This window comes from Microbacterium paludicola (assembly GCF_039529675.1).
Taxonomy (GTDB): domain Bacteria; phylum Actinomycetota; class Actinomycetes; order Actinomycetales; family Microbacteriaceae; genus Microbacterium; species Microbacterium paludicola.
In genome coordinates this window covers 55525-110196 of record NZ_BAAANG010000018.1, presented here as the reverse complement: position 1 = coordinate 110196, position 54672 = coordinate 55525, and the positions used below count along the sequence as shown (strand labels likewise).

The 54672-nt window shown below is 71.6% G+C and carries 61 protein-coding genes and 1 tRNA gene (2 of these 62 cut by a window edge); 24 read left to right on the top strand and 38 right to left on the bottom strand.

All coding sequences use genetic code 11. The annotated features are described in order from the left end of the window. The 5 genes from ABD161_RS08885 to ABD161_RS08865 all read right to left on the bottom strand — a co-directional run. Positions 1-785, bottom strand: the 5' portion of a protein-coding gene (locus ABD161_RS08885; protein ID WP_344001654.1) for an ABC transporter substrate-binding protein. 325 nt of this gene lie to the left of the window's left edge; only the first 785 of its 1110 coding nucleotides appear in the window; its start codon is at positions 783-785; its stop codon lies beyond the left edge, outside the window. 152 nt (positions 786-937) lie between these two features. Next, a complete protein-coding gene (locus tag ABD161_RS08880) occupies positions 938-1792 on the bottom strand; it encodes an ABC transporter permease (protein ID WP_344001652.1) in 855 nt (284 codons plus the stop codon). 11 nt (positions 1793-1803) lie between these two features. Further along, positions 1804-2637 (bottom strand): ABC transporter ATP-binding protein, encoded by an 834-nt coding sequence (locus tag ABD161_RS08875; protein ID WP_344001899.1) that lies wholly within the window; start codon positions 2635-2637, stop codon positions 1804-1806. Positions 2638-2642: 5 nt separating this feature from the next. After that, positions 2643-3068 carry a flavin reductase family protein gene (locus tag ABD161_RS08870; RefSeq protein WP_344001650.1) on the bottom strand — a complete coding sequence of 142 codons (426 nt, stop codon included), beginning with the start codon at positions 3066-3068 and terminating at the stop codon, positions 2643-2645. A gap of 265 nt (positions 3069-3333) precedes the next feature. Continuing rightward, on the bottom strand, positions 3334-3765 hold the full coding sequence (locus tag ABD161_RS08865; protein ID WP_344001648.1) for a hypothetical protein: 432 nt from the start codon (positions 3763-3765) through the stop codon (positions 3334-3336). Positions 3766-3874: 109 nt separating this feature from the next. Here ABD161_RS08865 and ABD161_RS08860 point away from each other — a divergent pair, with 109 nt between their 5' ends. Together ABD161_RS08860 and ABD161_RS08855 are read left to right on the top strand one after the other, a co-directional pair. Continuing rightward, positions 3875-4453 (top strand): ribonuclease H family protein, encoded by a 579-nt coding sequence (locus ABD161_RS08860; RefSeq protein WP_342335311.1) that lies wholly within the window; start codon positions 3875-3877, stop codon positions 4451-4453. Positions 4454-4512: 59 nt separating this feature from the next. After that, positions 4513-5631 carry a flavin-containing monooxygenase gene (locus tag ABD161_RS08855; protein ID WP_344001645.1) on the top strand — a complete coding sequence of 373 codons (1119 nt, stop codon included), beginning with the start codon at positions 4513-4515 and terminating at the stop codon, positions 5629-5631. A 14-nt stretch (positions 5632-5645) separates the two neighbouring features. On the opposite strand, the gene phnN is transcribed toward ABD161_RS08855, so the two are convergent. From phnN to phnG, 9 genes are read right to left on the bottom strand one after another with little or no spacing between them, the layout of a single operon-like run. Continuing rightward, positions 5646-6203 (bottom strand): phosphonate metabolism protein/1,5-bisphosphokinase (PRPP-forming) PhnN, encoded by a 558-nt coding sequence (phnN, locus tag ABD161_RS08850; RefSeq protein ID WP_344001643.1) that lies wholly within the window; start codon positions 6201-6203, stop codon positions 5646-5648. Next, complete coding sequence (locus ABD161_RS08845) at positions 6200-7372, bottom strand: alpha-D-ribose 1-methylphosphonate 5-triphosphate diphosphatase (protein WP_344001641.1); 1173 nt, start codon at positions 7370-7372, stop codon at positions 6200-6202. The genes phnN and ABD161_RS08845 overlap by 4 nt, the downstream gene beginning before the upstream one ends. Further along, on the bottom strand, positions 7369-8040 hold the full coding sequence (locus tag ABD161_RS08840; RefSeq protein WP_344001639.1) for a DUF1045 domain-containing protein: 672 nt from the start codon (positions 8038-8040) through the stop codon (positions 7369-7371). The genes ABD161_RS08845 and ABD161_RS08840 overlap by 4 nt, the downstream gene beginning before the upstream one ends. Then, entirely contained in the window at positions 8037-8807 is a 771-nt protein-coding gene (gene phnL, locus ABD161_RS08835; RefSeq protein WP_344001636.1) for a phosphonate C-P lyase system protein PhnL, read from the bottom strand. Before phnL ends, ABD161_RS08840 begins: the two co-directional genes overlap by 4 nt. 4 nt (positions 8808-8811) lie before the next feature. Then, on the bottom strand, positions 8812-9588 hold the full coding sequence (gene phnK / locus ABD161_RS08830; protein ID WP_344001633.1) for a phosphonate C-P lyase system protein PhnK: 777 nt from the start codon (positions 9586-9588) through the stop codon (positions 8812-8814). After that, positions 9585-10466 carry an alpha-D-ribose 1-methylphosphonate 5-phosphate C-P-lyase PhnJ gene (locus ABD161_RS08825; protein ID WP_344001631.1) on the bottom strand — a complete coding sequence of 294 codons (882 nt, stop codon included), beginning with the start codon at positions 10464-10466 and terminating at the stop codon, positions 9585-9587. Before ABD161_RS08825 ends, phnK begins: the two co-directional genes overlap by 4 nt. Next, complete coding sequence (locus tag ABD161_RS08820) at positions 10459-11595, bottom strand: carbon-phosphorus lyase complex subunit (protein WP_344001630.1); 1137 nt, start codon at positions 11593-11595, stop codon at positions 10459-10461. The genes ABD161_RS08825 and ABD161_RS08820 overlap by 8 nt, the downstream gene beginning before the upstream one ends. Next, a complete protein-coding gene (gene phnH, locus ABD161_RS08815) occupies positions 11595-12284 on the bottom strand; it encodes a phosphonate C-P lyase system protein PhnH (RefSeq protein WP_344001628.1) in 690 nt (229 codons plus the stop codon). The genes ABD161_RS08820 and phnH overlap by 1 nt, the downstream gene beginning before the upstream one ends. Further along, positions 12281-12766, bottom strand: a complete 486-nt coding sequence (phnG, locus tag ABD161_RS08810; protein ID WP_344001626.1) for a phosphonate C-P lyase system protein PhnG — start codon at positions 12764-12766, stop codon at positions 12281-12283. The genes phnH and phnG overlap by 4 nt, the downstream gene beginning before the upstream one ends. 144 nt (positions 12767-12910) lie before the next feature. Here phnG and phnF point away from each other — a divergent pair, with 144 nt between their 5' ends. Further along, entirely contained in the window at positions 12911-13660 is a 750-nt protein-coding gene (gene phnF, locus ABD161_RS08805) for a phosphonate metabolism transcriptional regulator PhnF (RefSeq protein ID WP_344001623.1), read from the top strand. A 22-nt stretch (positions 13661-13682) separates the two neighbouring features. On the opposite strand, the gene ABD161_RS08800 is transcribed toward phnF, so the two are convergent. Next, positions 13683-13755 (bottom strand) — tRNA-Met (locus ABD161_RS08800). A gap of 230 nt (positions 13756-13985) precedes the next feature. On the opposite strand from ABD161_RS08800, the gene ABD161_RS08795 reads away from it, so the two are divergent. Together ABD161_RS08795 and ABD161_RS08790 are read left to right on the top strand one after the other, a co-directional pair. Beyond that, positions 13986-15626 carry an ABC-F family ATP-binding cassette domain-containing protein gene (locus ABD161_RS08795; RefSeq protein ID WP_344001621.1) on the top strand — a complete coding sequence of 547 codons (1641 nt, stop codon included), beginning with the start codon at positions 13986-13988 and terminating at the stop codon, positions 15624-15626. Between the two features lie 137 nt (positions 15627-15763). Continuing rightward, positions 15764-16552, top strand: a complete 789-nt coding sequence (locus ABD161_RS08790) for an SDR family NAD(P)-dependent oxidoreductase (RefSeq protein WP_344001620.1) — start codon at positions 15764-15766, stop codon at positions 16550-16552. Positions 16553-16620: 68 nt separating this feature from the next. Here the strand turns inward: ABD161_RS08790 and mmsB are convergent, their stop codons facing one another. The 15 genes from mmsB to ABD161_RS08715 form a co-directional block, all read right to left on the bottom strand. After that, a complete protein-coding gene (gene mmsB / locus ABD161_RS08785) occupies positions 16621-17844 on the bottom strand; it encodes a multiple monosaccharide ABC transporter permease (RefSeq protein ID WP_344001619.1) in 1224 nt (407 codons plus the stop codon). Next, positions 17841-19391: a multiple monosaccharide ABC transporter ATP-binding protein gene (gene mmsA / locus ABD161_RS08780; protein ID WP_344001617.1), complete on the bottom strand. Its 1551-nt coding sequence runs from the start codon at positions 19389-19391 to the stop codon at positions 17841-17843. The genes mmsB and mmsA overlap by 4 nt, the downstream gene beginning before the upstream one ends. 91 nt (positions 19392-19482) lie before the next feature. Next, entirely contained in the window at positions 19483-20655 is a 1173-nt protein-coding gene (gene chvE / locus ABD161_RS08775; protein WP_344001615.1) for a multiple monosaccharide ABC transporter substrate-binding protein, read from the bottom strand. Positions 20656-20805: 150 nt separating this feature from the next. Continuing rightward, positions 20806-22335: an arabinosylfuranosidase ArfA gene (arfA, locus tag ABD161_RS08770; RefSeq protein WP_344001613.1), complete on the bottom strand. Its 1530-nt coding sequence runs from the start codon at positions 22333-22335 to the stop codon at positions 20806-20808. A 76-nt stretch (positions 22336-22411) separates the two neighbouring features. Beyond that, positions 22412-23734, bottom strand: coding sequence for an ABC transporter substrate-binding protein (locus tag ABD161_RS08765; protein ID WP_344001611.1), 1323 nt, complete (start codon positions 23732-23734; stop codon positions 22412-22414). Positions 23735-23779: 45 nt separating this feature from the next. Next, positions 23780-24664 carry a carbohydrate ABC transporter permease gene (locus tag ABD161_RS08760; RefSeq protein WP_344001609.1) on the bottom strand — a complete coding sequence of 295 codons (885 nt, stop codon included), beginning with the start codon at positions 24662-24664 and terminating at the stop codon, positions 23780-23782. After that, entirely contained in the window at positions 24661-25560 is a 900-nt protein-coding gene (locus ABD161_RS08755; protein ID WP_344001607.1) for a carbohydrate ABC transporter permease, read from the bottom strand. The genes ABD161_RS08760 and ABD161_RS08755 overlap by 4 nt, the downstream gene beginning before the upstream one ends. 142 nt (positions 25561-25702) lie before the next feature. After that, a complete protein-coding gene (locus ABD161_RS08750) occupies positions 25703-26710 on the bottom strand; it encodes a LacI family DNA-binding transcriptional regulator (protein WP_344001605.1) in 1008 nt (335 codons plus the stop codon). Between the two features lie 112 nt (positions 26711-26822). Continuing rightward, positions 26823-28334, bottom strand: a complete 1512-nt coding sequence (araA, locus tag ABD161_RS08745) for an L-arabinose isomerase (protein WP_135112741.1) — start codon at positions 28332-28334, stop codon at positions 26823-26825. Positions 28335-28357: 23 nt separating this feature from the next. Further along, positions 28358-29029, bottom strand: coding sequence for an L-ribulose-5-phosphate 4-epimerase (locus ABD161_RS08740; RefSeq protein WP_228066555.1), 672 nt, complete (start codon positions 29027-29029; stop codon positions 28358-28360). A 103-nt stretch (positions 29030-29132) separates the two neighbouring features. After that, complete coding sequence (locus ABD161_RS08735; protein WP_344001602.1) at positions 29133-30749, bottom strand: xylulokinase; 1617 nt, start codon at positions 30747-30749, stop codon at positions 29133-29135. Between the two features lie 127 nt (positions 30750-30876). Continuing rightward, positions 30877-31914: a LacI family DNA-binding transcriptional regulator gene (locus ABD161_RS08730; protein ID WP_344001600.1), complete on the bottom strand. Its 1038-nt coding sequence runs from the start codon at positions 31912-31914 to the stop codon at positions 30877-30879. A gap of 112 nt (positions 31915-32026) precedes the next feature. Further along, a complete protein-coding gene (locus ABD161_RS08725; protein WP_344001598.1) occupies positions 32027-32608 on the bottom strand; it encodes a YdeI/OmpD-associated family protein in 582 nt (193 codons plus the stop codon). Between the two features lie 89 nt (positions 32609-32697). Beyond that, positions 32698-32922, bottom strand: coding sequence for a hypothetical protein (locus ABD161_RS08720; RefSeq protein WP_135112732.1), 225 nt, complete (start codon positions 32920-32922; stop codon positions 32698-32700). Between the two features lie 34 nt (positions 32923-32956). Beyond that, positions 32957-33256: a nuclear transport factor 2 family protein gene (locus ABD161_RS08715; protein WP_344001595.1), complete on the bottom strand. Its 300-nt coding sequence runs from the start codon at positions 33254-33256 to the stop codon at positions 32957-32959. 203 nt (positions 33257-33459) lie between these two features. Between ABD161_RS08715 and ABD161_RS08710 the strand changes: the two genes are divergently transcribed. Further along, positions 33460-33678 (top strand): KTSC domain-containing protein, encoded by a 219-nt coding sequence (locus ABD161_RS08710; protein ID WP_344001593.1) that lies wholly within the window; start codon positions 33460-33462, stop codon positions 33676-33678. A gap of 61 nt (positions 33679-33739) precedes the next feature. Here ABD161_RS08710 and ABD161_RS08705 read toward each other — a convergent pair whose 3' ends face one another. The 7 genes from ABD161_RS08705 to flgN form a co-directional block, all read right to left on the bottom strand. Continuing rightward, positions 33740-34858 carry a fatty acid desaturase family protein gene (locus tag ABD161_RS08705; RefSeq protein ID WP_344001897.1) on the bottom strand — a complete coding sequence of 373 codons (1119 nt, stop codon included), beginning with the start codon at positions 34856-34858 and terminating at the stop codon, positions 33740-33742. A 161-nt stretch (positions 34859-35019) separates the two neighbouring features. After that, positions 35020-35328 (bottom strand): hypothetical protein, encoded by a 309-nt coding sequence (locus tag ABD161_RS08700; RefSeq protein ID WP_344001591.1) that lies wholly within the window; start codon positions 35326-35328, stop codon positions 35020-35022. A gap of 245 nt (positions 35329-35573) precedes the next feature. Beyond that, the gene (locus tag ABD161_RS08695) at positions 35574-35987 is read right to left on the bottom strand and encodes an ATP-binding protein (protein WP_344001589.1); all 414 of its coding nucleotides are present in this window, start codon (positions 35985-35987) and stop codon (positions 35574-35576) included. A 140-nt stretch (positions 35988-36127) separates the two neighbouring features. Further along, on the bottom strand, positions 36128-36499 hold the full coding sequence (locus ABD161_RS08690) for a flagellar assembly protein FliW (protein WP_344001588.1): 372 nt from the start codon (positions 36497-36499) through the stop codon (positions 36128-36130). Further along, positions 36496-37392: a flagellar hook-associated protein FlgL gene (flgL, locus tag ABD161_RS08685; RefSeq protein ID WP_344001586.1), complete on the bottom strand. Its 897-nt coding sequence runs from the start codon at positions 37390-37392 to the stop codon at positions 36496-36498. The genes ABD161_RS08690 and flgL overlap by 4 nt, the downstream gene beginning before the upstream one ends. A 28-nt stretch (positions 37393-37420) precedes the next feature. Further along, on the bottom strand, positions 37421-38830 hold the full coding sequence (gene flgK / locus ABD161_RS08680; RefSeq protein WP_344001584.1) for a flagellar hook-associated protein FlgK: 1410 nt from the start codon (positions 38828-38830) through the stop codon (positions 37421-37423). A gap of 23 nt (positions 38831-38853) precedes the next feature. Next, on the bottom strand, positions 38854-39339 hold the full coding sequence (gene flgN, locus ABD161_RS08675) for a flagellar export chaperone FlgN (RefSeq protein WP_344001582.1): 486 nt from the start codon (positions 39337-39339) through the stop codon (positions 38854-38856). A 296-nt stretch (positions 39340-39635) separates the two neighbouring features. Between flgN and ABD161_RS08670 the strand changes: the two genes are divergently transcribed. The 18 genes from ABD161_RS08670 (at position 39636) to ABD161_RS08585 (ending at position 54044) form a co-directional block, all read left to right on the top strand. Further along, positions 39636-40442, top strand: a complete 807-nt coding sequence (locus ABD161_RS08670) for a sigma-70 family RNA polymerase sigma factor (protein ID WP_344001580.1) — start codon at positions 39636-39638, stop codon at positions 40440-40442. Positions 40443-40586: 144 nt separating this feature from the next. Further along, positions 40587-41495, top strand: a complete 909-nt coding sequence (locus ABD161_RS08665; protein ID WP_344001578.1) for a flagellin N-terminal helical domain-containing protein — start codon at positions 40587-40589, stop codon at positions 41493-41495. A gap of 109 nt (positions 41496-41604) precedes the next feature. Continuing rightward, a complete protein-coding gene (fliD, locus tag ABD161_RS08660; protein ID WP_344001576.1) occupies positions 41605-42996 on the top strand; it encodes a flagellar filament capping protein FliD in 1392 nt (463 codons plus the stop codon). Further along, on the top strand, positions 42993-43448 hold the full coding sequence (fliS, locus tag ABD161_RS08655) for a flagellar export chaperone FliS (RefSeq protein WP_344001574.1): 456 nt from the start codon (positions 42993-42995) through the stop codon (positions 43446-43448). Before fliD ends, fliS begins: the two co-directional genes overlap by 4 nt. Then, positions 43441-43722, top strand: a complete 282-nt coding sequence (locus ABD161_RS08650) for a hypothetical protein (RefSeq protein ID WP_344001572.1) — start codon at positions 43441-43443, stop codon at positions 43720-43722. Before fliS ends, ABD161_RS08650 begins: the two co-directional genes overlap by 8 nt. Positions 43723-43840: 118 nt before the next feature. Next, a complete protein-coding gene (locus tag ABD161_RS08645; RefSeq protein ID WP_344001571.1) occupies positions 43841-44185 on the top strand; it encodes a flagellar basal body rod protein FlgB in 345 nt (114 codons plus the stop codon). Continuing rightward, the gene (locus ABD161_RS08640; protein WP_344001570.1) at positions 44182-44574 is read left to right on the top strand and encodes a flagellar basal body rod protein FlgC; all 393 of its coding nucleotides are present in this window, start codon (positions 44182-44184) and stop codon (positions 44572-44574) included. The genes ABD161_RS08645 and ABD161_RS08640 overlap by 4 nt, the downstream gene beginning before the upstream one ends. Then, on the top strand, positions 44574-44879 hold the full coding sequence (gene fliE / locus ABD161_RS08635; protein WP_344001568.1) for a flagellar hook-basal body complex protein FliE: 306 nt from the start codon (positions 44574-44576) through the stop codon (positions 44877-44879). The genes ABD161_RS08640 and fliE overlap by 1 nt, the downstream gene beginning before the upstream one ends. Then, positions 44879-46504 carry a flagellar basal-body MS-ring/collar protein FliF gene (gene fliF / locus ABD161_RS08630; RefSeq protein ID WP_344001566.1) on the top strand — a complete coding sequence of 542 codons (1626 nt, stop codon included), beginning with the start codon at positions 44879-44881 and terminating at the stop codon, positions 46502-46504. The genes fliE and fliF overlap by 1 nt, the downstream gene beginning before the upstream one ends. Then, positions 46501-47505: a flagellar motor switch protein FliG gene (gene fliG / locus ABD161_RS08625; protein ID WP_344001564.1), complete on the top strand. Its 1005-nt coding sequence runs from the start codon at positions 46501-46503 to the stop codon at positions 47503-47505. Before fliF ends, fliG begins: the two co-directional genes overlap by 4 nt. Then, positions 47495-48127, top strand: a complete 633-nt coding sequence (locus ABD161_RS08620) for a FliH/SctL family protein (protein ID WP_344001562.1) — start codon at positions 47495-47497, stop codon at positions 48125-48127. Before fliG ends, ABD161_RS08620 begins: the two co-directional genes overlap by 11 nt. Then, the gene (locus ABD161_RS08615) at positions 48124-49416 is read left to right on the top strand and encodes a FliI/YscN family ATPase (protein WP_344001560.1); all 1293 of its coding nucleotides are present in this window, start codon (positions 48124-48126) and stop codon (positions 49414-49416) included. The genes ABD161_RS08620 and ABD161_RS08615 overlap by 4 nt, the downstream gene beginning before the upstream one ends. After that, positions 49413-49832: a hypothetical protein gene (locus ABD161_RS08610; protein WP_344001558.1), complete on the top strand. Its 420-nt coding sequence runs from the start codon at positions 49413-49415 to the stop codon at positions 49830-49832. Before ABD161_RS08615 ends, ABD161_RS08610 begins: the two co-directional genes overlap by 4 nt. Continuing rightward, positions 49829-50542 (top strand): C40 family peptidase, encoded by a 714-nt coding sequence (locus ABD161_RS08605; protein ID WP_344001556.1) that lies wholly within the window; start codon positions 49829-49831, stop codon positions 50540-50542. The genes ABD161_RS08610 and ABD161_RS08605 overlap by 4 nt, the downstream gene beginning before the upstream one ends. Then, positions 50539-51957: a flagellar hook-length control protein FliK gene (locus tag ABD161_RS08600; protein WP_344001554.1), complete on the top strand. Its 1419-nt coding sequence runs from the start codon at positions 50539-50541 to the stop codon at positions 51955-51957. Before ABD161_RS08605 ends, ABD161_RS08600 begins: the two co-directional genes overlap by 4 nt. A gap of 12 nt (positions 51958-51969) precedes the next feature. Then, positions 51970-52395 (top strand): flagellar hook capping FlgD N-terminal domain-containing protein, encoded by a 426-nt coding sequence (locus ABD161_RS08595; RefSeq protein ID WP_344001552.1) that lies wholly within the window; start codon positions 51970-51972, stop codon positions 52393-52395. A gap of 42 nt (positions 52396-52437) precedes the next feature. Next, positions 52438-53598 (top strand): flagellar hook protein FlgE, encoded by a 1161-nt coding sequence (locus ABD161_RS08590; protein ID WP_344001550.1) that lies wholly within the window; start codon positions 52438-52440, stop codon positions 53596-53598. 26 nt (positions 53599-53624) lie between these two features. Beyond that, entirely contained in the window at positions 53625-54044 is a 420-nt protein-coding gene (locus ABD161_RS08585; protein ID WP_344001548.1) for a hypothetical protein, read from the top strand. Between the two features lie 21 nt (positions 54045-54065). On the opposite strand, the gene ABD161_RS08580 is transcribed toward ABD161_RS08585, so the two are convergent. Beyond that, positions 54066-54672: the 3' portion of a cation efflux transmembrane domain-containing protein gene (locus ABD161_RS08580; protein ID WP_344001546.1), read on the bottom strand. Its footprint extends 50 nt past the window's final position; the window shows 607 of its 657 coding nt (coding positions 51-657); its start codon lies beyond the right edge, outside the window — the gene reads right to left on this strand; it ends in the stop codon at positions 54066-54068.

Below are 54672 nucleotides of genomic sequence, written 5' to 3'. Positions count from 1 at the left end.
AAGTCCTCGACGACGGTCGGGTGGTCCTGCGCGAACGCCGGGTTGACCGTGAGCGCACCGAGCGACGACGGCACATCGAGGTCGTACGGCCGCCAGACCGTGACCTCCTCGCCCGCGGCCTCGAGCAGGTTGGGCTCGTTCGAGATGAAGCCGGTCAGCGACTGCACCTGGCCCCTCGGCAGAACGCTCGGGTCATATCCGACGACCACCTGCTGCAGGCTGCCGACGTCGACTCCGGCGTTGTCGAGCATGGCGTGCACGGCCGGCGGCAGGTCGCCCTTGTGACCGAGGATCGTGCCGTCGAGCTGCGTGAGGTCGGTGATGTCGGTTCCGGTCATCAGCACCTCCAGCCCCACGTTGGAGTACGACGAGATGCCGCGGATGTCGATCCCGGTGTCCTGGGCCTGCAGCAGGTTCTGCTGGCTCACCGACGTGAACTGCACCTGATCGCTCGCGACGAGCTGAGTGTTCTGTCCGGTGTCGCCGGTGCCGGGCTGGATCTCGAGGTCGATGCAGAGGGCGTCGAAGTAGCCGAGCTCCTCGGCCGCGAGGATCTCGAGGATCGAGGCGGATGCCTGGTACTGGTAGCCGGTCAGGTAGGTGACGGTGCCCGCGTCGCGGTTGAGGGCGCAGCGGTCGTCGGAGATCGCCGCCTCGCCTCCCGGTTCGGCGGCGGCGGGGGCATCCGCCGGGGCCTGGGCGGAGCAGGCGGAGAGTGCGGCGGCCGCGGCGATGGCGATGGCGATCGCGGCCGCGGGGGCGCGGAGGGCGGTGGGGAGGGCCATGGGACTCCTGTCTGGTGCATCGGGTGGGGGTGCTGTGCGGGGCCGGCGGGTGCCGGAGACAAGGGGGTGCCGACGCGACGCCCCGGGCGGGACGGGCGGGCGGATCGGGCGGGGTTTCGGGCGGACGGATCGGGCGCGGAACCGGCGTGGGGTCAGGCGCCGTCGGCGTGCGTCTCGTGCCAGCGCAGCGCCCGCCGCTCGACGGCGGTGATGAGTCCGAGCAGGGCGGCGCCCATCAGCGCGAGCATGAAGATCGACGCGTAGATGACGGGCAGCTTGTTGTTCGAGCTCGCCAGGCCGATCGCGGTGCCGAGCCCCTCGGAGGCGCCGGGGGCGAACATCTCGGCGACGACCGCGCCGACGATCGACAGCGGGAAGACGATCTTCAGCGCGGCGAACAGGTACGGCAGGGCGCTCGGAACGCGCACGTGCCAGAGCATCTCGGCGCGCGACGCGTGGATCGTCTTGTAGAACTGCAGCACCGCCGTGGGGACGGAGCGCAGGCCCACGGACACGTTGATCAGGATCGGGAAGAAGCAGATGATCGCGGTCACGATCAGCTTCGGCTCGGGGCCGAACCCGAACGCGACGACCAGCGCGGGGGCGATGGCGACCAGCGGCGTCACGTTCAGCACCACGGCGATCGGCATGATCGCGCGGCGCAGCACCGCGACCTCGCTGATCGCGACCGCGAGGATCGACGAGCCGACGAAGGCGATCGCCAGCCCGATCAGGGCCTCCTGCAGGGTGATCCACGCGTTCTCGAGGTAGTAGGCCGGGTTCCCGATGAGGGTCTCCGCGATCGCCTGCAGCGGCGGCAGAAGGTAGGGCATCCCCTGAGCGGTGATCTGCCACAGGGCGGCGAGCGTCAGGATCATCAGGACGATCGGCAGCCAGCGGCTCGGGCGCAGCGACGCCGGCAGGGTGCGCGCGGCCGGGGGCTCGGCGATGCGCGCGGATGGGGCGGGGGTCTCGGCGAGACCGGTGGGGGCATCGAGTGCGGTCATGACGGTGCTCCTCAGGCGGCGGTGGAGAGGTCGCGAGACTGCCACGCCGACTGCAGCCGGTCGCGGATGAGGTCCTCGTACGCGTGGAACTCGGGGGTCTTGATCTGGCGCGCGCTGCGCGGGCGGGGCAGGCCGATGTCGATCACGTCGACGATCCGGCCCGGCCGCGGTGCCATCACCACCACGGTGTCCGAGAGCCGCACGGCCTCGGTGACCGAGTGCGTCACGAACACGACGGTGGTCTTGATCTCGTCCCAGAGGTCGAGCAGCTGCTCCTGCAGCACCTCGCGGGTGAACTCGTCCAGCGCCGAGAACGGCTCGTCCATGAGCAGGACCTCGGGCCGCAGCCCCAGCGCCCGGACGATCGCGGTGCGCTGCTGCATCCCGCCCGACAGCTGGGCGGGCAGCTTGTGAAGGGCGCCGCCGAGACCGACGTCGCGCAGCAGCTGCTCGAGATCCGGCGCGGGGCCGGCGGAGGCTCCGGAGGCGACGGGTCGGCGGCGCTCGGCACCCCGGTTGATCCGGTGCGGCAGAGTTACGTTCTGCAGCACGTTCAGCCAGGGCAGCAGGGCGGGCGTCTGCGGCACGAAGCCGACGAGCTTCGCGGCGCACGCGGCCTCGGGCGAGACGCCGAACACCTCGACGTCGCCCCCGTCCGGCTGCTCCAGGCTGCCGATCAGGCGCAGGAGCGTCGACTTGCCGCATCCGGAGGGTCCGATCACGCTGACGAAGCGGCCCGCGGGGATCTCGAGGTCGACGCCGTCGAGCGCGACCAGCGCGTTCGGCGACGCGCCGTACACCTTGCGGGCACCGCGGACGGAGATGGCTGAGGTCGGGGTATCCATGCGGGTCACACCAGCTTTCTGAAGACGCGGTTGTGGTACACTAGGGGCTCGCGATCGCGGTAGTGCACGTCGTCGACGGCGATCAGCAGCATCAGGTGGTCGCCCACCACGTAGCGCTCCTGGATGGCCCCGAGGATGGTCGCCATCGCATCGCGGAGGATCGGCGCGTGGTGCGCCTCGTCGACGTCGGCGATGGCGAACTTGTCCGCGCCCCGAGTGGCGAAGGCCCGGGCGAGGTGGTCCTGGCCGTCGGCGAGCACGTTGATCGCGACGTGCTCCGCGACCTCGAACACCGGGTAGCACTCGGCCGACTCGTCGAGGAAGACCGTCACGAGGGGCGGGTTGCGCGACACGGCCGCGAAGCTGTTCGCGGTGAACCCGTGCGGGGTCCCGTCGTGCGTGGTGGTCACGATCGTCACCGACGTGGCCATGTGGCCGAGCGTCCGCCGCAGCGGGTCCGGCGACGTGGGGCGCTCGGCGGCGCTCACGGGTGGGGCGGGGATAAACGACACGGGTCCTCCACAGGCTCGATCCAGGGCTGCTGAGTGGAGAGCGTGCGGGGCGAATCACTTTCGTGCGCTTGCCCCGCGGAGGTCCATCTGCCGTCAGATTACGAGCGCCGTGTTTCCCGGGACGGGCCGCCGTGTTTCGCGCCCGTGAAATCCCTCGGTATCGGCGGCGGTGTCGGCGGCGGCGTCAGCGGACGGTGCCGGGGACCGGCGCGACGGCGAGGTCGTCCGCGACCGTGAAGACCTCGACACCCAGGTCGCGGGCGGCCAGCGTCGCCCATCCGGTCGGGGTGAACGCCTGCGCGGTCGTCGGGCTGACGGCCAGAACGGCTCGCGCATCCGGGAACACCGACGTGGCGAGCCAGGCGAGCTTGTAGAGGTTCGCGTGCACGCGGTTGCGGTGCTGAGAGGTGAACGTCCCCTGGTTGGCGACGATCTGGCACACCACGCTCGCGTCGGGCGCCGCGCCCTCGATCTCGAGGCGGGTCTCGCCGTCCAGGATCAGCATCGCCGGCTCGAGCGCGACGCCGAGAGTGGCCGACAGCGCGCCCAGCATGCGCTGCTCGGGGGTGCCCAGGGTGAATCGTCCGCCGCCCCGCTGCATCCGGATGTCGCGCATGCCGCCTCCTCGTCTGGCGCGAGACTACGCGAGCCGCTGTTTCCTGCTCGTTACGGAGTTGCGGGCCATCCGGCCCGGGCCGGGGGCGCGACGCGGTTACCGTTGACGGGTGCCTGAAACTCCCCGCGACGCCTCCGCCTCGGATTCCTATGTGATCGCCACCGACGGCGCCTGCCAGGGCAACCCCGGCCCCACCGGCTGGGCGTGGGTCGGCGAGGACGGGCAGTGGGCGGCGGGCGCGATCCCCGCCGGCACGAACAACATCGGCGAGCTCACGGCGCTGCTGCGCGGCATCCGCGACAACGCCCACGTGACGCACCTCACGATCCAGGCCGACTCGATGTACGCCATCAACACCTACGGGTCGTGGATGGACGGCCACAAGCGCCGCGGCTGGAAGACCTCGGCCAAGCAGCCGGTGAAGAACGTCGACATCCTCGAGGCCCTCATCGAGGCCCGCGACGCCCGCCGCGCGGCCGGCCTGCCGGATGTGGTGCTCGAGCACGTGCGCGGTCACGCCGGGCACCGCCTGAACAGCTGGGCCGACGAGCGCTGCGTGCGCGCGGCGACCCATGCGGCCAAGGGCGTCGAGGGCTTCTGGGAGTCGCGCGGGGGCGCCCACCCGCCGCTTGACGTCACGGTCGACCCGCCCAGGAGCGCCCAGGATCGGGTCCGCAAGAAGAAGTAGCCCGTGCGGACGCCCGCGCTCGCCGGAATGCCGCGCGGGCGCGGGCGGTTGATCTCAGCATGACCACACCCCGCACCGCCACCGTCGTGGTTGTCGGCGCCGGGCAGGCGGGCCTGTCGGCCGCGTTCCATCTGCAGCGCGCGGGCTTCACGAGTGCCCTCACCTCCCCCACTGCGGCGCGGTCGTATGTGGTGCTCGACGCGAATCCCGCCCCGGGCGGCGCCTGGCAGCACCGGTGGCCGTCGCTCACCGTCGGCAGCCTCAACCGGATCTTCGACCTCCCGGGCCTCGCGCAGCCCGAGATGGACGCGCACGAGGCGAGCAGCACGGCCGTCCCGCGCTACTTCGCGGACTTCGAGGATCGCTACGACCCCGCGATCCTGCGGCCGGTGCGGGTGCTGTCGGTCGACTACGCGGACGACGACGAGCAGGGCGAGCTGATCGTCGCGACGGATCGCGGGCCGTGGCGCGCCCGCGCGATCATCAACGCGACGGGCACCTGGGGGAACCCGGTCCGCCCGAGCTACCCCGGGGCGGAGACATTCCGGGGGCGGCGGCTGCACACCCGCGAGTACGGCCGGCTCGAGGACTTCGCCGGCCAACGCGTCGCCATCGTCGGCGGCGGGATCTCCGCCGTGCAGCAGCTCGAGGAGATCTCGCGCGTGGCCGAGACCCACTGGTACACCCGCCGGGAGCCCGTGTTCATCGAGGGCGAGTTCGACCCCGAGACGACCGGCCGCAGCACCATCGACAAGGTCACCGCCGATGTCGAGGCGGGCCGCCCGACCGGCAGCGTTGTGGGCTACACCGGGCTCGGCTGGAGCCCCGCCGCGCGTCGGGCGCGGGACCGCGGTGCGCTCGTGCGACGGCCCATGTTCACCCGCATCGAGCCGGACGGGGTGCGCGAGGCCGACGGATCCTTCACTCCGCTCGACGCGATCCTCTGGGCGACCGGCTTCCGCGCCGATCTGAGCCACCTCGATCCGCTGTACCTGCGCAACGAGCTCGGCGGCATCACGATGCGCGGCACGCAGGTCGCCGGCGAGCCGCGCGTGCACCTCATCGGCTTCGGGCCGTCGCAGTCGACCGTCGGCGCCAACCGCGCGGGGCGGGCCGCCGTGGCCTCGCTCGTGCGATACCTCGACGAGGGCGCCGTCGAGGACGACATCGCCGTCTGAGCGCGTGCGGCCGCTCAGCGCGCGAGGGTGCGCGCCTCCACGCCCCTCAGGAAGTCGACTAGCAGGGACCCGGCGTCCTCGAGCGTCCCGTCGTTGACGATCTCGAGGTCGACCGGGAACCCGGGCGCCGGGTCGGGGCGATCGAGCCGCGCCTGCGCGTCGGCGGAGTTCTCGCGGCCCCGCGCGGCGATGCGGGCGCGGCGCACCTCGTCGGACACCGTGATCCGCACCGTGTGCGCGCGGCCGAAGACGTCCTCGAGCGCCGGCAGCACCTCGCGCGACACGTTGGCGACCACCACCCACCCGTCGGCGATCGCCTCGGACACCGACGCCGGGACGCCGTACGCGAGGCCGTGCGCGCGCCAGGTCAGCGCGAACCGACCGGCCGCCTCGGCGGCGGCGAAGGCCTCCGGCGCCACCGGCACGTGCTCCTCCCCCGGCCCCGACGGGCGGGTGATCACGCGCCGCGGGAACAGGAACCGTGAGCCGGCGAGCCGCGTGCGCGCCCAGTCGAGCACCGCGTCCTTCCCGGACCCGGATGGCCCGACCACGGCGACGAACGCCCCGGTCATGCGACCCGCGCTCCCTCGCGCCAGACGGCACGGACGATCGGCACCGGCACGCCGAGCGGGTGCTGCTCGGACGGTGCCTCGTCGTAGGCGTGCACCCGGATGAGGTCGCCGCGGGTGCCGATCGTGATGGATCCCCGGTCGTCCAGGCCGACGGCCTTCGCGGGGTTCGCGCTGATCAGCCGCGAGGCGGCGGGCAGGGTGAGGTCTCCCCGCGCGAACAGCAGGAAGGCGGCCTGCAACGGGCTCGCCGGCACGTAGTCGCTGGAGAGGATGTCGAGCAGCCCCTCCGCCAGCAGCTCGGACGCCGCCACGTTGCCGGAGTGCGATCCGCCGCGCACGATGTTCGGCGCGCCCATCACCACGAGCTGCCCCGCCGCACGGGCGGCGCGGGCGGCGTCGACCGTGGTCGGGAACTCCGAGATGCCGACGCCCAGCGCCGTGCTCTCGTCGACGTGCGCCTGCGTGGCGTCGTCGTGCGCGGCCATGGTGATCCCGCGGGCGGTCGCACGCTCGGCCATCTGACGGCGGTGCGGGTCGGCGTACGCGGCCGACAGCCGGTGCAGCTCGACGACGTGGGCGTCGAACTCGTCGTTGGTCAGGCGCCCCTTGCCGACCATGTACGTGCGGAAGGCCTCGACGTCGGCGTACTGACGCTGGCCCGGGGTGTGGTCCATGAGCGACACCATGCGCACGCGCTCGTGGAGGCCCACCTGATCGAACACGTCCACGACATCCGGTGTGGACACCTCGCAGCGCAGGTGCACGAAGTGGTCGGCGCGCAGCAGGCCCGAGTCGGCGGCGTGCACCACGGCGTCGACCAGCGTGCGCGCGTTGCGCGCCATGTTGTTGCCGTCGGTCGGGCCCGTGCCGATGCGCAGCGCGTCGAGCACGGTCGTCATCCCGGACGCCGCCATCTGCGCGTCGTGGGCGATGACGGCCGGGATCGGGTCCCAGTAGCGCTTCGGTCGCGGCTGGAAGTGGGCCTCGACCTGGTCGGTGTGCACCTCGACGATTCCCGGCATCAGGAAGTCGCCGTGCAGGTCCTCGCCCGTCGTCGTCGGGGTCGACGAGATGTCGGCGATCATGCCGTCGGCGACGCGCACGGATCCATGGACCACCTCGTCGCGCAGCACGATCCGGGCGTTGGTGAAGACGGTCTCGTTGCTCATGCGGAGGTCTCCTCGGAGAAGGGATGGACGGAGAGGATCTCGAAGGGGGCACCCGGGGCCGCTTCGACGAACAGCGCGACGGCGCGCAGCGGGACGTCGACGCCGACGAGGTCGGCGAAGTGGGCGGACAGCGCCCGGTCGACCTCGCCGGCGCGGTCGTCCGGGACGGGATCGGTCAGGGTCAGGTGGAAGCGGAACTCGTCGAGCACGTACGGGTAGCCGTACTGCGCGAACAGCTCCCGCTGCCGCGACGTCAGGCGCGCGGGGTCGCGGCGCGCGATGTCCGCGTCGCTCAGCGGGGCCCGGAACGGCTCGAACCCCCGCACCGCGTCGGCGGCGAGCGCCGCGAGGTCGCCCTCGTCGCCGGTCGCGATGAGGGCGCGGAACCCGCCCAGCGCGGCCACCCGCGGGGCGCGGATCACGGCCTCGGAGCGACCGGCGGCGAAGGCGTCGGCCGCCGCCCGCAGCTCGTCCTCGGTGCGCCCGGGTGCCAGGCGGAAGGGCGCCTTGAGCGTGCCGTGGAACCCGTACCGGCGGGGGTCGGTGGTCAGGTCGGCGAACTCCGCGCGGGAGTACCAGCCCTCGCCCGCCGCCCGCAGCGCCGTGCCGGCCGGCGCGTCGGCCGCGCCGAGCGCCCCGGGCAGCGCGTAGACCGCGTAGCGGGTCATGCGGCGCCGCCGGGGGTGAAGGCGCGCACGTCGACGATCGCGTCGCTCACGGCGTCGCGCACGTCGTGGTCGTGGAAGATGGCGAGCATGCCCACGCCCCGATCGAGGCGCTCGCGGATCAGGTCGATGACGACCGCGCGGTTGCGAGCGTCGAGCGACGCGGTCGGCTCGTCGAGCAGCAGCAGCGGCCGCACGGCGAGGAAACCGCGGGCGATGTTCACCCGCTGCTGCTCGCCGCCCGAGAAGGTCGCGGGCGGCAGCGTCCACAGGCGCTCGGGGATCGAGAGGCGCTCGAGCATCTCCCCCGCCTTCTCGCGCGCGGTCTCGCGGGCGGTGCCCCGTTCGACGAGCGGCTCGGCCACGACATCCAGGGCGGGGACGCGGGGCACGGCCCGCAGGAACTGGCTCACGTAGCCCATCGTCTCGCGCCGGGCCGCCAGCACCTCGCGGGGCTGCGCGGTGGCCAGATCCAGCACCGCGCCCGGGCGCTCGGCGGTCCCGCGGTCGAGCAGGATCCGCCCGCGGCCCGCACCGTACGAGCCGTACACCATCTTCATCACGGTGCTCTTGCCGGCGCCGGACTCTCCTCCGAGCACCACGCAGGATCCGCGGGGCACGTCGAAGGTGAGTCCCGCCAGCACGGGGATGCGCTGGCGGCCCTGCAGGTGCAGCGTGAAGGTCTTGTCCACGTCCTGCACGCTGAGGATGGCCCCCTCGGGCAGGGTCGCCGCCGCCTCGGGGCGGAGGTCGGTCGAAGTCGCAGTCATGTGATCAGCCCTGGAGGATCGAGGAGACGAGCAGCTGGGTGTAGGCGGCCTGCGGATCGTCGAGCACCCGATCCGTCAGACCCGACTCGATCACGGCGCCGTCCTTCATCACCAGGGTGCGGTGCGAGATGAGACGCGCGACGGCGAGGTCGTGGGTGACGATGATGACCGAGAGCCCGAGGTCGGCGACCAGGGATCGGATCAGGTCGAGCAGGCGGGCCTGCACCGAGACGTCGAGGCCGGAGGTCGGCTCGTCCATGAAGACGAGGCGGGGCCCGAAGACGAGGTTGCGGGCGATCTGCAGGCGCTGACGCATGCCGCCGGAGAAGGTGGCGGGCGCGTCGTCGATGCGGTCGAGCGGGATCTCCACGCGGGCCAGCCATTCCTCGGCCTGTCGGCGGATGTCGCCGAAGTGGCGCGCGCCGTTGGCCATCAGCGGCTCGCCGATGTTGCCCCCGGCCGACACGTGCATCCGCAGCCCGTCGACCGCGTGCTGGTGCACGAAGCCCCACTCGGTGCGCCACAGGCGGCGCACGTCGCGCTCCGACAGCGCGGTCAGGTCGACGAGATCCTCCCCCTGGCGGTAGCGGATCTCGCCCTCGTCGACCGACAGCCGCTGCGAGAGCAGGCCCAGCAGCGTCGACTTGCCCGACCCCGATTCGCCGACGATGGCCAGCACCTCGCCGGGCCACAGGTCGAAGTCGACGCCGCGGCAGCCGAAGGTGGCCCCGTATGCGTGACCGGCGTTCGCGACGCTCAGCAGGGGAAGCGATCCGCTCATGCCCGGACCTCCTTGTTCTCGGCGGGCCGCACGGGGCCCCGTTCGGCCACCCGGCGCTCGCAGTGATCGGTGTCGGAGCACGCGTACATAACGGTTCCCCGGTCGTCCATCACGATCTCGTCGAGGTAGACGCCCTCGGCGCCGCAGACCTCGCACGGGGTCTCGAACCGCTGCGGCTCGAAGGGGAAGTCCTCGAACCCGAGGCTCTCGACGTCGGTGTAGGCCGGCACGGCGTAGATGCGCTTCTCCCGGCCAGCCCCGAAGAGGTGCATGGCGGGGCTCTGATGCAGCTTCGGGTTGTCGAAGCTCGGGATCGGAGAGGGCGCCATCACGTACCGGCCGCCGACGAGCACGGGATAGTCGTAGGTCTTGGCGATGTGGCCGTAGCGCGAGATGTCCTCGTAGAGCTTGACGTACATCAGGCCGTACTCCTCGAGGGCGTGCAGGCGACGCGTCTCGGTCTCGCGCGGCTCGAGGAACCTCAGCGGCTCGGGGATCGGCACCTGGTAGACCATGATCTGCCCCTCCACCAGCGGCGTCTCGGGGATGCGGTGGCGGGTCTGGATCACCGTGGCGAGATCCGTGCGGGTCGTCGGGCGGCTGCCCGCGACCTTCTCGAAGAACTGGCGGATCGACACCGCGTTGGTCGTGTCGTCCGCGCCTTGGTCGATGACCTTCAGCGTGTCGGACTGCCCGATGACCGCGGCCGTGACCTGCACGCCGCCGGTCCCCCAGCCGCGCGGCATGGGCACCTCGCGCGAGGCGAACGGCACCTGGAACCCGGGGACGGCGATGGCCTTCAGCAGCGCGCGGCGGATGACCCGCTTGGTCTGCTCGTCGAGGTACCCCTCGTTGTAGACGATGCGGGGCTCAGGCATAACGATCCTCCTTCTCGGTGGCGCGGGCCGCCTGCGTCGCGGCGACGCGCTCCTGGAACTCGCGGTGCAGCTGCCGGATGAGCACCAGCTCGCCCTGGAAGTCGACGTAGTGCGGAAGCTTCAGGTGCTCGACGAAGCCGGTGGCCTGGACGTTGTCGGCGTGGCTGATGACGAACTCCTCGTCCTGCGCGGGCGAGACTCGGCGCTCCGAGAACTCGTCGGCACGCAGGGCGCGGTCCACGAGCGACATCGACATCGCCTTGCGCTCGGCGCGGCCGAACACCAGCCCGTATCCGCGGGTGAACTGCGGCGCGCGGTCGGCGCTGCCCACGAACTGGTTCACCATCTGGCATTCGGTGACCTCGATCCGCCCGATCGGGATGGTGATCCCGAGCTCCGGCGCATCGAACTCGACCTCGACCTCGCCGACGCGCACCTCGCCGACGAACGGGTGGTTGTTGCCGAACCCGCGCTGCGTCGAGTAGCCGAGGGCGAGCAGGAACCCCTCGTCGCCGCGCCCCAGGGCCTGGAGGCGCTCGGCGCGGGTCATCGGGTACACGGTGGGCTCGCGGGTGAGGTCGGCCGGATCCGGATCGCTCCAGTCCTCTGGCCGATCCGGTTCGATGAGCGCGTCGACGCCCAGCAGGTCGGTGACGCGCGGCATCGCCGAGCCCCCCGCCGCCGCCGGGGGCGCGTCGCCGGCGTCGGACACCGGGACCTCCGGGGTGGTGAGCTCGTCGGCGAGCAGGCGGTGGGTGTAGTCGAACGTGGCGCCGAGCTGCTGTCCGCCCGGGATGTCCTTGAAGGTCGCCGAGACCCGGCGCTCGGACGGCAGACCGGCCGTGTCGACGGCCGGGGTCACCCCGAACCGCGGCAGCGTGGTGCGGTACGAGCGCATCAGCGTGACCGCCTCGAGCACGTCGCCCTGAGACTGCAGCAGCGCCTTGGCCGCGAGATCAGGATCGTAGAGCGACCCCTCCGCCATCACGCGCGCGATGAGCACACCCATCTGGTCGCGGAGCTGCTCGTAGCCGATCCGCTCGGTCTCCGCATCTCCCCGACCGCGCTTCGCCAGCAGGGCGTGGGCGTTCGCGATGGCCTTCTCGCCACCCTTGACTGCGACGTACATCAGTTCACGCTCCGGTTCTCGGTGCCGTCGAGGCGGGTGCTGCGCGGCAGACCGCGGACGGTGTCGCCGTGCGGGTCGCTCGATGCGAGGATCAGGTCCACGCCGCGCGGGAAGAGCGCGTGGTTCTGCGCCCAGGGCGCGAGGAACCGACCCGGCAGCCCCGCGCCGTCCCACAGGGCCTCGCCGTCGACGCCGGGACCGGTGACGGTGAAGGATCCGGTCCCCCGCGCGCCGGTTGTGTCGATCACGACGGTCGCCGACCGGTGCGGCTCCTCGTCGGTGCCGGCCGCGAGGTCGGCGAGGGGCGGCGCGGCCGACGGCGAGCAGGCCACGACGAACTGCGCGTCACGCGCCTCGTCGACGATGCGGGCGCCGGTGTGGAAACGCAGCCACGACACGACGTCGGCCGAGGCCCGCAGGGCCTTGTCGAGCCAGATCGGGGTCTGGTCGTCGCAGAGGGCGAGGAGGATCGCGCCCGCGGCGGCGCCGAGCGGCGCCGGCGGCACGACCACGCGCGGGAGGGCCTGGAGCAGGGTCGGGCGGCCGAGCGCCTCGAGCACCGCGCGGAACACACGCTGCGCGTCGTGGACGGGCTGGGAGAATCCCGGCTGCTGTCCGCCGCCGCTCAGCACGTCGCCGGCGAGGGCGTCGGCGGCGGTGAGCTCGCGGTTCGGCGTCGCGGCGGTCATTCGTCGTCCTCCTCGTCGGGCCCGCTGTTCTCGCGGGCGACGGTGAAGAAGTCGACGACGGTGCTGCGCGCCTGCGCCTGTGCGAGGGCATCGCGCTCTGCCTGCGCGGCCTCCAGCGGCTCGATGACGTCGGCGAGCACCCGATCGCGCGCCTCGCCGGCCAACAGGGCCTCGAAGATCGCGGCGATGCCCGCGTGCTCCGGGTGGCTGCCCAGCACGTACGCCGTGCCGGTGGTCTCGCCGCCCTCCGCGCGCACCACGACGGTGGCGCGGGAGACCGTCGCCTCGCCCACGTTGAAGCGGTCGCCGGTGCCGCCGACGCGCCCCTGCACCATAACGAGCCCGGCCTCCGGCCCCCGCAGGTACCGCGCCTCGGGCCGATCCGGCCATGCCTTCCAGAGCCGCTCCAGGTCGGCCTGCGGCGCGTTCGCCAGGACCCGCGCCGTGCGGCGACGCTCCTGGGCTGCGTCGTGCGTCAACATCTGCCACTCACCTCTGTTTCCGAGAAGTTGTCTATCTCTCTAGACAACCCAGACGCTACGCTCGAGATGTGAAGCGGCAGGTGGGCGATGCGGAACGCGCCGGCCACGATCCCGTGAACTCCGGATGAACAGGGCAGGGGCATCATGACCGACACCGCGGCCGGCCGTCAGGCGACGGGCTACTCGGCATGGCGGCTCATCGCCGAGGAGCTGCGCGCCGACATCGGCGAGGGGCGCCTGCGCGAGGGCGACAAGCTCCCCACGGAGGCCGCGCTCGCCGAGCGCTTCGCCGTGAACCGCCACACCGCGCGCCAGGCGATCGCCGCCCTCGCGGGCGACGGACTCGTCGAATCACGCCGCGGATCGGGCACCTTCGTCACCGGCGGCGCGGTCCACCGGCACCGGATCGGCATGCGCACCCGGCTGACGACGAGCCTCGGCGACCGCAGCTCGCCCACGGGGCGCGTGCTCGAGAGCGCCACGGAGGCGGCTCCCCCGGCGGTCGCCGACCGGCTCGGGATCGCCGACGGCCGCGGCGTGCGCGTCGAGACGCTGCGCGCGGTCGACGGCCAGCCGCTCGCCCTCGGCACGCACTGGTTCGACGCCGCGCGCCTGCCCGACATCGCCTCCCGCCTGCACCGGACCTCGTCGATCACGGCCGCGCTGCGCGCCAGCGGCGTCGACGACTACATCCGCGTCTCGACCGCGGTCGCGGCGCGCCACGCCACGGCGGCCGAGGCGGCGCTGCTGCAGCTCGACCCCGGCGCCATCGTGCTGGTGACCGAGTCGCTCGACGCGCTCGTCGACGGCACTCCCCTGCAGTTCAGCGTCGCCCGCTTCGCCGCCCAGCGCGTCCGGCTGGACATCGAGCACACCGCGCCGAACGGCCGTTGACCGAGCGCACGGCCGAGATCAGACGCGACGGCAGGAGTCGAACCTGCAGCAGCACCGGGTATGAGCCGTGCCCCGGGACCACCCGGACCGCCGCGATGCCCCCACGCTACGTGCGGCCTCCGACACCGCGGCCCCGTGTGACGAGGCGTGACGTCACGCGTCGTCACACGCGACGGGCGACGCCGCGACACGCCCGGGTTTCCGGATGCCCGTGACCCGCTGATACCGTGGACGACATGGAGATCGAGGTCGACAGGAACTAAGCCGGCACCCGGAGTCATCGGGTGCGTGCTCTTTTCACTTCGCCCCGAAAGGTCTCCCTGACATGGCTCTGTCCCCCTCCTCTGCCGTCACCCTGCTCGATGTCTCCTTCGAGTGGCCGGACGGATCCGTCGCCCTCGACTCGCTGAGCGGCACGTTCCCCGCCGGGCGCGCCGGCCTCGTCGGCCGCAACGGCGTCGGCAAATCGACGCTGCTGAAGCTCATCGCCGGCCTGCACACGCCCACGACCGGACGCATCGACACCGCCGGCGACGTCGGCTACCTGCCGCAGACGCTCACCCTCGACCGAGAGACGACGGTCGCCGACCTGCTCGGCATCGCCCCGATCCTCACCGGCCTGCGCGCGATCGAATCCGGTGACGTCGACGTGGTGCACTTCGACGCCGTCGGCGACGACTGGGACATCGAGTCCCGCGCCGACCTCGCGCTGTCCGAGATCGGGTTCGGCGCGCGGGATCTGGATCGCCGGGTCGGCGAGCTGTCCGGCGGCGAGGCGATGCTCATCGCCATCACCGGTCTGCGCCTGCGCCGCACGCCGATCACCCTGCTCGACGAGCCGACCAACAACCTCGACCGCCCGACACGGCAGCGCCTGGCGGGGCTCATCGAGGACTGGCCGGGGACGCTGATCATCGTCAGCCACGACCTCGAGCTGCTCGACCGCATGGAGCACACGGCCGAGCTGCGCTCGTCCGGCCTCGGCCAGGCCGCACGCGACCGCGGCGCGCGGCTCGAGGTGTTCGGCGGCGGCTACAGCGCGTTCCGGGCGCACATCGACCAGGAGCAGAACGCCGCCGCGCAGGCGGCCCGCACCGCGCAGGCGCAGCTGAAGGTCGAGAAGCGCGAGCGCATCGAGGCCGAGGCGAAGCTCGCCGCCCGGGCCCGTGCGGGGAAGAAGTCGGCCGAGAACATGCCGAAGATCCTCGCCAACGGCCGCAAGAACCGCGCCGAGGGGACGGCGGGCAAGATGCGCGGCACCCTCGACGACCGCGTGACCGAGGCCCAGGCCGCGGTCGACGCGGCCGATGCCCGCATCCGCGAGGAGGAGCACATCCACCTGACGCTCCCCGACCCCGATGTGCCCCGCGGGCGCCGGATCGCCGAGCTGACCGACGGATCGCGGATCATCACGATCCAGGGGCCGGAGCGCGTCGCCCTCGTCGGCCCGAACGGCGCCGGGAAGACGACCCTGCTCGAGCAGCTCGTCTCCGGCGCCGATCCCGAGCCGGGCCGGGTCGGCGGACGCCTGCTGACCGAGCGCGTGGGCTACCTGCGTCAGCGGCTCGACGACCTCGACGACGCCCGGTCGGCCGTGGACAACGCCCGCGACGCCGCACCGGCCAGCGCCCCGGGCGAGCTGCGCAACCAGCTCGCCCGGCTGCTGCTGCGCGGCAGCGCGCTCGACCGCCCGGTCGGCACGCTGTCCGGCGGCGAGCGGTTCCGCGTGGCCCTCGCGAAGCTGCTGTTCGCCGATCCGCCCGCGCAGCTGCTGATCCTCGACGAGCCGACGAACAACCTCGACATCACAAGCGTCGAGCAGCTCGCCGAGGCCCTCGAGTCCTACCGAGGCGCGCTGCTGATCGTGAGCCACGACCACACGTTCCTGCGCCGGCTCGGGATCGACGTCGTCATCGGCGTCGAGCCGGGAGGCACGCTGGCCCAGCACGCCGAGCTCGGCGACTGATCGCCCCGTGACGGGAGGGGATCCCGCGAACTCAGGACGAGGATCCGCGATCCGACCCTGACAACCCGGGATCCCCTCGCGAACCGCGCGCGATCCGGATCCGGAATGCCCGCACGGGCGCGCCGGTTCCCCTCACCATGCAGATCGATCTGAGCGGCAGGACGGCACTGGTCACGGGCTCGACGCAGGGCATCGGGCGGGCGATCGCGGCGACCCTCGCGGACGCGGGGGCGCGCGTGGCCATCAACGGGCGCACGGCGGACAAGGTCGAGGCGACGATCGCCGACCTCGCGGCACCGGGTCGCGAGCTGATCGCGGCCCCCGGCGACGTCACGCAGCCCGGCGGCGCCGACGCGGTGCTCTCCGCGACGGGCGACGTCGACATCCTCATCAACAACCTCGGGATCTTCGGCGCCGAGGCGCCGCTCGAGATCGACGACGACGAGTGGCGCCGCTACTTCGAGGTGAATGTGCTCGCGGCGGTGCGCCTGATCCGCGCGACCCTGCCCGGCATGAAGGCGCGCGGGTGGGGGCGGATCCAGAACATCGCCAGCGACTCGGCGATCGTGATCCCCGCCGAGATGATCCACTACGGCATGTCGAAGACCGCCCTGCTGGCCGTCTCGCGCGGCTTCGCGAAGGACGCCGCGGGCACCGGGGTGACGGTCAACTCGGTCATCGCGGGCCCCACGCACACCGGCGGCGTCGAGACCTTCGTCTACGAGCTCGTCGACGAGAGCCTGCCGTGGCAGGAGGCGCAGCGCGAGTTCATGCGCACCCACCGCCCGCAGTCGCTGCTGCAGCGCCTGATCGAGCCGCAGGAGATCGCGAACATGGTCGCGTACCTCGCCTCGCCCCTGGCCTCGGCGACCACCGGCGCCGCCGTGCGCGTCGACGGGGGCTACGTGGACGCGATCCTGCCCTGATCCTCCCCCGGACGACGAACGGGCCGCTCCCCGAGGAGAGCGGCCCGTTCGCTGTCAGGCGACGCGGATCAGCGCGCGGCGCCGGCGCGACGCTTGTTGTAGATGTCGAACGCGACGGCGATCAGGAGCACGAGGCCCTTGACGATCGGCTGCAGCGACTGCGGGACACCCATGAGCGACATGCCGTTCGACATCACGGCCATCACGAGACCACCGACGAGGGCGCCGGTCACGCGGCCGATGCCGCCGGTGGTCGAGGCGCCGCCGATGAAGCAGGCCGCGATCACGTCGAGCTCGAAGCTGTTGCCCATGTTCGGCTGCGCGCCGTTGGAGCGACCCGAGAACACCGCCGCGGCGATGCCGGTCAGCAGGCCCATGTGCACGAACAGCCAGAAGTTCACGCGGGCGACGTTCACACCCGACAGCTGCGCGGCGGCGAGGTTGCCGCCCACGGCGTAGACGTGACGGCCGAACACCGTGCGGTTGGTGACCAGCTGGTACACCAGCACGAGCACACCGAGCACGATGAGGACGTACGGGAAGCCGCGGTTGTAGGCCAGGGCCCACGCGAACGCCATGACGACCACGGCGACCACAACGAGCTTCAGGATGAACAGGACGTTCGATTCGACCTTCTGGTTGTAGCCCACGCGAGCGCGGCGGCTGCGCACCTGCGACAGGATGAACGCGCCGACGGCGAGCACGCCGATCACCAGCGTGAACACGTCGACCGTGACCGGGACGGCCTTGAGGCCCTCGCCCTGGCTGACGACGATCTCGCCGAACAGGCCCCGCGAGAAGTCGGTGGCGATCGTCTTGTAGTCGGCGGGGAACGGCGACAGCGACACGTTCTGCAGCACCACGAGCGTCAGGCCGCGGAACAGCAGCATGCCCGCGAGCGTCACGATGAACGCCGGGATGCCGACGTAGGCGACCCAGAAGCCGTGCCATGCGCCGATGAGCACGCCGACGAGCACCGCCGCGAGAAGGCCGACCCACCAGGGCATCCCCTGCCTGATCACGAGCACGGCCGACACCGCCGAGGCGAATGCGAGCACGGATCCCACCGACAGGTCGATGTGGCCGGCGACGATGATCATGATCATGCCGAGCGCCATGATCAGGATGTGCGCGTTCTGCAGGACGAGGTTCGTGACGATCTCGGGGTTCAGCAGCAGTCCGTCGGTCAGCACCGTGAACAGCACCACGATCGCGACGAACGCGATGTAGATCCCGGACGTGCGGAGGTTGCGCGTGAACAGGTCTTTGGTCTCAGCCAGCACGTTACTCACGCCGCGGCCTCCTTCTGGTTCTTCTCGATGGTCATGAGGCTCATCAGGTTCTCCTGCGTCGCCTCCGCGACGGGCAGCTGACCGGTGATCCGTCCGTAAGCGAGGGTGTAGATCCGGTCGCACATGCCGAGCAGCTCGGGCAGCTCGCTGGAGACGACGATGATCGCCTTCCCCTGGGCGGCGAGCTGGTTGATGATCTCGTAGATCTCGTACTTGGCACCGACGTCGATGCCGCGGGTGGGCTCATCGAGGATGAGCACCTCCGGGTCGGAGTACAGCCACTTCGACAGCACGACCTTCTGCTGGTTGCCGCCGGAGAGGTTGCCGACCGTCTGCATGACGGTCGGGGTCTTGATGTTCATCGCCCCGCGGTAGTCCTCGGAGACCTTGATCTCCTCGTTGCCGTTGACGAACGAGGCCCAGTTGGTGAGCTTGTCGAGAGCGGCGGCGGTGATGTTCGTCCGGATGTCGGAGATGAGGTTCAGCCCGTAGTGCTTGCGGTCCTCGGACACGTACGCGATGCCGTTGCGGATCGCCTCCTGCACCGTGCGGGTGCGGATCTTCTTGCCGTGCAGGTAGACGTGGCCCGAGATGTCGCGGCCGTACGACTGGCCGAACAGGCTCATCATGAACTCGGTGCGGCCGGCGCCCATAAGACCGGCGATGCCCACGATCTCCCCCGCCTTGACCGAGATGGACGCGTCGTCCACGACCATGCGGTCTGCCTGCGTGGGGTGGCGAACGCTCCAGTTCTCGACGCGGAAGATCTCCTCGCCGATCTGCCGCGTTCGCTCGGGGAAACGGTGGTCGAGCGAGCGCCCCACCATTCCCCGGATGATCCGGTCCTGTGTGGCATCCGGTCCGTGCATGTCGATCGTCTCGATCGACTCGCCGTCGCGGATGATCGTCGTCGAGTCGGCGACCGCCTCGATCTCGCCGAGCTTGTGGCTGATGATGATGCAGGTGATCCCCTGATCGCGCAGCTCGCGCAGCAGCCCGAGCAGGTGCTCGGAGTCGGTGTCGTTCAGGGCGGCGGTGGGCTCGTCGAGGATGAGCAGCTTGACGTCCTTCGTCATCGCCTTCGCGATCTCGATCAGCTGCTGCTTGCCGACGCCGAGCTCGCCGACGGGGGTCGTCGGGTTCTCGTTCAGGCCCACGCGCGCCATGTAGTCGGCCGCCTCGTGGTTCGCCTGGTTCCAGTCGATCAGTCCCCCGCGCACGCGCTCGTTGCCGAGGAAGATGTTCTCGGCCACCGACAGGTGAGGCACCAGGGCGAGCTCCTGGTGGATGATCACGATGCCGCGGTGCTCCGAGTCGCGGATCGTCAAGAAGGACACCTTCTCGCCGTCGAACAGGATGTCTCCGCCGTAGCTGCCGTGCGGGTACACGCCCGACAGCACCTTCATGAGCGTCGACTTGCCGGCGCCGTTCTCGCCGCAGATCGCGTGGATCTCGCCGCGCGCGACGCTCAGGTTCACGCCCTTGAGCACCTTGACGCCGGGGAAATCCTTGGTGATGCCACGCATCTCGAGGATCGCGTCAGTCATCGTCCGTCCCTTCGAGTGGGTTCGGCGGCGGGGTCCGCCGGGCGCGACGAGGTCGCGGCCCGGCGGACACCGCCGGAGAGGATCGTGCGGATTACTCCGCGACGCCTGCGGCGACCTCTTCGGCCGTCCAGTACTCCGAGTCGATGAGCAGCGACTGGATGTTGTCGGCCACCACGATGTCCGACTCGAGCGGGTACGAGGGAACGACCTTGACGCCGTTGTCGTACGTCTCGGTGTCGTTCGCCTCGGGATCGCCGCCCTCGGCGTAGGCCTCGGCCGCCTTGACGGCCTCAGTGGCGAGCTTGCGCGTGTCCTTGAAGATCGTCGCGAACTGCACGCCGTCGTTGATCAGCTTCACCGAGGCGATCTCGGCGTCCTGGCCCGAGACGATGGGCAGACCGGCCTCGATGTTCTCGCCGTAGCCCGCGTTCTGCAGGGCCGTGATGATGCCGCGCGAGATGCCGTCGTAGGGGGCGAGCACGCCGTGAAGCGGCTTCGAGCCGCCGCCGTACGTCGAGGTGAGCAGGTCCTCCATGCGCTTCTGGGCGGTCGCGCCGTCCCAGCGGAGCGTGGCGACCTGGTCCATCGAGGTCTGACCCGAGCCGACCGTGAGGCGGCCGTCCTCGAGGAAGGGCTTCAGGGTGTCCATCGCGCCGTTGAAGAAGAAGGCCGTGTTGTTGTCGTCGGGCGAACCGGCGAACAGCTCGATGATCTTCTTGTCCTTGAGGCCCGTGTCCTTGCCCTCGGCGTCCATGTAGCCGAGGGCCTGGAGCAGCGAGGTGGCCTGCTGCACGCCGACCTCGTAGTTGTCGAAGGTGACGTAGAAGTCGACGTTCTCGGTGCCGTTGATCAGGCGGTCGTAGGCGATGACCGGGATGCCCTTGGCGGCCGCGGCCTCGAGCTGGCTGGCCAGCGCGGTGCCGTCGATCGACGCGATGATCAGGATGTCGGCACCCTTGGTGACCATCTGCTCGATCTGCTGCTGCTGCGTGGGGATGTCGTCGTTCGCGTACTGCAGGTCGACGCCGTAGCCGGCCTCCTCGAGCTGCGACTTGACGGCCTGGCCGTCGTTGATCCAGCGCTCCGACGTCTCGGTCGGCATGGCGACGCCGACCGTGAGGTCGTCCGCGGCCTCTCCGCTGCCGCCGTCGCCCGCGGGGGCGGTGGAGCCGCTGGCGCAGCCCGCCAGGCCGACGGCGAGGGCGATCGCGCCCGTGGTGGTGATGAACTTCAGACCGAGACGGGTCCGTGCGGTTCGCTTCATTGCTGTGCCTCTCCTCTTCGAGATCCGGGTCAGGGCACACGGGGTGGTTATATGTTAGCGCTCACATACGGAATGTGCACGTTCACACGAGGCACGATACATCCCGGCTCCCCGCGCGGAGGCAAGGAGCCGGGATGTCGACGGCGGATTTCAGTCCTGAGAGGCACCCTCCTCGGGGGCGAGACGCAGGATCGACCACGACACGGGCGGCAGCGTGACCGACAGCCGCTCCCCCTCGAGCCCCGCCGATTCGTTCGGCTGCGGCAGCACGGTGTCGGCGTCATCCGCGGTGGCCGCCCAGGTGTGATCCGGGTGCGAGAGGGTCAGCGCCTCCACGAACCGCATGCCGCCGAGGCCGCGAAGCCCGACCTCGAGGGCGACCTCGTCGCTCGTCGAGCGGTTCACGACGAGCACAACGACCTCGCCCCTCTCGGCGTCGTGCGTGGCCACCGCGTCGACCACGCCCGCCTCGCCGTACTTCGCGGTGTCGTAGGTCGGCGTCTCGAGGGCCACCCGCAGCACGCTTCCCTTCGCGTGGCGCGCGGTGAGGGCGAACGGGTGGAAGATCGTCTGGCGCCAGGTGCGACCGCCCGGCTCCGTCATGATCGGCGCGATGACGTTGACGAGCTGCGCCTGCGAGGCCGCGTGCACCCGGTCGGTGTGACGCAGCAGCGAGATCAGCAGGTTGCCCACGACGACCGCGTCGGCGACGTTGTACTTGTCCTCGAGCAGGACGGGCGCGACGGGCCAGTCGTCGCCCTCCGGCGTCTTCGACTCGGCGCGCTTCTGGTACCAGACGTTCCACTCGTCGAACGAGATGGCGATCCGCTTGTCGTGCTTGCCCGCCGCGCGCACGGCGTCGGCGGTCGCGACCACCGACTCGATGAAGTGGTCCATGTTCACGGCCGAGGCGAGGAAGGATCCGAGATCGCCGTCCTCCTCGTAGTAGTAGACGTGGGCCGAGACGAAGTCGACGTGCTCGTAGGCCTCCGTGAGCACCGTGTGCTCCCAGGAGCCGAAGGTCGGCATCACCGATGACGACGAGCCGCAGGCGACCAGCTCGAGGTCGGGGTCGACCATCCGCATCGCCCGTGCGGTCTCGGCCGCGAGGCGGCCGTACTCCTCGGCGGTCTTGTGGCCGATCTGCCACGGCCCGTCCATCTCGTTGCCGAGGCACCACATCCGGATGCCGTGCGGCTGCTCCGTGCCGTTCGCTCGGCGCAGGTTCGCGAAGTGCGTGTCGGACGTTCCGTTGCAGTACTCGAGCAGATCGAGCGCATCCTGCACGCCGCGGGTGCCGAGGTTGACCGCCATCATCGGCTCGACGCCCGCCGAGCGGCACCACCGCACGAACTCGTCGACGCCGACCCAGTTGGGCTCGGTCGAGTGCCACGCGAGGTCGAGCCGGCGCGGCCGCTGGTCGACGGGGCCGATGCCGTCCTCCCAGCGGTACCCCGAGACGAAGTTGCCGCCGGGATAGCGCACGGTCGTGACACCGAGCTCACGGGTGAGCTCGAGCACGTCGCCGCGGAAGCCGTCGGCGTCGGCCGTGGAGTGACCGGGCTCGTGGATGCCCGTGTAGACGCAGCGCCCCAGGTGCTCGACGAACGAGCCGAAGGTGCGCGGCCGGACGGGGCCGACGGTGAAGGCGGGATCGACCGTGACGGAAGCGGTCAGCATGAAGGTTCCTTTCGACGTGCGGGAAGAGATCGGGGGCGCCGCCGTCGGCGACGCCCCCGACAGAGAGAGCGGCGGATCAGCCCAGTTCGTTCTCGAGGTCGGTCTGCGCCTGCTCGAGGACCTCCTGCGCCGGCACGCCGTTCTCGAACGCCTCGTTGAGGGTCACGGTGCGGAACAGGTTGTCGACCGAGGGCCAGTTCGGCGACGAGAACGACTCCCAGTGTCCGATCCCGTCCTTGACCTCGTTGAGGACGTCGAACAGGTTGGTCTGGAAGTACTTGTTGAACTTGTTGTCGGGGTTGTGGGTGACGGCCTCGTCCTCCCACACCGACATGTTCACCGGGTCGAAGCCGAGCTCCTCCCAGACGGCCACGTTGGCCTCGGGCGAGAGCTTCGCGAACGCCAGCCAGTCGGCGGCGATGTCGGCGACCGGCGAGGAGCCGATCACTGCCGTGCCCGTGCCGCCGCCGCCGATCGTCTGCACGGCCGCGTTCTCGGGGACCGGCGCCGGGGCGATCGCGATCTTGCCGGCGAGGTCGGGCATGTAGTCGACGAACCGCGAGGTGTACCAGGCCGGATAGACCACGGCCGCGTAGTCGCCGCTGTTGATGGCTCCGTAGGCCTGCTCGTCGTCCGGGCTGCCGCCGGGGATCGTCGAGATGGCGCCGGCGTCCTTCATCTCCTGGAGCATCGAGATGGTCTCGACCGCCTCGGGGCTGTCGACCTGCGGAGTGTCGCCGTCCATCCACTCGCCGCCGAGCTGCGCGGTGATGAGCGGCTCGACGAACGTCACCGCGGTCTCGGCGATGCCGAAGGCCTTGCCGGTGGCCTCGTTGTAGGTCTGGCCCGCCGCGCTGAAGTCGTCCCACGTCTCGATCGTCGTGTAGTCGATTCCGGCGCCCTCGAGCAGCTCGGTGTTGTAGAACGCGACGAACGCCCCGACGTGCGTGGGGAACGCGTAGATCGAGCCGTCCTTGGAGTACAGGTCGAGGCGGGCCTGGACGATGTCCTCGACATAGGGCTCGGCGACCTCGGTGAGGTCGCCGAGCGGCGGGTTCTCGCCGCGCACGAAGTTCGCGAACTTGTTCACCTCGATGTCGACGACGTCGGGAAGACCCTCGCCCGCGTTCAGCGCGAGCTGCAGGTTGTTGTGCATCTCCTCGTACGGGTAGACCGTGATCTTGAGGTCGATGGCGCGGTCGGGGTTCTCGGCGTTCCAGGCCTCGGCCATCGCCTCGTAGTAGGCCGCGTGGACGTCGGCGAACACCCACATGTCGACGACGGTCGAGCCGTCCTCGTTCACTTCGGGTGCGGCCGCTTCGCCGCCGCTGCATCCCGCCAACGCGCCGGTCGCGAGCGCGAGCACCGCGGCCATCGGGATGATCCTTCGTCGGTTCATCATGATCTCCTTCGATCGTGCTGTGTGTGAGAGGAAACGAACGTGTCAGCCCTTGACCGCGCCGGCGGTCATGCCCTCGATGAAGTAGCGCTGGAATGCGAGGAAGAGCAGGAGGATCGGCACGAGCGAGAAGAACGCTCCGACGATCAGCAGGTCGTAGTTGTTGCCGTGCGGCGTCAGCAGGGTGTTCAGTCCGATAGGCAGGACGAACTTGTCCGAGCTGCGAAGCACCAGCAGCGGCCACAGGAAGTTGTTCCAGCACATCATCCCGTTCAGGATCGCCATCGCCGCGATGGCCGGCTTCGCGATGGGGAGCACGAGGCGGAAGAAGATCCCGAACTCCGTGACGCCGTCGACGCGACCCGCTTCGACGATCTCGTAGGGCACCCCGAGGAAGTACTGGCGGAAGAAGAAGATCGTCATCGCGTGCGCCAGGAACGGCAGGAAGATCACGACGAAGGTGTCGGCCAGCTCGAAGTCGTTGACCTGCATGTACAGCGGCAGCATCAGCATCTCGAACGGCACGGTCATCACGATCAGGACGGCGATGAACACGATCCGCTTGCCGCGGAACTCGTACATCGCGATCCCGTACGAGACGAACGAGCTGACGAGCAGCGTCAGCACCACCTGCACGGCGGTCAGCCACAGGCTGTTCCAGAACCAGCGGAAGTAGTCGCCCGACTCGGTGAAGAGGATCCGATAGCTGTCGAGGTCGAACGAGAGGAAGTCGATCGCGAAGCTCACGCCGCTCCGGATGAGCGATCCGCCGTCCTGGAACGTGCCCAGAAAGATCGCGATGATCGGGATGAGGGCGATGACGGCGATCAGGATCAGGAACGCCGCCTGGATCGCGCTCGCCCAGCGAAGGGCCGGCGGCAGCGCCCGCTTCTCGTCGATGACCGTGATGTTCGCGCGCGTCTCGGTCATCGCGCCGTCTCCTTCCGGAACGTGCCCACCATCGTGAGCTGCGTGATGTTGATGATCAGGACGACGAGGAGGAGCACGACTCCGACCGCGGAGGCGAAGCCCATGTCGTTCTGCTGGATGCCCTGGCGGTAGAGGTATCCGATGATCGTGAGGCCCTGATTGTTCGGCGATTGGTTGCCGCCGTAGAGCATGAAGCTCTCGGTGAACATCGCCAGGCCGCCGTAGATGCTGATCGTGATGACGTACACGATCGTGGGCTTGAGGTTCGGCACGGTGATGTGGAAGAACTGCTGGATGCGTCCCGCGCCGTCGATCGCCGCGGCCTCGTAGTACTCGCGCGGGATCGCCTGCATCCCGGCGAGGAAGTACATCGTGTTGACGCCCGTCCAGCGCCAGACCGCGAGCACAAGGAGCACGATGAGGCCCGGGACGTCCTCGCGCAGCCACCGCACGGGGCCGAAGCCGAAGAAGTCGAGGATCTGGTTGATCATCGCCGAGTCGCTCTCGGAGAACATGAGCCGGAAGACGAGACCCGCGACGACGAGCGACGTGAGCGCCGGCACGAACAGCGACGCCTTGAAGAAGTTCTTGACGCGCTCGCTGCCGATCTTCGAGTTGAGGATCGCCGCGAGCACCAGGGGGATCGGGATGAGCAGGACGAGCGTCAGCACCATGTAGCGGAAGCTGTTGCCGACCGCCTGCCAGAACACGCGGTCGCCGACCATCCGCTCGTAGTTCTTCAGCCCGATGAAGTTCGCCTGGCCGTAGAGGAGCTCCTGGAAGCTCATCATGAACGACCGGGCGATCGGCACGGCCCAGAAGACAAGCAGGGTGATGACGAACGGCAGCACGAACAGATACGGTGCGGCCTTCTTCGAGTACAGCAGTCGCTTCATCGCGCCTTCCTCGGTGCGGGGGTGACGACGATGTCACCGCGTCCTTTTTACATCGATGTAAACCGGCGCGCAAGAGGAAGTCGCAAGAGGATTTCCCCGCGGGTTCGGAAACCGGCGATCCCCCACGCGAGGGCGGGCGCGATCAGCGCGCGGTCGACCCCCGCGGCACGACCTCGAAGTCGGCCACGACGAGCCGCGGCGGGCGCGTCTCCCCCGCGATCCTCTCGATCAGCAGGTCGACGGCGACGCGGGCGGTCTGCTCACGGCCGGGCGCGATCGAGCTCAGGGTCGGCGCCGAATAGCGCCCCTCCTCGATGTCGTCGAAGCCGACGACGGCGACGTCGTGCGGAACGGAGATACCGCGCTCGTGGAGCTCGTGGAGCGCACCGAGGGCGAGCGCGTCGTTCATCGCGAACACGCCGTCGACGGGCGCTCCCGAGTCGAGCACGCGCGCCATCGCGGCTGCGCCCGTGGATCTGCGCCAGCGTCCTGCCTCGCCCACGAGCCGCGGATCGTGCAGCTGTCCGGCATCCGCGAGGCCGGCGAGGTAGCCCTCGAAGCGCAGAGCGGCCGAACCCATCCGCTCGCCCTCGTGCGCGCCGAGCACGGCGATGTGCCGGCAGCCGCGCTCGACCAGGTGCAGCGTGGCAGCCCTCGCCGCCTCGCGGTTGTTCATCGTCACGTGGTCCACCGGGGCACCGAACACCCGCTCGCCGAGCATGACGAGGGGGTAGTCGAGGTCGTCGAAGGGCGACAGATCGGCGGGGTCCATCGTCATCGGCGAGAACAGCAGCCCGTCGGTCAGCTGACGCCGGGCGCTGCGCAGTGCGTCGAGCTCGTGCTCGCCGGCAGGGCCGGTGTGCTCGATCAGGAGCACGAGGTCACGCGCCTCGGCCGCCCGCATGAAGGTGTCGGCGAGTTCCGCGAAGTACGGGTTCCGCAACTCCGGGATGGCGAGGCCGATCATCCCCGTGCGGCCTCGGCGGAGGTTGCGCCCGGCGACGTTCACGCGATAGCCGAGCTCGGCGATCGCGGTCTCCACGCGTCCGCGCGTCTCGGGCCGGATGTGCACGAACCCGTTCACGACGTTCGAGACGGTCTTCACCGAGACCCCGGCACGATCCGCGACATCGCGCATCGTCACCGACATGCGTCCTCGCCTTCGTGCGCGCCGCGGGCGCGGCGCTCCAGCGCATTCTATTCACACGCCGCGAGCACGGCGGCGCGGCCCCGCCTCATCGGGGCCGCGCCGCCGGCGCCGCTCAGAGCCCCTGGGCGAGGCGGTGGTACGCCGCGTTCCAGCGCACCTGGTCGGCGAAGCCGCGGCGCGTGGTGGACTCGTCGATCACGAGCAGCTCGCAGCGCGCGATGTCGGCGAACACCTCGAACGCCTCGACGCCCGCCGCGGTGGACAGCACCGTGTGGTGCGCGCCGCCCGCGGTCAGCCACGCCTCGGCCGACACCTCGAACGACGGGCGCGGCTGCCACACCGCGCGCGCGACCGGCAGGTGCGGCAGCGGCGCGGGCGGGGCGACGACGTCGACGACGTTGGCCGTGAGACGGAAGCGGTCGCGCATGTCGGCGAGCGAGACGACGACGGCGCCCTCGGTGGCGTCGGCGTCGAACACCATGCGCACCGGGTCCTCCTTGCCGCCGATGCCGAGCGGGTGGATCTCGACCTTCGGCTTCGAGGTCGTCAGCGACGGGCAGATCTCGAGCATGTGCGCGCCGAGGATCAGCTCGGCCCCGGGCGTGAGGTCGTAGGTGTAGTCCTCCATGAGCGACGCGCCGCCGGGCAGCCCCTCGCCCATGACCTTCGCCGCCCGCACGAGCACGGCGGTCTTCCAGTCGCCCTCGGCGCCGAAGCCGTAGCCCTTGGACATCAGGCGCTGCACGGCGATACCCGGCAGCTGACGGAGGTCGCCGAGGTCCTCGAAGTTGGTCGTGAACGCCTTGGCGCCGACCTCGCCGAGGAACGTCTCGAGCGCGATCTCCTGGCTCGCGGCGTAGCGGAGCGACTCGTGGCGCTCTCCCCCGCGTCGCAGTTCGGGAACGACGTCGTAGAGGTCCTCGTACTCGGCGACGAGCGCGTCGATGTCCTCCTCGGCGACCGCTGCGACCGCTGCCACCAGGTCGTTCACGCCGTAGGTGTTGACCGAGACGCCGAAGCGCAGCTCGGCTTCGGTCTTGTCGCCCTCCGTGACCGCGACGTTGCGCATGTTGTCGCCGAAGCGCACGAGCTTCAGCTCGTGCGTGGCGGCCCAGCCCGCGGCCCCGCGGATCCAGGTGCCCACGCGGCGCTGGACGGCGGGGTTCGAGACGTGGCCGACGACCGTGGTGCGCGCGACGCCCAGGCGCGTGGCGAGGTAGGCGTACTCGCGGTCGCCGTGCGCGGCCTGATTGAGGTTCATGAAGTCGAAGTCGATGCTGTCCCACGGAAGCTCGACGTTCGCCTGCGTGTGAAGGTGCAGCAGCGGCTTGCGCAGCGCGTCAAGGCCGGCGATCCACATCTTCGCGGGGCTGAAGGTGTGCATCCACGTGATCACGCCGAGGACGCGGCCGTCGGCGTTCGCGTCGAGCATCGCGCGGCGGATCGACGCGGAGTCCTTCAGCACAGGCTTCCACACGATCGTCGCCGGCACGTCGGCCGACGCGTCCAGCGCGCGGGCGACCTCCTGCGACTGCTCGGCGACCTGGCGCAGTGTGTCCTCGCCGTAGAGATCCTGGCTGCCGGTGAAGAACCAGATCTCGCGGTCCGCGTAGGGCTTGCTCATTCGTGTTCCTTTCGGGGCCGGCGTCAGCGCTGGCCGTAGACGTTCTGGTAGCGGTCGTAGAGGGAGTCGATCGCCTGCTGCGGGATGGGCAGCGGGTCGCCCAGCTGGCGCGAGATGTGCACCGTGCGGGCGACCTCCTCGAGCAGGACGGCGGCCTTGACGGCCGACTTCGCGTCGCGGCCGATCGTGAAGGGCCCGTGGTTCTGCATCAGGACCGCCGAGCTGCGGTGGTCCTTCAGCGTCTCGACGATGCCCCGGCCGATCGAGTCGTCCCCGATGATCGCGAACGGGCCGACGGGGATCGGACCGCCGAACTCGTCGCCCATCATGGTGAGCACGCAGGGGATCTCCTCCCCGCGCGCCGCCCACGCCGTGGCGTAGGTCGAGTGCGTGTGCACCACTCCCCCGACCTCGGGCATGTGGCGGTAGACGTACGCGTGGGCGGCGGTGTCGGACGACGGGTTGCGCGTTCCCTCGACCAGGTTGCCGTCGAGGTCGCACACGACGATCGCCGCGGCGTCGAGGTCGTCGTACGAGACGCCCGAGGGCTTGATGACGAGCAGATCGGGATGCCCGTCGACGCCGGGCACGCGCTCGGACACGTTGCCCGCGGTCCAGACCACGAGCTCCCAGCGCGGCAGCTCGGCGTGCAGGGCGGCGACGCGCTCGCGCGCCTGCTCGACGGCGGCCCGCATCTCGGCGGGGATGGCGGCGGGCTCGGTCACTTCGACTCCCTTCGGTCGCTCAGTGCGACGCATCAGTTCTCCTTCAGAGCAGGGTCGGGTCGGGCGGTCCGGATCAGCGGACGGCGTCGATGGCGGCGCGCTCGGCAGCGAGCCCGGCGCTCCATCGCTCGAGGTAGCGGGCGTGGTCGGCGATCTCGGCCGGAGTCGGCTCCGCGGTCGTGGTCTCGGCGCCGGCGAAGACCTCGGCGTCGAGCCAGGCGGCGAGGTCGCGCTCGTCTCCCTCGGCCACCGCGCGGCGGTACGCGGCGAGCACTGCCATGCCCCAGGCTCCGCCCTCGCCGGCGGTGTCTCCCACGACGACCGGAGCGCCGAGGGCGGCGGCGAGCAGTCGCTGCGCGACGCCCGCGGTGCGGAAGAGGCCGCCGTGCGCGAACATCGCGTCGATCGCCACGTCCTCCTCGGCCAGCGTGCGCATCCCCAGCGCGAGGGTGGCGAACACCGCTCGCAGCTGCGCGCGCATGAAGCCGCCCAGGGTGAGGCGCGAGCCCGGCGTGCGGACGAACAGCGGCCGGCCCTCCGGCAGCTCGGCGATCGGCTCGCCCGACAGGTGGTTGTACGCGAGCAGGCCGTCGTCGACGCCCTCCTCGAGCGCGCCGGCGAGGAGGGCGGCGAACACATCGTCGCTCGATGCGGACGATCCGATCGCGGCCGCGAACTCGCCGAACAGGTCGGCCCACGAGCCGAGCTCGCTCGCGCCGTTGTTGCAGTGGACCATGGCGACCGGATCGCCCGCGGGTGTTGTCACGATGTCGATGTCGGCGTGGGCGCGCGAGAGCGCCTTCTCGAGCACGACCATCGCGAAGATGCTGGTGCCGGCGCTGACGTTGCCGGTGCGCGGAGTGACGGCGTTCGTCGCCACCATGCCGGTTCCGGCGTCGCCCTCGGGCGGGCAGAACTCCGCTCCCGGCTGCAGCGTGCCGGTCGGGTCGAGCAGCGCGGCGCCCGCGGCGGTCAGACGACCGGCGTCCGCTCCGGCCGGCAGCACGGCGGGGAGCACGTCGGACAGCCGGATGCGCTCGGCCCCCGCGGCCGCGATCCGCTCGTCCGCGATCCGCAGGAGCGCCTCGTCGTAGCCGCCCGTCGCGGGATCGATCGGGAACATCCCGGAGGCGTCTCCCACCCCGAGCACCCGGCGCCCGGTGAGCTGCTCGTGGACGTAGCCGGCCAGGGTCGTGACGTGCGCGATCCGCGCGACGTGGGCCTCGCGATCCAGGACCGCCTGGTGCAGGTGCGCGACCGACCACCGCAGCGGGATGTTGACGCCGAGCGCCTCGGACAGCTCGCCCGCCGCCCGCGCGGTGTTGACGTTGCGCCAGGTGCGGAACGGCACGAGCAGCTCGCCGGCGTCGTCGAACGCGAGGTAGCCGTGCATCATCGCCGACACGCCGATCGAGCCGACCGTCGCGGGCCGCACGCCGTGGCGCTCCTCCGCATCGGAGACGAGCTCGGCGAACGCCGAGCGCAGGCCGTCGTGCACCGCGTCGAGCGAGTACGTCCACAAGCCGTCGACGAGCTCGTTCTCCCAGGCATGGGATCCGGCGGCGACGGTCGTGTCGTCGAGGGCGATCAGGCACGCCTTGATGCGGGTCGAGCCGAGCTCGATGCCGAGCGCCGTGCGCCCCGCCCGGATGTCGTCGGCGATCGCCGTGTCCGTCTCCGCATGCGTCATCGCAGTGCTCCGTTCCCTGGGCAGCGCCGCCCGCTCCTCGATCGTCCTCGCGGCAGGTCCGCCGCGGATCGAGTATATGTTAGCGCTCACATATCTGCTGTGGGCAAGTCGCATCGGCCCCGCAGGTTCAGGCGCGCGGTGCGCCGGTGCTGTCGCGGACGACGAGCTCGGGGGCGATCAGGGCGACGAGCCCGCCGGCGTCCTGCGAGGGGTCCTCCGACCAGTGGTCGAGCAGCGCATGGATCGCGGCCTCCCCCACGGCGGCGAACGGCTGACGCACCGTTGTGAGGGCCGGCACGAGGAACCCGCTGCCGTCGATGTCGTCGAAGCCCACCAGCGAGACGTCCTCGGGCACGCGGACGCCGCGCTCCCAGAACGCCCGGAGCAGACCCATGGCGAGGTAGTCGTTCGCGGCGAAGACCGCGGTGGGGCCGCCCGCCGTGCGCAGGTCGGCGGCGAGTCGCATGCCCGCGTCGTATCCGCGCTTCGCCGACCATCCCCCGGCGGCGACGAGCTGCGGCTCGAGGCCCCGCTCTGCGAGCAGCCGCCGGTGCCCTTCGGCGCGCTGTGCCGCGTCGTACCACCCGTCGGGACCGGCGACGTGGACGATGCGCTCGTGGCCGAGACCCAGCAGGTGCTCGGTCGCGAGCATCGCGCCGCCGACCTGATCCACCGCCACATATCGGATGGGCGACTCCTCGGGGATGTCGGGCCGGGCCGCCACCACGACGACCGGCACCGCGGGGGCCACGTCGTCCATGAGGTGGGCCACCTCGTCGAGCGGCGCGACGACGACGACGCCGTCGACACCCTGGCTCATCAGCTGCTCGAACACGGGACGCGCCGATCCCGCCCCGGAGAGCGATCCGACCGAGATGTAGTAGCCCTCGGCCCGCGCGGCGGCCTCGATCGCCAGCACCGTGCTCGTCGGCCCGTAGTGCGTCGTACCGGCCGTCAGCACACCGATCGTCGCGGTGCGCGCCGTGACGAGGGCCCTCGCGGCCTGATTGCGCCGGTAGCCGAGCGCGTCGATGGCGGCCTGCACCCGGTCGCGCGTGTCGGGGCGGACGTAGGCGTGCCCGTTCAGCACCCGCGACACCGTCTGGTGCGAGACGCCCGCGCGCTCGGCGACATCCGCCATCGACGGCGGGCGGGTACCTCGCATGGCGCTCCTCGCGGATCGGGGCGGGGCCGGAGACCGGCCACCGGACGTCATCGCGCGGGCACGCGACGCTGCGGACCCAGCGTACCGGCGGCGGGCGCGACCGCCGGGCGGCTCACTGCGGGTACGGCGTCTCGCCGCGCGCGAGCATGGCCACGAGCTTCTCGATGCGGTTCGCGCGGCTCGTCGCGCTCGGCGCGGTGTGCACCCGGTGGAGCACCGCGTACCGGTTCTGGGCGTTCAGCCCCGCGAACCGCTCGGCGACCGCCGGGGCCGCGGCCAACGCGGCGGCGAGGTCATCCGGCACCTGCGCGAACGCCTGCGGCCCATACGCGCGATCCCAGCGCCCGTCGGCCTTGGCCCTGTCGATCTCGGCCTGCCCGCGCGGCCTCATCCGACCTTCGGAGATCAGCCGCTCGACGATGCCGACGTTCCGCTCGGACCAGATGGAGGTCTTCCGCCGCGGCGTGAAGTGCTGACGGAACACCGCCTGGTCGATGCTCTGCCGACGCCCGTCGATCCATCCGCTACAGAGCGCCTCGTCGAGCGCCTGGGCGTAGGTGAGCGACGTGGGAGATGTCGTCCCCTTCTTGGCGAGCATCAGCCAGATGCCGTCGGAGTCGCCCTCGTGCAGGTCGAGCCACGCGCGCCAGGCCGCGGCGTCCTCGACGACAAGCTGCTCCGGCTCTGCGCTCACACGCACATCGTAGGCAGGGCCGCCGACATCACCATCCGGCCCGACCGGTGCCGCCCGGCCTCCCGGGCCGAGCGGCACCGACGAAGGGATCAGGCGGCGACGGACAGCTTCTCGGCGAGCGTCCTGCCGTGCGCCTCGGCCGCGGCGTGGGCGTCGGCGAGGTTCTTGTGCGCGAGCTCGACGAGGTCCGCCATCGCGGGGTTTCCCTCCGCGAGCGTCAGCTCGGCCTCGATGACCTCCAGGTCGAAGCCCCACACGTCCTGGATCACGCGCTTGTACCAGTCGGTCGCGTGGTCCCAGCCGAAGCGAGGCATCCCCTCGCCGTCGCGGCTGAGCCGGCGGCACCGCTCACCGCGGGGTGTAGTGCACCGTCTGCATGACGATGAGGCCGTCGCGGACGACGAAGCTGTCGGCGCCGTCGCAGACGGCGGCGTCACCGCTGCTCGCCGACCACTGCAGGAAGCCGTACTCGCCCGAGACCATCGTCGTGTCGTACGCGAACTCGGCGTCGCCCACGATCCGATCCAGCTCACCGGCGCACTGCATCACGCCCTCGTGCCCCCGGAACTCCCCTGACCCGGTGAGCATCACGACATCCTGCGAGTAGTTCGAGAGATCCCCCTCGACGTCGCCCTGAAGTCGCTTCATCAGATGAGCGTGCAGCACCTCGGTCGTCGACCTCATCCGTCCTCCTTCGCGCGTCGTCGTCCCGACCGTAGGGCGCACCGCGCCGACCGGCCAGGGGGTTGCGCCGCAGCCGCTCCTGGCGCCTACGGTGGACCGAGCATGACCTGATTCGGATGCGTGCTGCGCTCGAGCCGGCATGATCCGATCGGCGGGAGGGGGCCGGGATGAAGCGGGTGACGGTCGAGTCGAGCGTGATCGCGGAAGTGGGTTACGACCCCGAGCTCTCCGCGATGGACGTGCTGTTCACCACCGGCGAGCTGTACCGCTACTACGCCGTTCCGCCTTCCGTGCACCGGGGCCTCCTCGGTGCGGACAGCCCCGGCGCGTTCTTCAGCCAGCGGGTGCGCGACGTCTATCCGGTCGAGCACGTCGGGCTCGGCTGACGCGCACGAGAAAGCGGCCCCCGCCATCCGGAGGATGACGAGGGCCGCTCTGCGGCGTCTGTCAGGCGCGGCCGAACTGCCCCGAGGCCGGGCAGTCGAACGGATCGCGCGCGGCGAGACCGACACGGTTGAGGTACTCGATCACGATGCCGTACGAGCGCAGCAGCGTGGTCTCGGTGTACGGCACGTCGTGCGAGATGCAGTAGTCGCGTACGATCTCGCGCGCCTTCGCCAGATGCGGGCGAGGCATGTTCGGGAAGAGGTGGTGCTCCACCTGGTAGTTCAGGCCGCCCATGAGCCACGTCGCCCACCAGCCGCCGGAGACGTTGCGCGAGGTGCGCACCTGCTTCGAGAAGAAGTCGAGCTTCGCGTCGGGTGCGATGATCGGCATCCCCTTGTGGTTCGGCGCGAACGACGCTCCCATGTAGACGCCGAAGACCGCGAGCTGCACGCCGATGAAGGCGAAGGCCATGCCCAGCGGAAGGAGGAGGAAGACCGGCACGATCACGGCCGCGAGGCGCACCGCGATGAGTCCGAGCTCCAGCCAGCGGCCCTTGACCGGTCCGCGGGCGAACAGGTGCTTGAGCCCCAGCACATGCAGGTTCAGTCCCTCGAGCGTGAGCAGCGGGAAGAACAGCCAGCCCTGCCGGCGCGTGATCCAGCGCAGCGGGCCGCGCGTCTTGGCGGCATCGACCTCGAGGAACGAGACCGTGTCGAACTCGATGTCCGGATCCTTGCCGACGCGGTTGGGGTTGCCGTGGTGGCGCGTGTGCTTCGCGTCCCACCAGGACAGGCTGATCCCGACGACACCGGCCGCGAGGATCCGCGCGAGGCGCAGGTTCGCAGGACCACTGGAGAGGATCTGGCGGTGCGCTGCCTCGTGGGCAAGGAAGGCGACCTGCGTGAACAGGATGCCGAGCGCGGCGGCCATGAGCAGCTGGAACCAGCTGTCTCCGAGCAGGATGAACCCGGTGATGACGCCGCCGAAGCAGACGGCGAGAGCGGCACCGACGAGGGCGTAGAACCAGCCGGCGCGACGCAGCAGCCCGGTCTCCTTCACCACCTGCGACACCTGGGTGTAGGCCTTCGCGAGCGGCGGGAAATCACCGGCGCCGGAGTACGTCTGGCGGATCGGACCGAGCCGAGCCGGGGGTGCGGACGTGAGCGTGGTCGTGGAGATGGGTCAACCCCTGTCGATCGGTTCGGCCGTCACAGACCTCGGAGCCAAAGGCAGATCGCCGATCGCTTGAGGCCCACGCTACAGGTGGTGCCATGCGGACGCGGGAATACTCGGCCGATGCATCATCGATGTCCAGGCCGCCGCCAGCATGCGTTCACCGTTCAGGCATGCGTCCGCGCGCGGGAGCGACGGCGTCGCCCCGCGGCGGTGGTGCGCGGGCGCGACGCCGCGGCCGGAGCGAGGTGCGCGTGCAGCGCATCCTGGGCGTCCCGGCGCGAGCGGTAGACGCCCAGCGGCTCGGCATGGGCGCTGTGCAGGGCGTAGCCGCTGTCGGTCACGGCGATGTAGCCGGCGAACTCGTCATCGACGGTCGCGACGTACACGTCCTCGTCGGCCTGCTTCCAGAGCAGGGCCGGCGCGGCGACGGCGCGAGCAGGGGCGGACGGGGCAAGGGGCAGTACGGAAGACATCAGGTCGTTTCATCACGGGCGATCTCGCCGTCACTGGCGGATCGCGGAGAAGGTCAGGGAGCGCGCGAGCGCATATCGCTCGGCGGGAGGATCACGCCCTTCGCCGAAGACGGCGGGCGGTTCCGCAGTGAAGCGGTGGATCCGGGTGACGCGGCGCCCGTGAGATGTCGGGCGGGAATGGCCGAAGCTGGCTGCCGCGTCGATCAAGCCTAGCCCACGAGGCTGGGCGCGGCCTGCGCGCCCGCTCAGGGAGCGGAGTGCCCCCGGCGGCGGACCATGCGCCAGTGGTTGCCCTCGTCCGTGCGATTGACCTCGAGCTCGTCGAGCACTGCCTCGGCGAGCGGCAGCCCGCGGCCGCCCTCCGCGTCCTCACCGGGCATCTGCTCGCCGAACGTGGGCGAGAACTCCTGGCCAGAGTCGTGCAGATCGGCGACGATCGCCTCGTCGGTGACGCGCACCTCGAAAAGCCAGCGCACCTCACCGCTCGGCACGCCGTGTTCCACGACGTTGTTCGCGATCTCGATCACCGCGGTCTCGAAGAGCATGAGATCCATCGGATCGAGCTCGGGATGCTCGGCGCCCACCCTCTCGAGGAGCGTGTGGAGGCGATGGAGCTCGGCCGGCACGGCGAAACCGTCGAGCGAGTAGTCACCAGCCATGCGCGCCAGCCTCACCCGTGTCGTGCGGGAAGCGGGTGCGGTCGACGGCGGAACGCATGACCTCGACAAGTGTGCCCACGATGGCCACCCTAGCCGCGCCTCCGGCTCGATCCCAGGACCTCCCGCGCGCAGACGGGATGTCAGCCGAGCGGCGCGCGGACGGGGTGATCCTGGCCGTCGAGGATCAACTGAGCCGCCGTCCCCGTGGCCGTGTTGATGACGACGGGCGCGAGCAGGTTGACGTGGACGCCATCGGCCCCCGGGTTCGCGACGACGAGCAGCAGCGCGTCGTCCGGCCGCTCGAGCGCGAGGTCGGCGGCCTGCTGATCGGTGAGCACGGGCGTGTAGCCGGCGACGACCGTGCTGGGGTCGACGAGGAACAGCCGCAGCTCGGCGTCGTCGCGCGCGCTGAGCGCGAACAGCCCCTCGGCACCCTCGATCGGCGCGAGGTCGAAGTCGGTGTGGGGCGCGAGGCCCGGGGGCGGGGACAGGAACGCGACGGCGGCACTCACGAGAGGAAGTCCATCAGCGTCGGCTGCAGCACGCGCCCGGTGACCTGCAGCGCCGAGCGGTACACGAGCTCCTGCGCCTGCAGCTGCACGAGCACCTCGACCGAGTCGACGTCCTCGACCGCGGCACGGCGGGTCTCGAGGGAGACGGACGTGTCCACGGCGATCCCCTTCGCTCGCTCGATCTGCGACTGGCGGGCGCCGACGGCGCCCTGGGAACTGAGCATACTTGTCGACCGCTCGTCGATCCGGCCCACATGCGCGGCGACGTTCTGGCCCGAGCGCAGGTCGGCGACGATGTCGTCGATGAGGGCGAACACCGAGTCGGGGCCGGTGCCGAAGACCTCTGCGCCGTCGGCATCCACGCGCACCGTGACCCCGTCGGACAGGCGCCGCTGCACCGAGGATCCGGGCTCGCCCGTGAAGGCGTAGCCGCCCGTGCCGTCGGCGGTGAAGGCCGCTCCCGCGTCGGAGGTGCCGGCGAACACCGAGCGCCCGAGGATCGACGTGTTCGCGTTGGCGAGCAGCTCCTCGCGGATGCCCTCGAGCTCGACGGCGATCGCCTCCTTCGCGGTGGCATCCAGCGCGCCGTCGTTCGCCCCCTGGAGCGTGAGATCCCGCGCGCGGCGCAGCAGCGCCACGCTCGACGAGATGGCGGAGTCGGCGGCCGTGACCCACGCGAGCCCGTCGTCGATGTTGCGCGCGTACTGGTTGTTGCGCGACTGCTCGGCATGCAGGCTCAGCGTCGTGGCGGCCGCCGAGGGGTCGTCGGAGGGCGCCAGGAAGGCGCGCTGCGACGTCGCCTGCTGCTGCAGTCGCGCCAGCTCGCTGAGGTTGGTCTGGAGGTGGCGCAGCGACGCCTGGGTCATCGTCTGCGCGGTCACGCGGGAGATCATCCTGCTCCTTGTTCGTGAGGCCGGTGGCTCAGCGGCCGACCAGGCCGGTGCGGTTGATGAGCACGTCGAGAGCTTCGTCGACGGCCGTGAGGACGCGCGCGGCGGCCTGATAGGCGGTCTGGTAGGTGAGGAGGGCGATGGTCTCCTCGTCGCCGTCGACGGCGGCCACCGACTGCTGGGTGGCGACCGAGGTCACCGCCGCGACCTCGGCGACGCTGGCGCGCTGGGCGTCGCCGGCGGTGGCGACGCCGAAGGACGTCACCGCGTCGGCCCAGATGGCATCGGGCGAGCCGGAGCCCGTGCCGATCTGCGAGATCGCGTCGGCGTTGGATCCGTCGTACGCCCCCGCGCCCGGCGCGGCGATGGCCAGCTCGGCTCCGCGCGTCGGCACCACGCGCAGCGACAGGGCCGCGGGGCCCGCGCCCTCGAGCGCGAAGAAGTCGCCGCCGGGCTGTCCGCCGGTCGTCAGGCCGGCGCGATGCTGCGCGTTCACGAGAGTGACGAGCTCGGTCGCGACGCGGTTGTACGCCTCGGCGACCCCGGCCAGCGTGCCGCCCTCGGATGCCGGGGCGAGCACGGACAGCGCGCCGCCGACCTCGCCGCCGACGATCGTCAGCTCGACGTCCGGGCGGTGCGCCCACGCCAGCGTGACCGCCTCGCCTTCCGCGATCCCGTTCGGTCCGTTCACGACAAGGTGACGGGCGTCGGCACCCGAGACGAGGGCGTTTCCGTCGATCCGCACCGTCATCGTGCTGTCGGGCTCGATGGTCGCCTGCGCGCCCGCCATGCGCGAGAGCCTCTCGACGAGCACGCCGCGACGATCCATCAGCTCGTTCGCCGAACGGCCCGAGTTCACCGCATCCCGGATCTCGCGGTTGAGCCCCGCGACCTGGTCGGCGATCGTGTTGATGTCGGCGACGCTGCGATCGACGCCCTCGCGCATCGCGCTCCACTGGGTGCTCGCGGCCGTATAGCCGGCCGCGACCCGGGAGGCGAGCTCACCGGCGCCGTTGAGGACGACGGCGGCCGCAGCCTCGGAGTCGGGTGTGTTCGACAGCCGCTGCCAGCTTCCCCAGAACTGCGACATGAGGTGCGCGAGCCCGGCCTCGGTGGGCTCGGCCATGGCGGCCTCGGCCGAGCGGGCGGCCTCGGCGCGGACCGTCCAGAACCCGGACGCGCCGAGCGCATCGCGCACCCGCGCGTCGAGGACCGCGTCGCCGAGTCGGCTGATCCCCTCCACCGCGACGCCCTGACCCGGGACGACGCCGGTGCTGAAGCGGCCCGCCTGGGCGACGCTCCCCACGGGCGAGGTGTCGAGCCGCTGGCGCGTGTATCCGGCGGACAGCTGGTTGGCGATGTTCTGCCCGGTCACCTCGATGCCGCGGCGCGCGGCCGCGAGCCCCGAGGCGGCGGTGTTGAGTCCGCTGAAGGTGGACATGTATCTCCGTTCGGATGCGGCGGTCAGAGGTCGGTGTCGAGCAGGCGCGGCGATGCGTCGCCGCGGGCGACGGAGCCGTCGGCGTCGTACTCGCCCGTCGGCACGCCGAGGGCCGCGATCGCCTCCTGCGTTGCCCGCACCGCGGCACGCAGGTGCCGCTCGTTGGCGTCGCGGCGTCCGGAGATCTCCGCGGCGAGATCCGTCATCGCGCGCAGGTGCTCGGTGAAGACCTCACGCCAGGCGTCGGTCGGCGCGTGATCGATCAGCTCCTGCAGGGTCGCCGACTCGGGGGCGCCCCACTCGTCGGCGACGGCCGCGACCTCGACGGCGCGGCCGAGACCTGCCTGCCGCATGCGGTCGAGGACCGCCTCCACCTCGCGCGAAGCGAGATGGATCCACCGCGACCCGCCCGCGGCAAGCAGCAGCTCCTGCTCCTCGAGCTTGAACAGAAGCATCTCGAGCAGCTCCCGCTCACGCCAGAGGTGCAGAGAAAGCTCGTTGGCTCCCATGATTCCCCGACCCGTCTCCCCCATCGATGACACGCCCCAGCAACGTGCTGAAGGTCACTATCGGCCCGGACGCGCTTACCGTTACGACCGTAGCCGGGAAGAGGTCCCCATAGGAGGTTCAGAACCCGTTCATCCAGACTTGGGAGTTTCGCTTGTGAGATTCCTGAGTGTGGATCTATCGTCCTGAAAGGGCTTCCTCCCAGGAGCCCCTCCGCGGATCCCCCCGTCCGCAGGCCTCCCACAACGAGGCCGATGCAATCCCCGCCCGACACCCCCCTAGAGAGCGGCAACAGAACATGATGCGTGCCGAGCGCAATCGTCTCGTCGTGGACAATCTGCCACTGGTCGGCTTCCTGGCCGCGGAGGTGAGCGCACGCGCGACGCATATCCCCCGCGAGGAGCTCGCCGCGGCCGGCGCCCTCGCGCTCGTGACGGCGGCCGACGCGTTCGATCCGGCACTCGGCGTGCCCTTCGGCGCCTACGCGCGCCGCAGGATCCTCGGCGCGTTCGCCGACGAGATGCGCTCGATGGACTGGGCCTCCCGCGGCATCCGCCGCCGGATCAAGGAGACCGTGGCGGTGCGCGACACCCTCGCCACCGCGCTCGGCCGCACGCCCACCAACGCCGAGATCGCCACGACGCTCGGCGTCGAAGTGTCGGCGGTCGCCGAGTCGCTCGTCGACGCGGATCGGACCGTCACGACGCTCGATGATCCGATCGTGCTCGGGGTGTCCTCCGATCTGCCGCTGCCGGATGAGGCCGCCGCGCTGTCCGAGCGCCGCGAGGTGCTCGATCGGGCGCTCGAGGCCCTTCCCGACCGGATGCGCTTCATCGTGCGCGCCGTGTACTTCGAGGAGCGCCCGGTCAAGGAGATCGCCGAGGAGCTCGGCGTCTCGCACTCGGCCGTGTCACAGCAGCGCTCGGAAGGACTGAGGCTGCTGCGCGACGCGCTCGGCCGCTACTTCGCCGACCAGCCGGGGCTCGTCGCGCTGCCGACCGCGCGCTCGTCCGAGGCCGTGCGCGAGGCGTACTTCACCCGCATCGCGGTGAGCGGCGGCCGCCGGCTCGCCAACGTCTTCCTGAAGGGCGCCGCCGCGCTGTAGCGCACGCTCGCCGCTCGCGCAGAGGGCCGGATCCGGATCAGCCGGATCCGGCCCTCTGCTTACGTCGGGCGCGAGACGGCCGATAGCTGTTATCGGAGCCCACGGACGGGTTCCGCACCACCACCCACTCACGGAGGAATCACCATGGGTATGCAGATCAACACCAACGTGTCGGCGCTCAACGCCTACCGCAACCTGTCGTCGACGCAGAACGACCTGTCGAAGTCGCTCGAGAAGCTCTCGAGCGGTCTCCGCATCAACCGCGCCGCCGACGACGCGGCCGGCCTCGCGATCTCCGAGGGCCTGCGCTCGCAGGTCAACGGCCTGAACGTGGCCGCCCGCAACGCCCAGGACGGCATCTCGGTCATCCAGACCGCGGAAGGCGCCCTGACCGAGGTCCACTCCATCCTGCAGCGCATGCGCGACCTGGCCGTCCAGGGCGCCAACGACTCGAACAACGCTCAGTCGCGCGACGCGATCAAGGCGGAGGCCGACCAGCTCGGCGCCGAACTGTCGCGCATCTCGGAGTCGACCAACTTCAACGGAATCAACCTGTTCCAGGCCGGCGGCAACGCCACCGCGACCCCGCCGGTTGCGGCCGGCCCGGAGTCGCTGACCTTCCAGGTCGGTGCGGACGGCGACGCCGCCTCGGCGGTGTCGGTGAACATGCTGAACCTGGCGACCGCTCTGGGTGACGGCACCAACTCGCTCGTGGCCCTCACGCCCGGCAGCGTCGCCGCCAACGCCGTCGGCTTCGACGTGAAGGACGCCGGCAGCGCTCAGGGGACGATCGAGCTGATCGACGCCGCGATTGTCAACGTGTCGGAGGCTCGCGCGGGCCTCGGTGCCGCGCAGAACCGCTTCGAGTCGACGATCAACTCGCTGCAGGTCTCGTCGGAGAACCTGGCTGCGGCCGAGAGCCGTATCCGCGACACCGACATGGCGGCCGAGATGGTCAAGTACACCGCCGCGAACATCCTGTCGCAGGCCGGCACCGCCATGCTCGCGCAGGCGAACCAGTCGACGCAGGGCGTTCTGCAGCTCCTGCGCTGATCCGCGCACGGCTGATCCCCGCATCGGCCGCCGCCGCCCGGGCGAGGGGCTTCCGAGTTCCTCGCCCGGGCGTCACCCCTCCTGACCCCATCCGACCCGGAAGGCCACCATGGGACTCTCGTTCGACGGCCTGGCATCGGGCCTCGACACGACCGCCATCATCGACGCCCTCATGGACGTCCAGGCGATCCCCCGCACGCTCCTCAAGGCCAAGATCGACGACAAGGGCGTTGTCATCACGCAGCTGCAGAGCCTGAACACGTCGCTGCAGAGCCTGTTCACCGCCGCCGGCAAGGCCGCCGCACCCGGCGCGCTCGCCGCGTTCACCGCCACCAGTTCGAGCGACGCCGTGCGCGTCACGGGCGGCGCGGACGCCAGGGCGACCGCGACCGACATCGTGGTCGATCGCGTCGCGACCGCGCAGACCGTCGTGACCGCCGCGCACACCGCATGGCCTGACGAGCCGCCCGTGCTCACGCTCGTGAACGCGCAGGGCGAGCGCGTCGAGGTCACCGCGGCCTCGACGTCGATGGCCGATGTCGCCCGCGCGATCGAGGGCGCCGGCTTCGGCGTCTCGGCCAGCGCCGTCGCCGCGGGCACGGACGCCTCCGGCGCCGCCCTGTACCGTCTGCAGCTCACGGCCGGCGAGACGGGCGCCGCCGGCGCGTTCACTGTGTACCGCGGCGACGCGGCGTCCGTCGACGCGGGCACGGCGACGGACCTGGCGGCCGAGACGGGCGCGGCGACCGTGACCACCGCCGCCGACGCGCAGGTGCGCCTGTGGGCCGGCACGGCGGCCGAGCAGGTCGTGACCTCGTCGACCAACACGTTCACGGGTCTGCTGCCGGGTGTCGACGTCACCGTGTCGAAGGCATCGGCCGATCCGGTGACCGTCACCGTCGCGGCCAACGCCGAGGCGCGTGCGAAGACCGCCGGCGACTTCGTCGCGCAGATCGCCGCGCTCCTCAAGGGCATCGACAACGGCAGCAAGGCGACCGTCGCCGACGGCGCGGGCGAGGAGACCACGCTCGGCGTGTTCACCGGCGACAGCACCGTGCGCGCACTGCGGCACGCCCTCGCCGATGCGGTGCAGCACCCGGTGGACGGCGTCTCGCCCTCCTCCATCGGCATCTCGATCGACCGCTACGGCGTGCTCACGTTCGACGCCGAGAAGTTCACGGCCGCCATGGCGGAGGACCCCGCCGCGGTCGAGAAGGTCTTCACCGGGATGGCGGGGCGCGTCGAGACGACGGCGGAGCAGTACTCCGACCGCTACGACGGCCTGCTCACGGCGCGGATCACGGGCCAGCAGAGCGAGGTCGGCTCGCTCGAGGACCAGATCGACCGCTGGGACATCCGACTCGAGCAGCGCCGCGCCACGCTCGAGCGCACCTACGCGCGCCTCGAGACGATGCTCTCGCAGATGCAGAGCCAGTCGTCGTACCTCACGTCGCAGCTGGCTTCGCTGCCGACCATGTCGAGCCAGGGAGGCCAGTCATGACCATCGCGTTCCCGATGCAGAGCGCCCGTCCTGGCGCGGCCCAGCTGCGCGCCGCTCAGGTCCGGTACCAGGCCGACGCCGTCATGTCGGCGCCGCCGGAGCGGCTCGTCACGATGCTGTACGACCGGCTCGTGCTCGACCTCGAACGCGGGGAGGCCGCCCAGCTCGCCGGCGACTGGCAGGAGGCGAACTCCCAGCTGCAGCACGCCCAGGCGATCGTCGCCGAGCTCACCGCGTCGCTCACGGACGCGTGGGAGGGAAGCGCGGGCCTGCGAGCGCTGTACGCATTCGTGACGACGACGCTCGTCGGCGCCAACGTGGGGCGCGACCCGCAGCGCACGCGCCAGTGCCTCGATCTCGTCGCCCCGCTGCGAGACGCGTGGCATGAGGCGGCGCAGCAGCTCGCCGCCCCGGGTGCCGCCGCGGCGTTCCCGACGGACGCCAGTGCCTGAGCGATCCACCGAGGCGGCCGTCGCCGAATGGACGGCGCTGCTCGACCGCTTCGAGGCCGATCTGCGCGAGCCATCCCCCGGGGTCTGGGGCGAGGCCGCCTCACCGCTGCCCCCCGAGCTCGCCCCCCGCGCGCGCCGCGTGCTCGCCGCGCAGCGCGAGCACATCCAGCGACTCGAGCGCGAGCGCGACGAGACCCTCGGTCACCTGGCGGCGCTGCGGCGGATCCCCGCCGACATCGGCGAGCGTCCCGCCTACCTCGACCTCGACGGCTGACTCGGCCTCTCGGCTAACGCGCTCCGCGCGGGTGCCGATAGAGCACAGTGAGCACGGATCGCTCACCACCCAAGGCCACGGATCGGCCGGACCACAGACCATCGGGAAGCCACGGTTCGTGTTCGATTCAGTCACCATCAACGCGCTCACGAGTGCGCTCGACGGCCTCTCCCTGCGGCAGCGCGCGATCGCGGACAACATCGCGAACGTCAACACCCCCGGCTATCACGCCAAGCGCGTGCAGTTCGAGGAGGCCCTCGCCGCCTCGGCGAACGAGGGGTCGGGACGCGTCGCCGCGACGACGGCCGAGTCGCTCGAGCCCACGCGCCTGAACGGCAACAACGTCAACCTCGACACCGAGACGCTCTCGAGCATCGACACCGTGCTGCGCTACCAGTTCGCGACGCAGGCGATCGGCGGATCCTTCTCGTCCGTCCGCACGGCGCTGAGGACGACGTCATGACGTTCGACGCGATCGGCATCGCCGGCACCGGCCTGACCGTGCACCGCAAGTGGCTCGACGCCATCAGCGACAACATCGCCAACGTCAACACCGCCGCGGCGACCGACGGGGCCGCGTTCCAGCAGCGCTACGTCCTCGTCGAGAACGGCTCCGACTCTCCCGGCGTCTTCGTCGCCGGCGTCGAGCTCGGCGACGCCGAGGGCCGGCTCGTGCACCAGCCCGATCACCCGCTCGCGGATGCCGACGGCTACGTCCGCTACCCGGACATCGACCTGGGCGACCAGATGAGCCAGCTGATCCTCGCCCAGCGGGGCTATGAGGCGAGCGCCGCGGTCGTCGACCGCGCCAAGACCACGTACGAGGCCGCCTTGCAGATCGGACGCAGCTGATGCCCATCTCCCCCGTCCTCCCGGTCGGCGGCGCGACCGGCATCGCGCCGCTCGCGCCCACCGCGCCGACGCGTCCCGCCGACCAGACGCAGTTCGCGTCCGCGGTCACCGGCGCCGTCGACGAGCTGCAGCAGCTGCAGTCGACGTCGAACGAGCTCGCCGTCGCGGCCGTCACCGGCGACCTCACCGACATCCACTCCGCGATGATCGCCTCCACGCGCGCCTCCGTGACGCTCGAGCTCGTCGCGGCCGTGCGCAACAAGGGCGTCGAGGCGTTCACCGAGATCATGAGGATGCAGGCCTGATGCCGCAGGCGGTCACGGGGGTCTTCCAGCGCCTGGGCGCCGCGGTGCGCGGGTTCACGCTCGCGCAGCGGACGATCGCCATCATCGGCGTCGCGGTGCTCGCGATGGGCGCGATCGCGCTCGGGACCTGGCTCACCCGCCCCCAGCTCGCTCCCCTGTTCACCGGGCTGACGGCATCCGACGCGAACGCCGTCGTCGAGCAGCTGCGCGGCGCCGGCGTCCCCTACGAGCTCGTGGACGGCGGCGCGACCGTGCTGGTGCCGCAGGAGCAGGTCTACGACCAGCGCCTCGTCGCCGCGTCGGCCGGGCTTCCCAGCGAGAGCGCCGACGGCTACACGCTGCTCGACGACATGGGCGTGACGACGAGCGAGTTCCAGCAGTCGGTCACCTACAAGCGTGCGATCGAGGGCGAGCTCGCCCGCACGATCAGCTCCCTCGACGGGGTCGGCGCCGCCTCGGTGCAGCTCGCGATCCCCGAGGAGAGCGTGTTCGTGTCGGAGACCGTGGATCCGACCGCCTCCGTCTTCGTCGAGACGCAGGGCGGGACGACGCTCTCGCCCCAGCAGGTCGAGGCGATCATCCACCTCACCTCCGCCGCGATCACCGGCATGAAGGCCGAGAACGTCGCCGTGATCGACCAGGCGGGCCAGACGCTGTCGGCCGTCGGCGTCGGCACGAGCGGCAGCACGGGCCAGCAGGCCAGCGAGTACGAGCAGCGCGTGGCCGGCAGCATCCAGCAGATGCTCGACCGCGTCGTCGGCGCCGGCAAGGCGACCGTGACCGTCGCGGCCGAGCTGTCGAACGAGACGAGCGAGCGCACCTCCGAGACCTACACGAACCCCGAGGGCGCACCGCCGAGCACCGAGCAGACGAAGACCGAGAGCTACACCGGCGGCGCGGGCGGCACCGGCGTGCTCGGGCCCGACAACATCGCGGTGCCCGAGGGCGACGGCGGCGGCAGCTACGAGTCCACCGAGACGACGCGCAACAACGTCGTCAACCGCGAGACGGAGACGGTCACCACCCCCGCCGGCGGGATCACCCGGCAGACGGTGTCGGTCGCGGTGGACGCCGATGCCGCCGCCGGGATGGATGCCGCGACGCTCGAGGACCTCGTCGCCACGGCCGCCGGGTTCGACGCGCAGCGCGGCGACCAGGTCACCGTCGAGCTCGTCGCGTTCAGCACCGTCGGCGCCGACGCCGCCCAGCAGGCGCTGCTCGAGGCGAAGCAGGCGGAGGAAGCCGAGCGGATGGACGAGCTGATGCGCACGATGCTGATCGCCGGTGCGATCGCCGTGCCGCTGATCGCGGCCGTGGTGGTCTTCGCGATCCGCAGTCGCCGTCGCACCCCGGTCGCCGAGCCGGCGCCGTTCGAGCTGACCGCCGAGACGCTGCTGCTGAGCCAGCCCGACCCCGAGCCGGTCGCCGCCGCCCCCGTCCCCACCCCCATCGAGTCGGCGCCGACCGCCAGGTTGCACCTCGACCCGGAGCCCGAGCCGGAGGACGAGCCGGATCAGCTCGTGCTCGAGCGCCAGCGCACCGAGCTCGAGGCGCTCGCGCGGCGCGACCCACAGAAGACCGCCGAGGTGCTGCGCACCCTCATGGCCGACACGGTCGACGCATGACGACGCTGAGCGGGCCGCAGACCGCGGCGGTGGTGATGATGAACCTCGATCGCGCGCGGGCGGTCGAGGTCATGAAGCACCTCAGCGAAAGCGAGGCCGAGGCCATCGCGGCCGAGATCATCCGGATGCGCCGCCTCGACACGGGGGCGACGGCGCGGGCCCTGCGGCAGTTCCACCGCATCGCGTCGGGGCGCATCGCCCCCGGGCGCGGTGGCCGGGACGTCGCCGCGGGCCTGCTCGAGGCGTCCTTCGGCTCGGAGCGCGCCGCGGGCGTGCTCACGCGCGTGAACTCGTCGATGGCGGGCACGTCGCTGGAGTTCCTCAACGCCGCCGACCCGGCCCAGCTCGCCACCCTGCTCGAGGCCGAGCTGCCGCAGACGATCGCGCTGGTGCTCGCCCACCTGCGCACCAACCACGCGGCCGAGGTGCTCGCGGCGCTCGCCGACCCGCTGCGCACCGACGTCGCCCACGCCATCGCCACCATGGGAACCGCCACCCAGGAGGCGATCGCCGTGGTCGCCGAGACGCTGCGTTCGCGGACCGGCGTGTTCGCGATGCGCGAGGGTGCCGAGGCGATCGGCGGCGTGCAGCCGCTCGTCGAGATCATCAACCGCTCGGACGCCACGATCGAGAAGGCGCTGCTCGCCAGCCTCGAGGACCGCGACACCGCCCTGGCGGAGGACATCCGGTCGCGGATGGTGACGTTCGCCGACATCGTCAAGCTCGAGGACCGCGACGCGCAGCGCGTGCTGCGCGGCGTCGACATCCGCACGCTCGCGCTTTCCCTCAAGGGCGTCAACCAGGCGATCGCGGACGTCATCCGCAAGAACGTCTCCGAGCGCAACCGCGAGGTGCTCGACGACGAGCTGCGCACGATGGGCCCCGTCCGGATGTCGCAGGTCGAAGAGGCGCGATCCGAGATCGTGCGCACGATCCGCGCCCTGACCGCCGCCGGCGAGATCACGGTGCACCGCGCGGACGAGGACGAGATTGTCTACTGAGCGGCCGGGCGCCGGCGCGGCGTCACGGTTCACGGCGGCGGTGTTCCCCCGGATCGCGGGGCGCAGCGCCGAGCTCGAGCGCGAGTTCGAGGCGGCCCGCGTGCGCGGCTACGCGGCCGGGTATGCGGAGGGGATGCGTGCGGCCGCGGAGGCTGCGGCGCTCCTGCGCGAGGAGATCGACCGCGACCGCGAGGAGGAGCGGGTCGCCGCGCAGCAGCGGATCGCGCACGCGGTCGACGCGCTCGAGGCGGCGGCCGGCAGCCTCGCCGAGCACGAGCGCCGGCTGGCGGCGACCAGCCAGCTCACGCTGGAAAGCCTGGCGATCGAACTCGCCGAGGCCGTGATCGGGCGCGAGCTCGCGGCGGTCGACGACTCGGCGCGCGCGGCGGTGGCACGCATCCTGGCCGTCGTCGATCCGGCGGACATCCGCCGGCTGCGCCTTCACCCCGCCGACCTCGACGCGGTGACGGCCCTCGGGGCGGCGCCCGAGGGGCTCGTGCTCTCCCCCGACGCCGGGCTCGCCCGTGGCGATGCGGTCGCCGACATCGCCGACGGCTCGGTGGACGCCCGCATCGGCGCCGCGCTCGACCGCGCCCGCGCGGCCCTCGAGGGGGCGTCATGAGCTGGGGCGCCGTGCTGGAGGCGGTGCGGCCCGAGCGGATCGGGACGGTCTCCGAGGTGCGCGGGCTGGGGGCCGAGGTGCGCGGGCTCACGGGTGCCGTGGGCGACGTCGTGATCCTCGGCGACGGCGTCGCGGCCGAGATCGTCGCGACCACCCCCGAGGGCCTGCGCTGCATGCCGCTCGGCACGGTCGTCGGCCTCACCGCGGGAGCACCCGCGCGCGCGACCGGCGGCCCGCTGCGCGTGCCCACGGGCCGCGCGCTGCTCGGGCGCGTGCTCGACGGGCTCGGCCGGCCGATCGACGGGCGCGGCCCGCTCGACGCACCGCGCGCGACGCTCGATGCGGAACCGCCCTCCGCGATGGGGCGTGCGCGCATCGACGTGCCCCTGTCGATGGGCGTGCGCGCGATCGATGCGCTCGCGACGGTCGGGCGTGGGCAGCGGATGGGCCTGTTCGCCGGTTCCGGCGTCGGCAAGTCCTCGCTCATGTCGATGATCGCCCGCGGCACCGACGCCGAGGTGAACGTCATCGCGCTCGTCGGCGAGCGCGGGCGCGAGGTGCGCGAGTTCCTCGAGGACGACCTGGGCCCCGCGGGCCTCGCCCGATCGGTCGTCGTCGTCTCCACGTCCGATCAGCCGGCGATGACCCGGCTGCGTGCCGCGTTCACCGCGACGAGGATCGCCGAGGCGTTCCGCGACGACGGGGCGCACGTGGTGCTGATGATGGACTCCCTCACCCGCGTCGCGATGGCGCAGCGCGAGATCGGGCTGTCGGCTGGCGAGCCGCCGGCGACGCGCGGCTATCCGCCGTCCACGTTCTCGGTGCTCGCGCGACTGCTCGAGCGCGCCGGGACAGGAGCCACCGGATCCGTCACCGGGCTGTACACGGTGCTCGTCGACGGCGACGACCACAACGAGCCGATCGCCGACGCCGCCCGGTCGATCCTCGACGGGCACATCGTCCTCGACCGCGCCCTCGCCCTCATGGGGCATCACCCGGCGATCGACGTGCTGTCCTCCGTGTCGCGTGTCGCCGGCAAGATCACGACCGCCGAGCAGCGGCGCCTGGCGACGACCCTGCGCAGCGTGCTCGCCGCCCGTCGCACGGCGAACGACCTCATCGACATCGGGGCGTACCAGCCCGGCGCGAACCCCAAGGTCGATGCCGCCGTCGCCAACGAGCGGCAGATCGCCTCCTTCCTCACCCAGTCGCTGGATGAGACGTGCCCCGCCCCCGAGGCGTGGCGCGCGCTCGCCCAGATCGTCACCTCGTTCGGAGATGTGTCATGAGCGGATTCCCCCTCGCCGGCCTGCTGCGCCTGCGCGGCATCCAGGAGCGCGCCGCCGCCGAGCGGCTTTCGCGCGCGCAGATCGCGGCCCGCCAGACCGAGGCGCGGGAGCGTCGCACGCGCGCCGCCCTCGCCGACGGCGGCGAGCAGGCGGTGGACGTACGCACGATGGCGGCCCTCGCCGCGTCGCGCGCCGCGAGCCGGGCGCAGCTGAGCGAGCTGTCGGCGCTCGCCAGCGAGCAGGATGCCGCCCTGGGCGAGGCGCGGCGCGAGCACTCGGATGCGAAGAGGCAGGCGCGCGGGCTCGAGAAGCTCGAGGTCGCCCACCTCCAGCGCGAACGCGCCCGCGAGCTGCAGGCCGAGCAGGCGGCGCTCGACGAGATCGCGACCGGACGCTGGAAGCGGGGTGCCGCGTGAGCCTCGCGTCCGCCGCCGACCGGATCGGCGCCATCCAGACGATGATCCAGTACCTCGCCTCGCCGCTGACCGCCGCGGCGACGGCGGCGACGGCCACCACCTCCGCGTCGACCGGCGCATCCGCGACCACCGCGACCGACTTCGCCCGCGTGCTGCGCGAGGCCGCGAGCCCCGCCGCCGACGGATCCGTCACGGGCACGGACGTCGTCGAGCAGGCGAAGCAGTACCTCGGCGTGCCGTACGTCTTCGGCGGTGAGGACGCGTCGGGGATGGACTGCTCGGGTCTCGTGCAGCGTGTGCTCGCCGACCTCGGCATCGACGTGCCCCGCGTTGTGCAGGACCAGGCCGACATCGGCACCGAGGTGCCGTCGCTCACCGAGGCGCTGCCGGGCGATCTCCTCGTCACGCAGGGCGAGGGCCACATCGTCATCTACGCCGGGGACGGCAAGATCATCCACGCCCCGCGCCCCGGCAAGGACGTCCAGCTCGTCGACAACTACCTGTCCGACGCAGAGATCTCGACCATCCGCCGCGTCGTCCCCGCCGAGGCACCCGCCGTGGCGCCTGTCGCGCAGACCGACGGCGCGGCCGAACTGCTCTCGGCCATGCAGGGCCTGTTCGCCGCGCAGACGTCCGGGCTGCCGCAGGGCCTCACCCAGGGGCTGCTCGCCACGCAGGCGTCCGCGCTGCCGCAGGGGCTGCTGTCGTGACGCTGATCGGCCTGCTCGCACCGGCACCCTCCGCCGCGCGACCCGCGACCGCATCCGCGGCGGCGTCGGCCTCCGCCGATCCGGCCTCCGCATTCTCCGCCGCCCTGGCAGCCGCGCTCGGCGGGGACGCGCCCGCGCCCGAGCCGGCGCCGGCACCCTCGGGGGATCAGACTCCCGCGGAGCTCGCGGAGCCGCCGGTGGACGCGCCCGCCGACGCCCCTGCGCTCCCCCACGTCCCGGGCCTGCACCTTCCCGCGGAGCCGCCCGCGGAGCCGCCCGCGGAGCCCGCGCCCCCGGCCGAGTCGGTGCCGAACGGCCACGACGCCCCGCCGGAAGGGCCCCTCGACGCCGATGCTGCCGCGACCGCGCTCAGCGGCGCACCACTTGCGGTGCCGAGCGGCCCCTCCACCGCCGCGGAAGGGCCGATCCGCACCGAATCGCCGGTCGCCGCACCGTCCGGCACGGCCCCGGCCGCGGCGCCCGTGTCGGCCTCGGTGCCCGCGCCTGCCGTGGCCCCGGTGCCGACGCCCGTCGCGGCGCCCGCGCCCGCCGCAGCGCCGACCCCGTCCGCGCCCGCGGCATCCGTTCCCGCGGCATCCGCCCCCGTCGCCCCCACGGCATCCACGCCCGCAACCCCTGCGGCCCCCGCCACGCCCGCGGCGCCCGCGTCGCCGGTGGCCGCAGCGCCGGCGCCCGCGACGTACGCTCCCGCGGCTCCCGTCGATCCCACGGCTCCCGCCTCCGGCCCCGTGACCCTCGCCGTCGCTGCGGCGGCCCCTGTCGAGGCCGAGCCCTCCCCGCGCCCCGACGCCCTGCCCACCCCCGCAGCGACCGATGCCGCACCGGTGGAGGCTGCAGCGCCCGGACAGGCCGCCCCCGTCGACGCTCCGCCGCGGATCGCCGCGGCGCCCGCCGCCGCCCCTCCCGTTCCCGCGGCCCCGACCCCACGGCCGTTGGCCCCGCAGCTCGCCGCCCCCGTGCTCGCGTTCGCGCAGGCGCCGGACGGCGACCACCGGATCACCGTCGCGGTCTCCCCCGACGACCTCGGCCCCGTGACCGTGCGCGCGTACATCGCCGGCGACACGATGCGCATCGAGCTGTCTGCGCCGACGGAGACCGGGCGCGACGCGATCCGGCACATCCTGACCGACCTGCGACGCGACCTCGCGGCCGCCGCCCCGCACGCGAGCCTGTCGCTCACGACGGGCGACACCGGATCCGGCTCCTCGCCGCAGGGCCACTCCGCAGGCCAGGCGGGCCCCGACTCCGGCGCCGCGCCGCGCGATCCGAGCCGCGATCCCGGGCGCGGGACCGGATCCGGCTCGCACCCGGCACCCCGAGACGCGGCACCGGCTCATCCCGACCCGCTGCTTCCCGACCCGGGCGCGCCCGCGTCGCTCGACCTGCTCGCCTGAAGAGAGGATCCAATGCCCTCCGTCGACCCCGTCGCCGCCACCGGTCTCTACACGCAGAGCGAGATCGCGCCCACCGGGCGCAAGCAGTCGCTCGACTCGGAGGTCTTCCTTCAGCTGCTCGTCGCGCAGCTGAAGAACCAGGATCCGAGCTCGCCGATGAACACGAACGAGATGATCGCGCAGACCACCCAGCTCGCGATGATGGAGCAGCTCACCGCGATGGCCGAGACGTCGACCGAGACGTTCGCCCTCACGATGCGGCAGACCGCGTCGGACCTCGTCGGCCGTCAGGCGTCGTATCTCGACGCCGACGGCAAGGAGCACACCGGCCTCGTCACCTCCGTGTCCTTCGCCGGCGCCACCCCGCAGGTGCTGTTCGGCGACGTGTCCGTCCCCCTCGACGCCGTCTCGGGCGTCGTCGCCCCCACGACCGCCTGATCCTCGGGCCCCACCACCTCCCCCACACGAAAGAAGCCAGCCATGCTCCGCGCTCTCTACTCCGGCATCTCGGGTCTCCGCTCGCACCAGACGATGCTCGACGTCACCGGCAACAACATCGCCAACGTCAACACCACGGCCTTCAAGGGCTCGTCGGTCGAGTTCCAGGACACCCTGTCGCAGCTTGTCCGCAACTCCACGCTGCCGCAGGATGACGCCGGCGGCAGCAACCCCGCCCAGGTGGGCCTCGGCGTGCAGGTCGCGGCGATCTCGACGAACTTCGCGCAGGGCGCCGCCCAGTCCACCGGCGTGCCGACGCACCTGATGATCGCCGGCGACGGCTTCTTCGTCGTCCGCTCGGGCGCCGAGACCGGCTACACCCGCAACGGCGCGTTCTCGTTCGACGCGGAGGGCCGGATGATCACCTCCGACGGCGGCTTCGTGCAGGGCTGGACCGCCCAGGACGGCGTCATCGCGCCGGGCGCGGGCACCGGCAACATCACGCTGCCCGTCGGCGCGGTCTCCGGCGCGGTCGCGACGTCCTCCGCGCGCGTGACCGGCAACCTCCCCTCCGACGCCGCGCTCGGGTCGGAGATCGTGCGCGACGTCACGGTGTACGACGCCGAGGGGACGGCCGACACGCTCGCACTGACGTTCACGCGCACGGCCGGCGGCTGGAGCGTCGCCACCGACGGCGGCGCCACGACGGACCTCGCGTTCACCGACGGTGAGCTCACCGCCGGCGGCACGCTGGCCGCGGGTCCGATCACGATCGACCTGTCGGCCCTGACCGGCTACGCCGAGCTGTCCACGGTGGCGATCACCGAGCAGGACGGCCGGGAGGCCGGCACCCTGCAGTCGTACGCGCTCTCGGAGGACGGCAGCCTCGTGGGGACCTTCAGCAACGGCGAGACCCAGGTGCTCGCGCGCGTCGCGCTCGCCACCTTCGTCAACCCCGCGGGCCTCGAGAAGGCCGGATCGTCGCAGTACCGTCCGACCGTCAACTCGGGTCAGGCGGCGATCGGCGAGGCCGGCGTCGACGGCATGGGCAAGCTCATCAGCGGCGCGCTCGAGATGTCGAACGTCGACCTGTCCCAGGAGTTCACGAACCTCATCGTCGCCCAGCGCGGGTTCCAGGCGAACGCGCGCATCATCACCACGAGCGACGAGGTGCTCCAGGAGCTCACCAACCTGAAGCGCTGACGCATCGCGCCCCATAGGCTCGCGGCATGAGACGCACGAGAGCGACCGCCGTCGTGGGTGTGACGGCCCTCGCTCTCGTGGTCTCGGGCTGCGCGGTGGTCGATCACGTCGTCTGGGGCGCGGACGGCGCCGCGGTCATCCGCACGACCGAGCGGTTCATCGATGCGGCCGCGGCAGGCGACGGCGCGTCGGTCGTGTGCGACGGCCACCACCCCGAGCTCCGCGAACCGGAGGACTGGGCCGGGATGTCGGCGGAGGAGCCCGAGGGCTTCCACGCCGAGTTCTGGGCGGATCAGGCGCCGCTCGAGCCGTCCTGGATCATCAGCCTGTCCCTGCCTGACGAGAGGGTGGCACCCGGCTCGGAGCACCCGGGCGACGTGTTCTACCGGGAGACGGATGACGAGCTGTGCGTCGTCGACGTCGCCTGGTCGACGGTCCTCGGCTGACGCCCGGCGTGGGCGCCCGGGTCAGTCGGTCTCGTCCTCCCGGCTCAGGTCCTCGAGCACCTCGAAGGGCGACTCGAGGTCGCCGCGCCACGCCTCGACGCCCTCGCGGATGGCGAGGACCGCGACGACGAGGGCGGCGACCGAATCGGCCCACACCCATCCGAACAGCGCGTTCAGCAGCAGGCCGATGAGGACCGTGCCCGACAGGTAGATGCACAGCAAGAGCTGAGTGGCATCCGCCTGCACACTGCGTGAACCGAGCTCGCGCCCGGTGCGGAACTCGAGCCACGCGAGCCCCGGCATCACGACGAGGCTGGCCACGGCGATCCCGATGCCGAGCGGGCTGTGGTCGGGTTCGCGGATGCCGCTGAGCGCGAGGATGGCATCGACCGTGACGTAGGCGGCGAGGGCGAAGAACGCGGCGCCGATGATCCGCACGGCGGGTCGCTCCCAGCGTTCCGGATCGCGGCGGGTGAACTGCCACGCGATCACCGCCGCCGAAGCGACCTCGATCACCGAGTCGAGGCCGAAGCCGATGAGCGCCGCAGAGGACGCGATCGCCCCCGCGGTGAGCGCGACGGCCGCCTCGACGATGTTCCAGGCGATCGTGAAGAAGACGATGAACCGC

Coding starts and splice junctions, on each gene's coding strand:
- ABD161_RS08880 (WP_344001652.1), bottom strand. CDS start 1,792: ATGACCGCACTCGATGCCCCCACCGGTCTCGCCGAGACCCCCGCCCCA.
- ABD161_RS08875 (WP_344001899.1), bottom strand. CDS start 2,637: ATGGATACCCCGACCTCAGCCATCTCCGTCCGCGGTGCCCGCAAGGTG.
- ABD161_RS08870 (WP_344001650.1), bottom strand. CDS start 3,068: ATGGCCACGTCGGTGACGATCGTGACCACCACGCACGACGGGACCCCG.
- ABD161_RS08865 (WP_344001648.1), bottom strand. CDS start 3,765: ATGCGCGACATCCGGATGCAGCGGGGCGGCGGACGATTCACCCTGGGC.
- ABD161_RS08855 (WP_344001645.1), top strand. CDS start 4,513: ATGACCACACCCCGCACCGCCACCGTCGTGGTTGTCGGCGCCGGGCAG.
- phnN (WP_344001643.1), bottom strand. CDS start 6,203: ATGACCGGGGCGTTCGTCGCCGTGGTCGGGCCATCCGGGTCCGGGAAG.
- ABD161_RS08845 (WP_344001641.1), bottom strand. CDS start 7,372: ATGAGCAACGAGACCGTCTTCACCAACGCCCGGATCGTGCTGCGCGAC.
- ABD161_RS08840 (WP_344001639.1), bottom strand. CDS start 8,040: ATGACCCGCTACGCGGTCTACGCGCTGCCCGGGGCGCTCGGCGCGGCC.
- phnL (WP_344001636.1), bottom strand. CDS start 8,807: ATGACTGCGACTTCGACCGACCTCCGCCCCGAGGCGGCGGCGACCCTG.
- phnK (WP_344001633.1), bottom strand. CDS start 9,588: ATGAGCGGATCGCTTCCCCTGCTGAGCGTCGCGAACGCCGGTCACGCA.
- ABD161_RS08825 (WP_344001631.1), bottom strand. CDS start 10,466: ATGCCTGAGCCCCGCATCGTCTACAACGAGGGGTACCTCGACGAGCAG.
- ABD161_RS08820 (WP_344001630.1), bottom strand. CDS start 11,595: ATGTACGTCGCAGTCAAGGGTGGCGAGAAGGCCATCGCGAACGCCCAC.
- phnH (WP_344001628.1), bottom strand. CDS start 12,284: ATGACCGCCGCGACGCCGAACCGCGAGCTCACCGCCGCCGACGCCCTC.
- phnG (WP_344001626.1), bottom strand. CDS start 12,766: ATGTTGACGCACGACGCAGCCCAGGAGCGTCGCCGCACGGCGCGGGTC.
- phnF (WP_344001623.1), top strand. CDS start 12,911: ATGACCGACACCGCGGCCGGCCGTCAGGCGACGGGCTACTCGGCATGG.
- ABD161_RS08795 (WP_344001621.1), top strand. CDS start 13,986: ATGGCTCTGTCCCCCTCCTCTGCCGTCACCCTGCTCGATGTCTCCTTC.
- ABD161_RS08790 (WP_344001620.1), top strand. CDS start 15,764: ATGCAGATCGATCTGAGCGGCAGGACGGCACTGGTCACGGGCTCGACG.
- mmsA (WP_344001617.1), bottom strand. CDS start 19,391: ATGACTGACGCGATCCTCGAGATGCGTGGCATCACCAAGGATTTCCCC.
- chvE (WP_344001615.1), bottom strand. CDS start 20,655: ATGAAGCGAACCGCACGGACCCGTCTCGGTCTGAAGTTCATCACCACC.
- arfA (WP_344001613.1), bottom strand. CDS start 22,335: ATGCTGACCGCTTCCGTCACGGTCGATCCCGCCTTCACCGTCGGCCCC.
- ABD161_RS08765 (WP_344001611.1), bottom strand. CDS start 23,734: ATGAACCGACGAAGGATCATCCCGATGGCCGCGGTGCTCGCGCTCGCG.
- ABD161_RS08760 (WP_344001609.1), bottom strand. CDS start 24,664: ATGACCGAGACGCGCGCGAACATCACGGTCATCGACGAGAAGCGGGCG.
- ABD161_RS08755 (WP_344001607.1), bottom strand. CDS start 25,560: ATGAAGCGACTGCTGTACTCGAAGAAGGCCGCACCGTATCTGTTCGTG.
- ABD161_RS08750 (WP_344001605.1), bottom strand. CDS start 26,710: ATGTCGGTGACGATGCGCGATGTCGCGGATCGTGCCGGGGTCTCGGTG.
- araA (WP_135112741.1), bottom strand. CDS start 28,334: ATGAGCAAGCCCTACGCGGACCGCGAGATCTGGTTCTTCACCGGCAGC.
- ABD161_RS08740 (WP_228066555.1), bottom strand. CDS start 29,029: ATGCGGGCCGCCGTCGAGCAGGCGCGCGAGCGCGTCGCCGCCCTGCAC.
- ABD161_RS08735 (WP_344001602.1), bottom strand. CDS start 30,749: ATGACGCATGCGGAGACGGACACGGCGATCGCCGACGACATCCGGGCG.
- ABD161_RS08730 (WP_344001600.1), bottom strand. CDS start 31,914: ATGCGAGGTACCCGCCCGCCGTCGATGGCGGATGTCGCCGAGCGCGCG.
- ABD161_RS08720 (WP_135112732.1), bottom strand. CDS start 32,922: ATGCCTCGCTTCGGCTGGGACCACGCGACCGACTGGTACAAGCGCGTG.
- ABD161_RS08715 (WP_344001595.1), bottom strand. CDS start 33,256: ATGAAGCGACTTCAGGGCGACGTCGAGGGGGATCTCTCGAACTACTCG.
- ABD161_RS08710 (WP_344001593.1), top strand. CDS start 33,460: ATGAAGCGGGTGACGGTCGAGTCGAGCGTGATCGCGGAAGTGGGTTAC.
- ABD161_RS08700 (WP_344001591.1), bottom strand. CDS start 35,328: ATGTCTTCCGTACTGCCCCTTGCCCCGTCCGCCCCTGCTCGCGCCGTC.
- ABD161_RS08695 (WP_344001589.1), bottom strand. CDS start 35,987: ATGGCTGGTGACTACTCGCTCGACGGTTTCGCCGTGCCGGCCGAGCTC.
- flgL (WP_344001586.1), bottom strand. CDS start 37,392: ATGATCTCCCGCGTGACCGCGCAGACGATGACCCAGGCGTCGCTGCGC.
- flgK (WP_344001584.1), bottom strand. CDS start 38,830: ATGTCCACCTTCAGCGGACTCAACACCGCCGCCTCGGGGCTCGCGGCC.
- flgN (WP_344001582.1), bottom strand. CDS start 39,339: ATGGGAGCCAACGAGCTTTCTCTGCACCTCTGGCGTGAGCGGGAGCTG.
- ABD161_RS08670 (WP_344001580.1), top strand. CDS start 39,636: ATGATGCGTGCCGAGCGCAATCGTCTCGTCGTGGACAATCTGCCACTG.
- ABD161_RS08665 (WP_344001578.1), top strand. CDS start 40,587: ATGGGTATGCAGATCAACACCAACGTGTCGGCGCTCAACGCCTACCGC.
- fliD (WP_344001576.1), top strand. CDS start 41,605: ATGGGACTCTCGTTCGACGGCCTGGCATCGGGCCTCGACACGACCGCC.
- fliS (WP_344001574.1), top strand. CDS start 42,993: ATGACCATCGCGTTCCCGATGCAGAGCGCCCGTCCTGGCGCGGCCCAG.
- ABD161_RS08640 (WP_344001570.1), top strand. CDS start 44,182: ATGACGTTCGACGCGATCGGCATCGCCGGCACCGGCCTGACCGTGCAC.
- fliE (WP_344001568.1), top strand. CDS start 44,574: ATGCCCATCTCCCCCGTCCTCCCGGTCGGCGGCGCGACCGGCATCGCG.
- fliF (WP_344001566.1), top strand. CDS start 44,879: ATGCCGCAGGCGGTCACGGGGGTCTTCCAGCGCCTGGGCGCCGCGGTG.
- fliG (WP_344001564.1), top strand. CDS start 46,501: ATGACGACGCTGAGCGGGCCGCAGACCGCGGCGGTGGTGATGATGAAC.
- ABD161_RS08615 (WP_344001560.1), top strand. CDS start 48,124: ATGAGCTGGGGCGCCGTGCTGGAGGCGGTGCGGCCCGAGCGGATCGGG.
- ABD161_RS08610 (WP_344001558.1), top strand. CDS start 49,413: ATGAGCGGATTCCCCCTCGCCGGCCTGCTGCGCCTGCGCGGCATCCAG.
- ABD161_RS08595 (WP_344001552.1), top strand. CDS start 51,970: ATGCCCTCCGTCGACCCCGTCGCCGCCACCGGTCTCTACACGCAGAGC.
- ABD161_RS08590 (WP_344001550.1), top strand. CDS start 52,438: ATGCTCCGCGCTCTCTACTCCGGCATCTCGGGTCTCCGCTCGCACCAG.
- ABD161_RS08585 (WP_344001548.1), top strand. CDS start 53,625: ATGAGACGCACGAGAGCGACCGCCGTCGTGGGTGTGACGGCCCTCGCT.